The organism is Mesorhizobium sp. G2-6-1 (assembly GCF_055809095.1).
On sequence record NZ_CM147896.1, the window covers coordinates 2,360,858 to 2,418,023 of the forward strand.

The 57,166-nt window shown below is 56.2% G+C and carries 52 protein-coding genes and 5 pseudogenes (1 of these 57 only partly in view); 34 read left to right on the top strand and 23 right to left on the bottom strand.

What is annotated here, in order from left to right:
- The first annotated feature begins 2 nt into the window (after window positions 1-2).
- From rpoN to ptsN, 3 genes and pseudogenes are all read left to right on the top strand, one after another.
- Window positions 3-1,542 (top strand): annotated as a pseudogene (gene rpoN, locus AC0L7S_RS11375) (RNA polymerase factor sigma-54).
- Between the two features lie 253 nt (window positions 1,543-1,795).
- Entirely contained in the window at window positions 1,796-2,383 is a 588-nt protein-coding gene (gene hpf, locus AC0L7S_RS11380; protein WP_473470996.1) for a ribosome hibernation-promoting factor, HPF/YfiA family, read from the top strand.
- 64 nt (window positions 2,384-2,447) lie between these two features.
- Window positions 2,448-2,912 carry a PTS IIA-like nitrogen regulatory protein PtsN gene (gene ptsN, locus AC0L7S_RS11385; RefSeq protein WP_473470998.1) on the top strand — a complete coding sequence of 155 codons (465 nt, stop codon included), beginning with the start codon at window positions 2,448-2,450 and terminating at the stop codon, window positions 2,910-2,912.
- A gap of 64 nt (window positions 2,913-2,976) precedes the next feature.
- Here the strand turns inward: ptsN and AC0L7S_RS11390 are convergent, their stop codons facing one another.
- A complete protein-coding gene (locus tag AC0L7S_RS11390) occupies window positions 2,977-3,246 on the bottom strand; it encodes a BQ00720 family protein (RefSeq protein ID WP_473470999.1) in 270 nt (89 codons plus the stop codon).
- Between the two features lie 61 nt (window positions 3,247-3,307).
- Window positions 3,308-3,733 (bottom strand): Hsp20 family protein, encoded by a 426-nt coding sequence (locus tag AC0L7S_RS11395; RefSeq protein ID WP_473471000.1) that lies wholly within the window; start codon window positions 3,731-3,733, stop codon window positions 3,308-3,310.
- A gap of 129 nt (window positions 3,734-3,862) precedes the next feature.
- On the opposite strand from AC0L7S_RS11395, the gene AC0L7S_RS11400 reads away from it, so the two are divergent.
- On the top strand, window positions 3,863-4,804 hold the full coding sequence (locus AC0L7S_RS11400) for a nucleoside hydrolase (protein ID WP_473471001.1): 942 nt from the start codon (window positions 3,863-3,865) through the stop codon (window positions 4,802-4,804).
- A gap of 12 nt (window positions 4,805-4,816) precedes the next feature.
- Here the strand turns inward: AC0L7S_RS11400 and AC0L7S_RS11405 are convergent, their stop codons facing one another.
- The 3 genes from AC0L7S_RS11405 to AC0L7S_RS11415 form a co-directional block, all read right to left on the bottom strand.
- Window positions 4,817-5,728 (bottom strand): ribokinase, encoded by a 912-nt coding sequence (locus tag AC0L7S_RS11405; protein WP_473471003.1) that lies wholly within the window; start codon window positions 5,726-5,728, stop codon window positions 4,817-4,819.
- Window positions 5,729-5,821: 93 nt separating this feature from the next.
- Entirely contained in the window at window positions 5,822-6,700 is an 879-nt protein-coding gene (locus AC0L7S_RS11410; RefSeq protein ID WP_473471005.1) for a methylated-DNA--[protein]-cysteine S-methyltransferase, read from the bottom strand.
- Between the two features lie 76 nt (window positions 6,701-6,776).
- The gene (locus tag AC0L7S_RS11415; protein WP_473471007.1) at window positions 6,777-7,271 is read right to left on the bottom strand and encodes a DUF2244 domain-containing protein; all 495 of its coding nucleotides are present in this window, start codon (window positions 7,269-7,271) and stop codon (window positions 6,777-6,779) included.
- Between the two features lie 22 nt (window positions 7,272-7,293).
- Between AC0L7S_RS11415 and nth the strand changes: the two are divergent.
- Window positions 7,294-8,099 (top strand): annotated as a pseudogene (gene nth / locus AC0L7S_RS11420) (endonuclease III).
- Here nth and AC0L7S_RS11425 read toward each other — a convergent pair.
- From AC0L7S_RS11425 to AC0L7S_RS11445, 5 genes are all read right to left on the bottom strand, one after another.
- Window positions 8,094-8,549 carry a DUF2214 family protein gene (locus tag AC0L7S_RS11425; RefSeq protein ID WP_473471008.1) on the bottom strand — a complete coding sequence of 152 codons (456 nt, stop codon included), beginning with the start codon at window positions 8,547-8,549 and terminating at the stop codon, window positions 8,094-8,096. The pseudogene nth and the gene AC0L7S_RS11425 sit on opposite strands and share 6 nt — an antisense overlap.
- A gap of 96 nt (window positions 8,550-8,645) precedes the next feature.
- Window positions 8,646-8,945 carry an NUDIX hydrolase gene (locus AC0L7S_RS11430; RefSeq protein ID WP_473471010.1) on the bottom strand — a complete coding sequence of 100 codons (300 nt, stop codon included), beginning with the start codon at window positions 8,943-8,945 and terminating at the stop codon, window positions 8,646-8,648.
- A gap of 173 nt (window positions 8,946-9,118) precedes the next feature.
- The gene (locus AC0L7S_RS11435) at window positions 9,119-9,433 is read right to left on the bottom strand and encodes a hypothetical protein (protein WP_473471011.1); all 315 of its coding nucleotides are present in this window, start codon (window positions 9,431-9,433) and stop codon (window positions 9,119-9,121) included.
- A gap of 185 nt (window positions 9,434-9,618) precedes the next feature.
- On the bottom strand, window positions 9,619-9,792 hold the full coding sequence (locus AC0L7S_RS11440) for a Flp family type IVb pilin (protein WP_473471012.1): 174 nt from the start codon (window positions 9,790-9,792) through the stop codon (window positions 9,619-9,621).
- Window positions 9,793-10,063: 271 nt separating this feature from the next.
- The gene (locus AC0L7S_RS11445) at window positions 10,064-10,993 is read right to left on the bottom strand and encodes a phosphatase PAP2 family protein (protein ID WP_473471013.1); all 930 of its coding nucleotides are present in this window, start codon (window positions 10,991-10,993) and stop codon (window positions 10,064-10,066) included.
- A gap of 452 nt (window positions 10,994-11,445) precedes the next feature.
- Here AC0L7S_RS11445 and AC0L7S_RS11450 point away from each other — a divergent pair, with 452 nt between their 5' ends.
- From AC0L7S_RS11450 to AC0L7S_RS11460, 3 genes are all read left to right on the top strand, one after another.
- Window positions 11,446-11,772 (top strand): hypothetical protein, encoded by a 327-nt coding sequence (locus AC0L7S_RS11450; protein WP_473471014.1) that lies wholly within the window; start codon window positions 11,446-11,448, stop codon window positions 11,770-11,772.
- 34 nt (window positions 11,773-11,806) lie between these two features.
- The gene (msrA, locus tag AC0L7S_RS11455; protein ID WP_473471016.1) at window positions 11,807-12,472 is read left to right on the top strand and encodes a peptide-methionine (S)-S-oxide reductase MsrA; all 666 of its coding nucleotides are present in this window, start codon (window positions 11,807-11,809) and stop codon (window positions 12,470-12,472) included.
- A 206-nt stretch (window positions 12,473-12,678) separates the two neighbouring features.
- A complete protein-coding gene (locus AC0L7S_RS11460) occupies window positions 12,679-13,668 on the top strand; it encodes a BMP family lipoprotein (protein ID WP_473471017.1) in 990 nt (329 codons plus the stop codon).
- 105 nt (window positions 13,669-13,773) lie between these two features.
- Here AC0L7S_RS11460 and AC0L7S_RS11465 read toward each other — a convergent pair whose 3' ends face one another.
- The gene (locus AC0L7S_RS11465; RefSeq protein WP_473474271.1) at window positions 13,774-13,980 is read right to left on the bottom strand and encodes a SlyX family protein; all 207 of its coding nucleotides are present in this window, start codon (window positions 13,978-13,980) and stop codon (window positions 13,774-13,776) included.
- Between the two features lie 208 nt (window positions 13,981-14,188).
- On the opposite strand from AC0L7S_RS11465, the gene AC0L7S_RS11470 reads away from it, so the two are divergent.
- The 6 genes and pseudogenes from AC0L7S_RS11470 (at window position 14,189) to deoA (ending at window position 20,453) form a co-directional block, all read left to right on the top strand.
- Window positions 14,189-15,721: an ABC transporter ATP-binding protein gene (locus AC0L7S_RS11470; protein ID WP_473471018.1), complete on the top strand. Its 1,533-nt coding sequence runs from the start codon at window positions 14,189-14,191 to the stop codon at window positions 15,719-15,721.
- Window positions 15,718-16,857 carry an ABC transporter permease gene (locus AC0L7S_RS11475; RefSeq protein ID WP_473471020.1) on the top strand — a complete coding sequence of 380 codons (1,140 nt, stop codon included), beginning with the start codon at window positions 15,718-15,720 and terminating at the stop codon, window positions 16,855-16,857. Before AC0L7S_RS11470 ends, AC0L7S_RS11475 begins: the two co-directional genes overlap by 4 nt.
- A 1-nt stretch (window position 16,858) precedes the next feature.
- Entirely contained in the window at window positions 16,859-17,830 is a 972-nt protein-coding gene (locus tag AC0L7S_RS11480) for an ABC transporter permease (protein ID WP_473471022.1), read from the top strand.
- A gap of 57 nt (window positions 17,831-17,887) precedes the next feature.
- The gene (cdd, locus tag AC0L7S_RS11485) at window positions 17,888-18,280 is read left to right on the top strand and encodes a cytidine deaminase (RefSeq protein WP_473471023.1); all 393 of its coding nucleotides are present in this window, start codon (window positions 17,888-17,890) and stop codon (window positions 18,278-18,280) included.
- On the top strand, window positions 18,277-19,083 hold the full coding sequence (locus AC0L7S_RS11490; protein WP_473471024.1) for a purine-nucleoside phosphorylase: 807 nt from the start codon (window positions 18,277-18,279) through the stop codon (window positions 19,081-19,083). Before cdd ends, AC0L7S_RS11490 begins: the two co-directional genes overlap by 4 nt.
- Window positions 19,084-19,134: 51 nt before the next feature.
- Window positions 19,135-20,453 (top strand): annotated as a pseudogene (gene deoA, locus AC0L7S_RS11495) (thymidine phosphorylase).
- Window positions 20,454-20,497: 44 nt separating this feature from the next.
- Here the strand turns inward: deoA and AC0L7S_RS11500 are convergent.
- From AC0L7S_RS11500 to AC0L7S_RS11510, 3 genes and pseudogenes are all read right to left on the bottom strand, one after another.
- A complete protein-coding gene (locus AC0L7S_RS11500; protein ID WP_473471025.1) occupies window positions 20,498-21,064 on the bottom strand; it encodes a TIGR02281 family clan AA aspartic protease in 567 nt (188 codons plus the stop codon).
- 128 nt (window positions 21,065-21,192) lie between these two features.
- A complete protein-coding gene (gene upp, locus AC0L7S_RS11505) occupies window positions 21,193-21,822 on the bottom strand; it encodes a uracil phosphoribosyltransferase (protein ID WP_473471026.1) in 630 nt (209 codons plus the stop codon).
- A 129-nt stretch (window positions 21,823-21,951) separates the two neighbouring features.
- Window positions 21,952-22,930 (bottom strand): annotated as a pseudogene (locus AC0L7S_RS11510) (adenosine deaminase).
- A 113-nt stretch (window positions 22,931-23,043) separates the two neighbouring features.
- Here AC0L7S_RS11510 and ubiE point away from each other — a divergent pair.
- The 3 genes and pseudogenes from ubiE to coaBC all read left to right on the top strand — a co-directional run bounded on the left by ubiE (window position 23,044) and on the right by coaBC (window position 26,873).
- On the top strand, window positions 23,044-23,820 hold the full coding sequence (ubiE, locus tag AC0L7S_RS11515) for a bifunctional demethylmenaquinone methyltransferase/2-methoxy-6-polyprenyl-1,4-benzoquinol methylase UbiE (protein ID WP_473471028.1): 777 nt from the start codon (window positions 23,044-23,046) through the stop codon (window positions 23,818-23,820).
- A gap of 13 nt (window positions 23,821-23,833) precedes the next feature.
- The gene (gene ubiB / locus AC0L7S_RS11520) at window positions 23,834-25,408 is read left to right on the top strand and encodes a 2-polyprenylphenol 6-hydroxylase (RefSeq protein ID WP_473471029.1); all 1,575 of its coding nucleotides are present in this window, start codon (window positions 23,834-23,836) and stop codon (window positions 25,406-25,408) included.
- Window positions 25,409-25,527: 119 nt separating this feature from the next.
- Window positions 25,528-26,873: pseudogene (gene coaBC / locus AC0L7S_RS11525) on the top strand (bifunctional phosphopantothenoylcysteine decarboxylase/phosphopantothenate--cysteine ligase CoaBC).
- 121 nt (window positions 26,874-26,994) lie between these two features.
- On the opposite strand, the gene AC0L7S_RS11530 reads toward coaBC, so the two are convergent.
- The 3 genes from AC0L7S_RS11530 to rpsU all read right to left on the bottom strand — a co-directional run bounded on the left by AC0L7S_RS11530 (window position 26,995) and on the right by rpsU (window position 28,961).
- Entirely contained in the window at window positions 26,995-27,462 is a 468-nt protein-coding gene (locus tag AC0L7S_RS11530) for a DUF992 domain-containing protein (protein WP_473471030.1), read from the bottom strand.
- A 247-nt stretch (window positions 27,463-27,709) separates the two neighbouring features.
- On the bottom strand, window positions 27,710-28,555 hold the full coding sequence (locus AC0L7S_RS11535) for a tetratricopeptide repeat protein (RefSeq protein WP_473471031.1): 846 nt from the start codon (window positions 28,553-28,555) through the stop codon (window positions 27,710-27,712).
- Between the two features lie 145 nt (window positions 28,556-28,700).
- A complete protein-coding gene (gene rpsU, locus AC0L7S_RS11540) occupies window positions 28,701-28,961 on the bottom strand; it encodes a 30S ribosomal protein S21 (RefSeq protein WP_473471033.1) in 261 nt (86 codons plus the stop codon).
- Between the two features lie 340 nt (window positions 28,962-29,301).
- Between rpsU and AC0L7S_RS11545 the strand changes: the two genes are divergently transcribed.
- Entirely contained in the window at window positions 29,302-31,026 is a 1,725-nt protein-coding gene (locus AC0L7S_RS11545) for a sulfatase-like hydrolase/transferase (protein WP_473471034.1), read from the top strand.
- A 1-nt stretch (window position 31,027) separates the two neighbouring features.
- Here the strand turns inward: AC0L7S_RS11545 and AC0L7S_RS11550 are convergent, their stop codons facing one another.
- Window positions 31,028-32,533 carry a helicase HerA domain-containing protein gene (locus tag AC0L7S_RS11550; protein WP_473471036.1) on the bottom strand — a complete coding sequence of 502 codons (1,506 nt, stop codon included), beginning with the start codon at window positions 32,531-32,533 and terminating at the stop codon, window positions 31,028-31,030.
- A 221-nt stretch (window positions 32,534-32,754) separates the two neighbouring features.
- Between AC0L7S_RS11550 and AC0L7S_RS11555 the strand changes: the two genes are divergently transcribed.
- The 5 genes from AC0L7S_RS11555 to AC0L7S_RS11575 are packed head-to-tail and all read left to right on the top strand — an operon-like array spanning window position 32,755 to window position 38,148.
- Entirely contained in the window at window positions 32,755-34,008 is a 1,254-nt protein-coding gene (locus AC0L7S_RS11555; protein WP_473471037.1) for a sarcosine oxidase subunit beta, read from the top strand.
- Window positions 34,009-34,018: 10 nt separating this feature from the next.
- Window positions 34,019-34,315, top strand: coding sequence for a sarcosine oxidase subunit delta (locus AC0L7S_RS11560; RefSeq protein WP_473471038.1), 297 nt, complete (start codon window positions 34,019-34,021; stop codon window positions 34,313-34,315).
- Entirely contained in the window at window positions 34,312-37,305 is a 2,994-nt protein-coding gene (locus tag AC0L7S_RS11565) for a sarcosine oxidase subunit alpha (RefSeq protein WP_473471040.1), read from the top strand. The genes AC0L7S_RS11560 and AC0L7S_RS11565 overlap by 4 nt, the downstream gene beginning before the upstream one ends.
- Window positions 37,298-37,885 carry a sarcosine oxidase subunit gamma gene (locus tag AC0L7S_RS11570; protein ID WP_473471041.1) on the top strand — a complete coding sequence of 196 codons (588 nt, stop codon included), beginning with the start codon at window positions 37,298-37,300 and terminating at the stop codon, window positions 37,883-37,885. Before AC0L7S_RS11565 ends, AC0L7S_RS11570 begins: the two co-directional genes overlap by 8 nt.
- 53 nt (window positions 37,886-37,938) lie before the next feature.
- Complete coding sequence (locus AC0L7S_RS11575; RefSeq protein WP_473471043.1) at window positions 37,939-38,148, top strand: hypothetical protein; 210 nt, start codon at window positions 37,939-37,941, stop codon at window positions 38,146-38,148.
- A gap of 7 nt (window positions 38,149-38,155) precedes the next feature.
- On the opposite strand, the gene AC0L7S_RS11580 is transcribed toward AC0L7S_RS11575, so the two are convergent.
- The 5 genes from AC0L7S_RS11580 to AC0L7S_RS11600 form a co-directional block, all read right to left on the bottom strand.
- Window positions 38,156-38,635: a MaoC family dehydratase gene (locus AC0L7S_RS11580; RefSeq protein WP_473471045.1), complete on the bottom strand. Its 480-nt coding sequence runs from the start codon at window positions 38,633-38,635 to the stop codon at window positions 38,156-38,158.
- Between the two features lie 136 nt (window positions 38,636-38,771).
- On the bottom strand, window positions 38,772-39,587 hold the full coding sequence (locus tag AC0L7S_RS11585) for an SDR family oxidoreductase (protein WP_473471047.1): 816 nt from the start codon (window positions 39,585-39,587) through the stop codon (window positions 38,772-38,774).
- A gap of 123 nt (window positions 39,588-39,710) precedes the next feature.
- Window positions 39,711-42,839 (bottom strand): efflux RND transporter permease subunit, encoded by a 3,129-nt coding sequence (locus AC0L7S_RS11590; protein ID WP_473471049.1) that lies wholly within the window; start codon window positions 42,837-42,839, stop codon window positions 39,711-39,713.
- A 13-nt stretch (window positions 42,840-42,852) separates the two neighbouring features.
- A complete protein-coding gene (locus AC0L7S_RS11595) occupies window positions 42,853-43,911 on the bottom strand; it encodes an efflux RND transporter periplasmic adaptor subunit (RefSeq protein WP_473471050.1) in 1,059 nt (352 codons plus the stop codon).
- A 347-nt stretch (window positions 43,912-44,258) separates the two neighbouring features.
- Window positions 44,259-45,086, bottom strand: a complete 828-nt coding sequence (locus AC0L7S_RS11600) for a MurR/RpiR family transcriptional regulator (protein ID WP_473471052.1) — start codon at window positions 45,084-45,086, stop codon at window positions 44,259-44,261.
- 144 nt (window positions 45,087-45,230) lie between these two features.
- Between AC0L7S_RS11600 and AC0L7S_RS11605 the strand changes: the two genes are divergently transcribed.
- From AC0L7S_RS11605 to AC0L7S_RS11655, 11 genes are all read left to right on the top strand, one after another.
- The gene (locus AC0L7S_RS11605) at window positions 45,231-46,031 is read left to right on the top strand and encodes an N-formylglutamate amidohydrolase (RefSeq protein WP_473471054.1); all 801 of its coding nucleotides are present in this window, start codon (window positions 45,231-45,233) and stop codon (window positions 46,029-46,031) included.
- Between the two features lie 125 nt (window positions 46,032-46,156).
- Window positions 46,157-46,666, top strand: coding sequence for a TRAP transporter small permease subunit (locus AC0L7S_RS11610; RefSeq protein ID WP_473471055.1), 510 nt, complete (start codon window positions 46,157-46,159; stop codon window positions 46,664-46,666).
- On the top strand, window positions 46,663-47,988 hold the full coding sequence (locus AC0L7S_RS11615) for a TRAP transporter large permease (RefSeq protein ID WP_473471057.1): 1,326 nt from the start codon (window positions 46,663-46,665) through the stop codon (window positions 47,986-47,988). Before AC0L7S_RS11610 ends, AC0L7S_RS11615 begins: the two co-directional genes overlap by 4 nt.
- 31 nt (window positions 47,989-48,019) lie before the next feature.
- Window positions 48,020-49,081, top strand: coding sequence for a TRAP transporter substrate-binding protein (locus tag AC0L7S_RS11620; RefSeq protein ID WP_473471059.1), 1,062 nt, complete (start codon window positions 48,020-48,022; stop codon window positions 49,079-49,081).
- 104 nt (window positions 49,082-49,185) lie between these two features.
- Window positions 49,186-50,556 (top strand): glutamine synthetase family protein, encoded by a 1,371-nt coding sequence (locus tag AC0L7S_RS11625; protein ID WP_473471061.1) that lies wholly within the window; start codon window positions 49,186-49,188, stop codon window positions 50,554-50,556.
- Between the two features lie 59 nt (window positions 50,557-50,615).
- Window positions 50,616-52,004, top strand: a complete 1,389-nt coding sequence (locus AC0L7S_RS11630; RefSeq protein ID WP_473471062.1) for an aldehyde dehydrogenase family protein — start codon at window positions 50,616-50,618, stop codon at window positions 52,002-52,004.
- Window positions 52,005-52,076: 72 nt separating this feature from the next.
- Complete coding sequence (locus AC0L7S_RS11635; RefSeq protein WP_473471064.1) at window positions 52,077-53,249, top strand: iron-containing alcohol dehydrogenase; 1,173 nt, start codon at window positions 52,077-52,079, stop codon at window positions 53,247-53,249.
- A 225-nt stretch (window positions 53,250-53,474) separates the two neighbouring features.
- Complete coding sequence (locus AC0L7S_RS11640; protein WP_473471065.1) at window positions 53,475-54,581, top strand: ABC transporter substrate-binding protein; 1,107 nt, start codon at window positions 53,475-53,477, stop codon at window positions 54,579-54,581.
- Between the two features lie 199 nt (window positions 54,582-54,780).
- A complete protein-coding gene (locus AC0L7S_RS11645) occupies window positions 54,781-55,572 on the top strand; it encodes an ABC transporter permease (protein ID WP_473474272.1) in 792 nt (263 codons plus the stop codon).
- A gap of 39 nt (window positions 55,573-55,611) precedes the next feature.
- Window positions 55,612-56,403 carry an ABC transporter permease gene (locus tag AC0L7S_RS11650; protein ID WP_473471066.1) on the top strand — a complete coding sequence of 264 codons (792 nt, stop codon included), beginning with the start codon at window positions 55,612-55,614 and terminating at the stop codon, window positions 56,401-56,403.
- A gap of 13 nt (window positions 56,404-56,416) precedes the next feature.
- Window positions 56,417-57,166 carry the 5' portion of an ABC transporter ATP-binding protein gene (locus AC0L7S_RS11655; RefSeq protein ID WP_473471068.1) on the top strand. 315 nt of this gene lie beyond the right edge of the window, so 750 of the gene's 1,065 nt are visible here — the first part of the coding sequence; it begins with the start codon at window positions 56,417-56,419; its stop codon lies beyond the right edge, outside the window.

The following is a 57,166-nucleotide window of genomic DNA, read 5'->3' on the forward strand; positions in this document are numbered from 1 at the left end:
TTATGGGGCTGGCTGCCAAATTACAGCTGAAACAATCGCAGTCGCTGGTGATGACGCCGCAACTGTTGCAGTCGATCTCGGCTGTTGCAGCTTACCCATATCGAACTGGATCGGTTCATTGACGACGAAATCGAGCGAAATCCGTTGCTTGAACGCGCCGATTCTCAAGAAGGCGGCGATATAGAAGAACCGCAGACGAATGACGCAACGCCTGCTCAGGAGGATGACGGCGACTGGTTCGACGCAGAGGCTGGATGGAGTTCGGAGGCAATTTCGGACAAGCTCGACACGTCGCTTGAAAACCTCTTTCCCGACGATCCGGGAACATCTGATCGACTTGGCCCCGATCTGTCGGCGCAATGGAAATCGGCGTCCACCGGCAATTCTGGCGCCGGCTCATCGGCGGGCTTTGACGGGTTCGACCTGGAGGACATGGCTGCGGCTGCAATAACACTTCGCGACCATGTCAATGAACAGATCGCCTTTGCATTCACCGATCCGGCACAAGGGCTGATTTCCCGTGAATTGGCCGATGGCCTCGATGAGGCCGGCTATTTGCGGGTCGATCTTGCCGAAATCGCGGAGCGTCTTGGCGCTGATCTGGAAATGATTGAACGGGTATTGGCCGTTTGCCAGACGTTTGAACCCGTCGGCATTTTTGCCCGCGATCTCAGCGAGTGCCTTTCTTTGCAACTTGCAACGCGGGACCGGCTTGATCCGGCCATGAAATCGCTGATGATGAACCTCGAACTTTTGGGGCGCCGCGATTTTCAGGCGTTGCGGCGCATCTGTGGGGTCGACGAAGAAGATCTTCTCGACATGCTGGCTGAAATCAAGGCGCTTGATCCGAGACCCGGAACGGCATTTTCCGGCGGCACAAGCGATGCAATTGTCGCCGATGCCGAGGTGCGCCAGGCAAGTGACGGTAGCTGGACGGTGGAATTGAATGCGGATGCGTTGCCGCGCGTACTGGTTGATCAGGTCTATTTTGCACAAATATCAAAGCGTGTGGAAAATCAGGCGGAGAAGGATTTTCTTGGTGAATGCCTGCAAAGCGCGAACTGGCTGACGCGCAGTCTCGACCAGCGCGCGAAGACCATTTTGAAAGTGACCTCGGAGATCGTGCGCCAGCAAGATGCTTTTCTCATCGATGGTGTGCGCCATCTGAAGCCGCTCAATCTGAAAACAGTTGCGGATGCCATCGGCATGCATGAATCAACGGTTAGCAGGGCGACAGCCAATAAATATATGCTGACACCGCGTGGCGTGTTCGAACTGCGCTATTTCTTCAACGCTTCGATCGCTTCCGCAGGGGGAGGTGAAGCGCATTCCTCAGAGGCGGTACGTGATCGCATCAAGCAATTGGTCGAGGAGGAGAAGCCTACACATGTTTTTTCTGACGATACAATCGTTGATCTTTTGAAGGCTGATGGTGTCGATATTGCCAGACGAACAGTTGCCAAGTATCGGGAAGGTATGGGAATTCCATCTTCAGTGCAGCGACGGCGGGAAAAACGCGCGCGAGCTGGCACTAACGCCTGACGTTGAAGTGGCGCGTATGAGCGTGTGGTTTCGTTGACAAGCTGCTATGAAGTGGCTAGAAGCCCGCCCGCATGAGGCGAGCAATGAGTTCGCTCCGGGATGGCCGTCGGATTGAAGGCAAAGGCCTATCTGTGAACAGTCGCAAAGTTCGGGCGTAAAATCGGTGCCAGAGGCACCGTGAAGCTTGTACGCACGGGCCACGGGTATAAACTCCAGATAGTATGAAGCCTGAACAGGGAAGGTCAGTATTCAAATGGTGCTGCGCATAGCCGGAAAACACATGGATATTGGTGATGCGTTCCGTGTACGCATCAATGATCGTATCGGTGACGCAATCGAAAAATATTTTGATCGAGGATTTTCGGGGCAAGTCACCGTTATCAAATCAGGGTCCCGCTTTTCGGCAGATTGCATGATTCGACTTGATTCCGGCACGTCGTTACAGGCCGCAGGTGAAGCACAAGATCCCAATCAGGCATTTGACGCGGCTGCGGAGCGCCTTGAAAAACGGCTTCGCCGCTATAAGCGACGCCTGAAGTCGCACTATCCTGCCAATGCGAATAACGGTGCGTTGACCGATGTCGCTTATGCGGTGATGGAACCGCTTGCTGACGACGACCAGGACATGCCGGACGACTTTGCCCCCACGATCGTGGCCGAATCGACAATGTCGCTAAAAACCATGTCGGTTGCCTCTGCGGTGATTGAACTCGACAACACGGATAGCCCTGTTTTCGTTTTCCAGAACGGCAGCAACAAACATCTCAATATCGTCTATCGCCGGCCAGATGGAAATATTGGCTGGATCGATCCGGCGGAGGTCAAAACCTCCCAAGGATAGAAACGACGACCGGCCAACGCACAAGGCGGGCCGGTTGTGAGTGACGAAGCAGAGGAATTTCACTATGGCTCTGAGCGATCTTGTCGACGTTTCGGCGATACTGCCGGCGTTGAAGGCGAACTCGAAGAAACAGCTTCTGCAACTGCTCTCGGAGAGAGCGGCTGCGGTGTCCGGTATTGCCGAGCGCGAGATTTTCGAAACCATCTTGCAGCGCGAACGGCTTGGCTCGACTGGCGTTGGAAGCGGCATTGCAATTCCGCATGGCAAGCTCGCTGGTGTTACGCAGATCACCGGTGTTTTTGCACGCCTGGAAACGCCGGTCGATTTCGAATCGCTGGATGATCAACCCGTCGATCTGGTGTTCTTGCTGCTTGCGCCTGAGGGCGCAGGTGCCGATCATCTCAAGGCGCTGTCACGGATTGCGCGCGTCTTGCGCGATTCCGACACTGTTGCCAAAATTCGGGGAACGCGCGACGCAACCGCGATTCACGCACTATTGTCAGATACGCAAGCTTCGCATGCTGCTTGAAAATGAGAGAATAATGCATTTCAGGGCCGCGATATGCGGCCCTTGCTGCGTCTGGGGGTAAGCCTCAGTGGATGGCGATTGTCGTCAGATCGTTTTCCATCGCCCCGGCCAAAGCGCGGTCGCGCGCATCTGACAGAAGGATTGGCTGGCCATTGGCCGAAAACAGCGCCCAAAGTTCCATTCCGGGCTCAATTTCGTCCAAGCCGGGGAAGCGTCCGCGCAGATCGTCGCTCGAGACTTTCCTCAAATAAGCTACAGACCCTTCGCCCAAGTCTGCAAACTCGGCGTTGGTCATCGCTACCTTGTCCGCAATTCTGTCTACCGTTCTATTCATTTGAGCCTCCTATGTGCGGTCGCCAAACCCGGCCGTTCCGCATGAGAGCCATCGGTAAAGATCAGTCTTTCACCGATATGTTTATTTTTCGTACCAGTCGTTCCGACTCGGGGCGATCCAGGTCGATGGACAAAAGTCCGTTCCTGAGTTCGGCCGCAATCACGCGCATACCGTCGGCCAGAACGAAACAGCGTTGAAACTGGCGTGCGGCAATGCCGCGGTGAAGAAATTCCCGTTCAGTGTCGTCGTTTTGACGGCCACGCACGACAAGTTGGCTTTCTTCCGTGGTCACATCGAGGTCGCTTTCGGCAAAACCGGCCACCGCGAGCGTTATTCTCAATGTTTCAGGTGAATCAGCAACGCTGCGAATGCGTTCAATGTTGTAAGGTGGATAGCCGTCACCTGACTTTGCCAAGCGTTCCAGCGTTTTTTCCATTGCATCGAAACCCAGAAGCAGAGGGCTGGAAAAAGGCGTCATTCGAGTCATTTCTTCTTGTCCTCTCAAGAGCGACATTTTACTGAAAAAACCCTGTCGGCATTTTTCCAGTTATTATTGATATGGTCTGCCGGGCAAACAAGTTCAAGCCAAGAAACACCCACCAGACAGGGATTTGGAATGTCACAAAAACGCAAGATCATCATCGACACCGATCCCGGCCAGGACGACGCGGTGGCGATATTGCTGGCGCTTGGTAGCCCGGAGCTTGAAATTGTCGGCATAACGGCGGTTGCCGGAAATGTGCCGCTGAAGCTGACTGAGAAGAACGCGCGCAAGATTTGCGAACTGGCGGGACGAACGGATATCAAGGTGTATTCGGGAGCGATCAGGCCACTGATGCGCGAGCTTGTCACGGCGGAAGAAGTGCATGGCCAGACCGGGTTGAACGGCCCGCAACTGCCCGAGCCGGTGATGGAGCTTGAGAAAGAGCACGCCGTCGATTTCATCGTGCGGACGCTGATGCAAGAAGAGAGCGGCTCCATTACGCTTTGCCCGCTTGGGCCGCTGACCAACATCGCGCTGGCGCTCATCCGTGAGCCGAAAATTGCACCGCGTATCAAGGAAATCGTATTGATGGGCGGCGGCTTTTTTGAAGGTGGAAATATTACGCCGAGCGCTGAATTTAACATCTATGTCGATCCGCATGCGGCTGATGTCGTTTTGCGCGCGGGTATTCCAACCGTCATGATGCCGCTCGATGTTACCCATAAGGCGCTGACCAGTGCAAAACGTATCGAAACCATTCGCAACCTTGGAACAAAGGTTGCAATTGCGACTGCCCAGATGCTGGATTTTTTTGAGCGCTTCGACGAAGAGAAATACGGCACCGATGGCGGGCCGCTGCATGATCCATGCGTCATTGCCTATCTGCTAAAGCCCGAACTCTTTAAAGGGCGCAACTGCAATGTCGTGGTCGAAACGATGTCCGAGTTGACGATGGGCATGACTGTCGTCGATTGGTGGGGTGTGACCAAGCGACCAAAGAACGCGCTCGTCATGCGCGATATCGACCATGACGGGTTCTTTGCGCTTTTGACGGAAAGGCTGGGGAGGTTATAGCCGCTCCCGCCCTTATCTGGCCCCAGTTTTGACGAGTGCCGCTTCGACCTCGCTGGCCAGTGGAATGGCTGGCTGCGCTCCAGCTTTAAGGCAAGCGAGCGAACCTGCGGCGGCGGCTCTCGTTAACGCTTGCTCCAGCGGCAGACCTTCCGACAGGGCAGCGGCGAAATAGCCGCAGAATGTGTCTCCGGCACCGACTGTATCCACCGGTACGATTTTTAGCGCTGGCACCTGGTAAAAGCTGTCGGGTGTCGCGGCCATAACGCCTTGGCCGCCTAAAGTGACGATGACGGCATGGCCGGTTTTCCCGGCGAAGTCGCGCATCCGTTCAGTCCGTTCGCCACTGTGCAATGCCAGCAGTTCACAGCACAGGTCGAACTCGGTCTCGTTGGCGACGACATAATCCGCATTCATCAGGTAATCGGCGGCTTCCGGCCTGAAAGGAGCCGTGTTGAGCACGCTCACTGCGCCGGTCGCTCGTGCCGATTGGAGTGCTGCCTTGACTGTCTTGAGGGGGATTTCATGCTGCAAGAGGACAATGTCGCCCTTGCTCATTTGGGCTTTGGACAAATCGCCGGGAAGGACGGCACCGTTGGCACCTGCGACGACTGCGATCATGTTCTCGCCGTCTTCGCCAACGAGAATTAACGCAGTCCCGGTGGTTGCCGAACTTTCTCCCACGCCAGCCAAATCGACCATGCCAGCTCGAAGCAGGGTCAGGGCGTCTGTGGCAAAGCTGTCTTTGCCAACGGCTCCGATCATGCGCACGCCAGCTCCGGCTCGTGCAGCCGCCAATGCCTGATTGGCACCCTTGCCGCCGGGTGCCGTGGCAAAGCCTGACCCTTGAAGCGTTTCACCTGGAGCGGGCAAACGCTCGACATTGGCGATCAGGTCCAGATTGATCGAGCCGATGACAATAATCATGAAAGGCGGGTTCCCCTGAAAATCTCAGGAAAACTATCGCGAGTTGGTGGCGTATGCCAGCCGGTAATCTGGTGGCAGTGCGGCAGCACCTCGTCAGGTCGCGATTTGCCCGGCTTCCCAGCCGAGGATGGCCCGCTTTCGGGTCAAGCCCCAATGATAGCCGGTTAATGCGCCCGACTTCGCCAAGGCTCGGTGACATGGCACTACGAATGAGATTGGGTTGGCTCCGCAGGCCGCCCCGACCGCACGAGATGCTTTTGGTTCGCCTATACGTTCGGCAATCGAGGAATAGGTACAGGCCCGGCCCATAGGGATTCGCAGCAATGCTTCCCATACGCGTATCTGGAAATCAGTGCCAATCATGACCACGCGCAATGGCTGGTCGGCGCGCCAGCGCGCCGGATCGAAAATCCGCGCGGCATAGGGAAGGGTGGCTCCCATATCCTCGACATAGCTGGCGTTTGGCCAGCGACCCGCCATATCGGCGAAGGCAGCCCGCTCTTCGCCGGGGTCGTTGAACGATAGGCCAGCAAGGCCCCGGTCAGTGACCATGATGAGTGCGACGCCAAAGGGCGAGAGGTGATAGCCGTAGCGGATGGTAAGGCCAGCGCCACGGGTCTTGTAGTCGCCCGGCGACATGGCTTGGTGGGTTACGAACAGATCGTGCAATCGACCGGGTCCCGACATTCCCACCTCAAAAGAGGTGTCGAGCAAGGGCAGGCCGGAATCGAGCAATTTTCGCGCATGATCCAGTGTTACGGCCTGCAAGAAAGCCTTGGGCGAAAGCCCTGCCCATCTGGTGAACAGCTTTTGCAAGCCCGTTGGCGTATCGCCGACCTCCTCGGCCAACACCTCAAGCGAAGGCTGGTCGCGATAGTCGAGGCTGATCTTCTCGATCGCCCGGCGAACGACCTCGTAGTCATTGCCTTGTGGCGTGATGTCTTTTTGAAGAACTGCGCTTTGTGCGTTCATAGGTGGTCTCCTTGATCGCTAATATCGCTGCTGAAATGGGGTTTCTCCACCCGATTCCTGCTCGCATGCTGGTTATTCAGCGCATTTTTGCCGTTGCCAAAGCGCGCGAAAAGGCAGTGGCAAAACTTTCGCGATCGTCCGGGTTGAGGAAGCTGCCAATGGCGACGGAAAGGCCGCGCGCTTCAACGGCCATGCGGGTAATGCCGATTTCCGAATGGCGGGCAATGGAAAATCGTGCTCCAAACGGGTTGAAATGGTGCGTTTCGGATTTGCCCGATGGCGCGACTTTGCAAATATCCAGCGCTGTGCGCGACACGCAAACCATTTCGCGAACCCGTGCTGCGCGATAATTGATGCGGAAGGCGATAAAGATCGCAATTACATCCAGACCCAGGAAGCCGAATACGGGCCATGCGCCGTGCCATAGAAAGAAGGCACCTGTTGTTAGCCAGCCGAATATCAATGCGCCCATCAAGATCATGAAGCCGGTGCGGCCAAGCGACCGGTGCGGTGTCAGCAAGGCTTTGAAAAACGGCGTGTCAGCCGCAAAGTCGGCATTTGTGTCGGTCATAGGCTGATATTATAGGAATGACATGACCATGCCCAAGCCAAAAAAGCACCCCACACCTAAAAATGAACGGCCCTCCAAAAAGCATGGCGGGTCTGCGGCGAAACCGGCTTCGTCACCAAAGCGTGCGCCCTCAATTTACAGTGCCGCCGAGGTTTATGAAATTTTCAGGCGGTTTTCCGTTCAGCGCCCCGAACCGAAGGGCGAGCTGGAACATGTCAACGCGTTCACGCTTCTGGTGGCGGTCGTGCTTTCTGCTCAAGCGACAGATATCGGCGTCAACAAAGCTACAAGGGCGCTGTTTCAGATCGCTGATACGCCGCAAAAGATGCTTGAACTTGGTGAAGACAAGGTTGGATACCATATCCGAACGATCGGTTTGTGGCGTAACAAGGCCAAGAACGTGATCGGCTTGTCGCAAGCACTGATCCGCGATCATGGTGGCATCGTCCCGGATGATCGCGACGCGCTGGTCAAGCTGCCGGGGGTGGGCCGAAAGACGGCCAATGTGGTGCTCAACATGGCGTTTGGGCAACACACCATGGCTGTCGATACCCATATTTTGCGCATCGGTAACAGGTTGGGCCTGGCACCCGGGACGACACCAGAACAGGTCGAGCGTGGTCTCATCAGTATCATTCCAGATGAATTCATGCGCCATGCGCATCATTGGCTGATCCTGCATGGACGTTATGTCTGCAAGGCACGCAAGCCGGATTGCCGCGCCTGTGTCATCGCCGATATTTGCAAATCGGGGAGAAAACGACCGATGTGCCCGCGCCGCTTGTCAAGGCTGGAACATCTGAGACCGCTGTGATGGCGTCTCTATAGACCATATCCGCGGGCCATAGCGGCCGCGAACATGGGAATGAGCAGGAACACTGCAATTTGCGTGGCTATAGATTTGCGCACTGACATGGTTTCGCTTTCAGGTACGCTAAAATCCGGGTCGGTTGCTGCCTGCCTGTTCCAGGAGATAAAGCGCAGAGTTGGTTTGATCGACAGCAGGCCAACGATGGCGAAGGCAATCATTTTTGCCCAAAACACCCAATTGAAAACATAGAATTCCCAGCCTTTCAGGCCGTAGACGACCCTTGCCGCGCCAACGAGAACGACCAGCATTGCGATCATGCCGTAATGGCGGTCGATGCGTGCCAGGCGCAGAATCGTCGAGGCCGTCAGATCGTTGCGGATCAGGATAAATTCTGCAGCGATGATACCGGCCAGCGAAAATATCAGCAGGTGGTGTAAAATGGCGAGTATGAGATCGGTGATACCCATGCACGTTTCCTGTTCATCTGTTTGCCGGTTCTTTGCCTGATTCGGAGCAGTTCTTGCAGATGGTCGATGATGCAAAGGTAACGGTTGTGATGCAAATCAAACCATTTCGGGTGCCCTCAGTTCGCGGACAAGTGTGGCAAGTTCCGGCTCATCGATCAGCAGTGCGGCTTGGTTCGTCGACAACCATGCGCGCTGGCGTTGATCGGCTTCAGGCCAGTCAGTCAATTCTTTGGTGATTGCCAGCAGATAGACGGTGACATCGATGCGAACAAAGCCTTCGGGAAGGCGTTTCCAGTAGGAATAGCGACCAGCCGGTTGTTTGAGTGCCTTGCCGACAACGCCCGCTTCTTCCAGCGCTTCGGTTGCGGCCGTCTTGCGCCCGCTCTTTCGTTTCATCGGCCAGCCCTTTGGCAAGATGAATCGCTTCGTCTCTCGCGATGTGACCAACATCACCTCGATCTTGCCATTTTTTCGAAGCCGAAATGGAATTGCGGCTACCTGGCGTACGCTTTTTCCTCTTTGGCCTTGCGAATGGCGCTTTTCTTTGGGCTGGTCACTGTAAAATCCTGTCAGCGGCAATTGTTGATATAGGTGTTGCCGAACTGCTGAGTCTGACAATTCTTCCGGATCTGCGGAATTTTGGGCCGGTCTTGTTGCGCTGGAACTGTGCTTTGGCGATCTTGTGCCCTGAATTGCTGCTGCTGTTGCTGAAATTGCTGGCGTTGTAACCGATTTTGCAAAAGCAGCCTTTCGGCTTCCTGATGCTGCAAGGTCGATGCATCGAGAGGTGGAGCCTGGTTTGCCTGCGCAGCCTCGATCGAACTGACGGCACCGACAGCCAGCACCATGCAAATCGTCAGCATTGATCCGAGACATGTCGACATGCGTGCAGTCCCATCGCTTGTTCTGGCGTGAGTGAAACATATAGGTGTGTTCAATGAAGAAGCTATAGATGCGCCGTTATTGCACGGAACAAGCGTTGACTATCGTTCAAAATGAAAAGGGCCGCCCGTAGGCAGCCCCATCCGATATTCGTGTTTTAAGAACGGAGGGCTGATGCCCTCTGTTATTAGTTGGCGCTGTTAACCGCAGTCGAGATGTTCGTGAACTTGTCGCTCAGCGCGGTGCCGAGGGCGCCAGCTGCGGTGATGATGGCCAGAGCGATAAGAGCCGCAATCAGGCCGTACTCGATAGCCGTTGCACCGGATTCGTCGTTCATGAAGCGTGAGAAAAGCTTGGTCATTTTGTAGTTCCTTCTTGCCCAGGTTGTGATTTCCATAAGACGGTTTCTTCTTGAACCGTGCCCTATATTGGGAAGTATCAATTGCGGTTGCGTTAAAGAGAATGGTAAACAAACCGTGCCGCTTTCTTGTACTTAACAAATGGCGAATAAATGCCGGGTATTTGCGTGGGGATTGACGCGCTTTTTGAGCGGACTTGTCTGAATCCGTTGATTGGAAAGGGTTTCCCCGTCGCCGGATGGAACGCGTTCCAACGCTTCTTGAGAATTGATGTCAGGCTGCCGCCGGGACCAGCGTGCGTTTGGCGTGTAACATCAAGTGTGCACAGTAAGCCGCGAAGGCGAACACCGCCATGCCTGCTGGAATGTCGATGAGGTGATGACCGCCATGCACGAGCGCTGCGGGCAATACGATCAGATTGACAACAATCAGTGGTGCAAACAACCAACGCACATTGCGGGCGTGGTAGGTTGCCGCACAGGCGAGAACGATGTGATAGGAAGGAAAGCCGATCAGCCCTCTCAATTCGTTGGGACTAAGGAAAGGCGCTCCCTCTTTTAGCAGAGCAAGGATTTCCATTCCATAGGCATGATCGACAACCGGGCGTACAGCGAGAAGCAATTCCGGGGAGAGGTCATAATGGGCTACCGCGCCGGCACTGGGGAACAGACCCCAGAACATAACGGCGATCATACCCGAAATCACAACCGTGATCATCAGCGAATGCAGGTCGGCGAGGCGCATAGTCAGCCCGAGGACGATGACCAGAAGTGCTATCTGAGCCAGCGTCGACATATAAGCAAAGCGCATGAGTTCATTGAGTAGGGGATGTTCGGCTGCCCATGCGATGAGGCCCGGCCAGTTGAAGCCCAGGACCGCATCGGCGCGTACCAACAAAGGATCGATGACCGGATTAGTGGTCGGTGTGAGCAAATAGTTGAACAGAGACAGCGTCGCCGTGAAAAAAATGAACAGTCCGGCACCTATCGTCATGGCACCGATTGCTTCGCTTCGCCCTGATCTGCGATAGAAATGTCCGAGCACCAGAAGTGCGCACACCAAGGCTGCCAACATAGCGTATGCGGCAACGTCGACCTTGGAGCCGCGCACAAAAATGAGCAATATGTCGATCAAAGTCGCCGCCAGGGTGACCCTGAAAACGAATGATTCAGCCGGGTAAAGGTGCCAGTTTTTCTTTGTCATGGTGACATTTGACACGAAATTCGTGAAAATTCGCTAACCAATGGCTAGGGTCAGGACTCATTAATATGATTGGAATGGCGGCTGAAACGGCAATGAGAAGCAAGGAGAAGCGCGAAGAGCGGGGTCCATCCCCCGATCGAGCGGTTCGACGACGCAGGTCGCAGCCGTTTCACTGTTCGCACGGATATGGCAAATTTGCCCGCCTACAGCGTCGCAAGACGTTGAAAACCGGATGGTTTCCTGCGGGCTTTCTCCTCGTATCCGAACAAATTTGCTCATACCAGTCCAACCAGATTAATGAGTCCTGACCCTACGCTTGTGTTATCTTCCAACGCGTTCAGGTGGATCAGGCGGGGTCCATGAAAGCCGTTTTCGATTTCATGGCGGCATGATTGCGCAATCGTGTCGTCCACCATATCTGTATATTCGAAACCACAATGGGAAAGGCTCGGATGTTTCGCCTGTTTTTTCGCTTCACCGCTATGGTTTTGCTCGCCATCTCCGTCATCATGGCGGTGCTTGATGCAACGCGCACGGTTGCAGCTTCGCAACTCGTCTTGACGCCGTTGAAAACAAGCTGGAACGCTGTTTCGCCCGATACGTTGAGCGTGAGCGAGAGTTTCGTGCGCGACAATATCCAGCCCCTGTTGTGGGATACGGTAGCAAACTGGTTGCTTGGGCTGCCCGGCTTTGCGGTCTTCGCGGGGCTCGCGCTTTTATTCTATGCGATCGGCTACAGGCGAGAGCGGCGTTTCAAGGATTTTGCTGCGAGTCGATGATTTTGTGCCAAGGCACAAGAAAGGAAGACGGCCAATGTTTTTTCTAAGTGACATGCTGAACAAGAAGGTCACCCTGCCGAAACCGGCGGACGCGCTTCCGGGACGCGCCAAAGCTATCCCGACTGCCTCGAAACATGCTGTCTTGAAACACCCGCTGAAAGGCCCTTATCCGGAAGGTTATGAAACCGCACTGTTCGGACTAGGTTGTTTCTGGGGTGCGGAGCGTCTGTTCTGGCAAGTCGAGGGCGTGTGGGTGACAGCCTCGGGTTATGCTGGTGGTCTGACACCCAACCCGACCTACCAGGAGACATGCACCGGTCTGACCGGGCATGCCGAGGTGGTTCTGGTGGTATTCGATCCGAAAATCGTGACCTTTGAACAATTGCTCAAATTGTTTTGGGAAAGTCATGATCCGACGCAGGGTATGCGTCAGGGTAATGATGTCGGTACGACCTATCGCTCGGCGATCTATACTTATGGCGATGCTCAATATCAGGCTGCGGTCACTTCTCGCGACGCCTATGAGGGGTCTCTGCGTGGTGCGGGCCGCGGCAAGATAAGCACGGAGATCGCGTCGGCACCGGAGTTCTACTTCGCAGAAGAAGAGCATCAGCAATATCTTGCTAAGAACCCCAATGGCTACTGTGGATTGCAGGGCACGGGCGTTTCCTGCCAGATTCCGGCGTCTGTGACCGCCTGAAGGCTATTGCGGAACAAACGAACCCGGTGCGATCTTTTGGTGCCGTATTTTTCCAACGGGTCAAAATTCCAGATGAATTTTGTTTCGGGCCGTGCAAGATTGCATCAAGCGGGAGGCAAAACGCCCCTGCCTGGTGCTGTTTGATGGTTGCAAAAGCTGCCGACATGCGGCGCAAAACGAAAAACAACCGACAGGGTGTGGACCACATGAAACGTATTGTCCTCGGCCTTCTGGCCGCAACGGTAATGGTTTTCCCGGCATTCGCCGCGGATATTCAACCAGCGCTACTCTATGATCTTGGTGGAAAGTTCGACAAGTCGTTCAACGAGGCATCTTATAACGGTGCAGAAAAATTCAAGACCGAAACCGGCATTCCTTATGTGGAGTTTGAAGTCTCCAACGCATCGCAACGCGAGCAGGCACTTCGACGCTTTGCAGAAGATGGCCGCAACCCCATCGTCATGGCAGGTTTTTCCTGGTCAGATGCGCTCGACAAGGTTGCAACCGAGTATCCGGACCTGAATTTCGCTATCATCGACATGGTCGTCGACAAGCCGAATGTTCGTTCAATCGTTTTCAAGGAGCAGGAAGGGTCGTACCTTGTTGGGGTGATGGCCGCACTCGCTTCCAAGACGAAGAAGGTCGGGTTTGTCGGAGGCATGGATATTCCGCTGATCCGCAAGTTTGGTTGTGGTTATGTTGGCGGGGCCAAAGCGGCTGGCGCGACGGAAGTCATCGAAAACATGACTGGCGACACACCTGCCGCCTGGAATGATCCGGCCAAGGGTGGCGAAATCGCCAAAACGCAGATCGATCAGGGTGCTGATGTGATTTATGCCGCAGCCGGCGGCACCGGCGTGGGCGTACTTCAGGCTGCTGCCGACGCAGGCAAGCTGGGCATTGGCGTTGATTCCAACCAGAATGGCCTACAGCCAGGCAAGGTTCTCACCTCCATGCTCAAGCGTGTAGACGTTGCGGTCTACAACGCCTTCATGGATGCCAAGGATGACAAGTTCACGGCCGGTATCAACGACCTCGGTCTCAAAGAGGGCGGTGTCGACTATGCCATGGATGACAACAACAAGGATCTTGTGACGGCTGACATGAAGGCGGCTGTTGAAAAGGCCAAGGCAGATATCATTGCTGGCACTATCGAGGTGCATGACTATTCATCGGACAATGCTTGTCCGTACTGATTATTACTGAATGAGACACTGAAACCGCCGGGCTTGAGCCCGGCGGTTTTGCATTTCGACATTGCCAAACCCTCAATTTGGATGGTTTTGCGGCGATGCGGCCACTTACCAATGAGGTGGTTTGGTAACTGGAATGTCGGCAGCCGATTGTTCTTCCAGAGCCAGGAAGCGTTCGGTTAGCGCACCAAGTTTGCGTTGCAGATGTTCGATCACTTTCCATTGTTCGGCTATCTGCCCGGAAAGCTCGTCAATGGTTTTTTCCTGTTCGGTGCAGCGGATTTCAAGTGTTGTCACGCGTTCATCAGGGGCGATCATCGAATAGTCCTTTTCCTGCCGGCAGCTTTGCGTATCAGATGCCATCGCACAAAGGTCAGACAGATGTGATCACTTTCGCCACATCGAAATTGACAATATGGCGCCGATTTGTCGAGAGTGGATGTGCGTTGACCCGATTGGCAGGGAAAAGACGGCGTGCTAGAAATTTTTACCAAACAATAAAAATCAAGCTGGGAACCGCCGGATGAGGCAAGCCGCGATCGAGTTGATCGGTATCAACAAGAGCTTCGGGGCGGTTCGTGCAAACCGCGACATCAATCTCGAGATCGAGCGGGGGACCATCCACGGCATTGTCGGGGAAAATGGTGCGGGCAAGTCGACGCTCATGTCGATCCTCTATGGATTTTATCAAGCCGACAGCGGCGAGATCAAGGTTGAGGGCAAACCGACAGCCATAAAGACGTCGAACGACGCCATTGCGGTCGGCATCGGCATGGTTCACCAGCATTTCATGCTGGTCGACAATTTCACGGTTCTGGAAAACGTCATCCTTGGTGCGGAAGGCGATGCGCTGTTGAAAAAGAGTATTGCAAAGGCGCGTTCGGAGCTTGAAAGGCTGGAACGTGAATATGGCCTTGAGGTCGATCCCGATGCGATCGTCGAGGAATTGCCTGTCGGCATCCAACAGCGCGTTGAAATCCTGAAGGCGCTTTATCGCGGTGCCGAAATTCTCATTCTCGATGAACCGACAGGTGTGCTGACGCCTGCCGAGGCAGATCATTTGTTCCGCATTCTTATGCAATTGAAAGAACAGGGCAAAACGATTGTGCTGATCACGCACAAGCTGCGCGAAATCATGGCAATTACCGACAATGTCTCGGTGATGCGACAGGGAACGATGGTTGCAACGCGTGAGACAAGCAAGACCACGGTTGAGGAACTTGCCGAACTCATGGTTGGGCGGCGTGTTCTTCTCACCGTTGACAAGGGTGCGGCAAATCCGGGCGAGGTGAAGCTATCGGTGAACGGCCTGACGGTGAAAGACCAGCGTGGGGTCACTATGGTCGATGATGTATCCTTTGATGTGCGTGCTGGCGAAATTGTTGGAATTGCAGGCGTTGCGGGCAACGGCCAGTCTGAACTTATCGAGGCGATTTGTGGTATCAGGCGTGCTGTCTCGGGCAAGGTCACACTCGACGGCAAACCGATCGATATGACCGGTGCTGCTGATCCGGGTGAATTGCGCGATCGAGGCTTGGCTCATGTGCCGGAGGACCGGCATCATGTCGGGCTTGTGTTGGCATTTGAGGAAAACGAGAACTCCATTCTCGGCTATCATGATGGCGAGCGATATTTGAAGGGACCGTTTCTCGACATTGACGCCATAATTGCGGATGCGAATGACAAGATCGAAAAATACGACATTCGACCGGGCAATCCACGTTTGAAGACCGCCAATTTTTCCGGTGGAAATCAGCAAAAAATCGTGTTGGCGCGGGAAATGGAGCAAGACCCCGGCGTCCTGGTTGTCGGGCAACCGACTCGCGGTGTCGATGTCGGAGCCATCGAATTCATTCACAAGCGGCTGATTGACATGCGCGATCAGGGCAAGGCCGTATTGCTCATTTCCGTTGAACTCGACGAAATCCGTTCGCTCGCCGATCGCATTCTGGTGATGTTCGACGGGCGTATCGTGGGTGAACGGGACGCGCAAGCGAGTGAAGGTGAACTTGGCCTCTTGATGGCCGGTGTCGAACATCAGGAGGCAGCCGAGTGAGCAGCCCTTACGCGAAACTTCCAGCCTGGGCCGATTACGGGCTGATCCCACTGGTCAATTTGTTTGTGGCTTTTGCCGTTGCCGGCGTTGTCGTGATGCTGGTTGGTGAAAATCCGTTGCGCGCCGCCGCCATACTGGTCGAAGGCGCATTCGGGCGAGGCCAAGGCATCGCCTTTACGCTCTACTATGCCACCACCTTCATCTTTACCGGACTATCAGTCGCGGTTGCCGTGCATTGCGGCCTGTTCAATATCGGCACGGAAGGGCAGGCTTATATTGCCGGTCTTGGCGTTGCGGTGGTGTGCCTGACATTCGACAGTATCTTGCCCTGGTGGCTGACCTTCCCGCTCGCCATCGTCGCTGCTGCTGCGGTTGGTGCCTTGTGGGCGTTGATCCCAGCCTATCTGCAAGCCAGACGCGGGTCGCACATCGTCATAACCACCATCATGTTCAACTTCATTGCAGCCTCGATCATGGTCTACATGCTGGTGGGAATGCTCAAGCCAGCGGGTTCGATGGCACCGCAGACACGCCTGTTTCTTGAAGGCGCGCAATTGCCCAAGCTGAACTGGGTGATTGAACTGTTCGGCGCCAAAATCCGCTCTGCGCCGTTCAATATTTCGTTTCTTCTGGCCTTGCTTATGGCCTACCTCGTCTGGGTTCTGATCTGGCGCACCAAGCTGGGTTATGAAATGCGCACCTATGGTCACAGCCCCCGGGCGGCGCGCTATGCCGGTATTTCCGAAACGCGCATCATCCTGATTACCATGATGATTTCTGGTGCTTTGGCGGGAATGATGGCACTCAACCCGACCATGGGAGACCAGCATAATGTGGCGATTGATTTCGTCAGTGGCGCAGGTTTCGTTGGCATCGCCGTGGCGCTGATGGGGCGCTCGCATCCGGTTGGCATCGTATTGGCGGCCATTCTTTTCGGGGTGCTTTACCAAGGTGGTGCCGAACTCGCTTTCGAAATGCCTGCAATCAGCCGCGACATGATCGTCATCATCCAGGGATTGGTCATCCTGTTCGCGGGGGCGCTGGAGCACATGTTCCGACCGTCCATCCAGGCGCTGTTTGCCTCATTCAGTCCAAAATCGGTAGGCTTGTCGCAAGCAAAAGGAAAGGGTGCCTGAGATGGATATCTTCATTGCCATCATTCAGACGCTCGATTCGACAGTGCGATTGTCTGTTCCTCTGTTGCTGGCTTGCCTTGCGGGTCTCTATTCGGAGCGAGCCGGTATTTTCGATATCGGCCTTGAAGGCAAGATGCTGGTCGGTGCTTTTGCCGGTGCTGCCGCAGCCGCCGTTTTCCAGTCCGCGCTGATCGGCCTTGGCATGGCGATCCTGATTTCCGTTTCCTTTGCGATGATCCACGGGTTCGCCTCGATCACGCATCGCGGCAATCAGATTGTTTCCGGCGTGGCGATCAATTTCATTGCGGCTGGGTCTACCGTCATTCTGGGCCAGGCATGGTTTCACCAGGGCGGGCGCACGCCGGCTCTCAGTCCTGGCGAACGCTTTTCGCCGATCACCCTGCCGGGAGCCAATGCGGCGAGGGATATCCCGATCGTTGGTCCGCTTTATTCCGAACTGCTGTCGGGACATTCGCTGCTTGCCTACATCGCTTTCGCCATGGTTCCGATCACGTGGTGGATATTGTTTCGCACCCGCTTTGGTCTGCGCCTCAGGGCCGTTGGTGAAAATCCGGCCGCTGTCGATACTGCGGGTATTTCCGTCACCTGGCTGCGCTACCGCGCATTGATCTGCACCGGCGTGCTGACTGGCGTGGCGGGAGCCTATTTGTCGATGGCGCAAAATGGCGGCTTCGTCAAAGACATGACTGCGGGCAAGGGTTACATCGCGCTTGCGGCACTGATCTTTGCCAAATGGAAGCCGGTCAACGCCATGTTCGCCTGCCTGTTGTTCGGCTTTCTCGATGCGCTTTCGATCCGTCTGCAAGGCACGCCATTGCCGATCATTGGCAAGGTGCCGGTGCAATTCATGCAGGCGTTGCCCTATATTCTCACCGTCGTCCTTTTGGCAGGTTTCATCGGCAAGGCGATCCCGCCGCGTGCCGGGGGTGTGCCATATGTGAAAGAGCGTTGAGCATGATCTTGAAGTATGGCGTCGGGTTTTCGAAAATGGTCATGGGAAGGAACATGAATGTCGCATGACCTGTTTGAGGCTGCGCGGGCTGCGATGAAAAAAGCCTATGCGCCTTATTCCAAATTTCCGGTGGGTGCTGCGATCCGCACTGAAGATGGCCGGGTTTTTGCCGGTGCCAATATCGAAGTGGCGTCTTTTCCCGAGGGCTGGTGTGCTGAAACCACGGCCCTTGGACACTACATCATGGGGGGCGGTGGCAAGATTGTCGAGATCGCAGTAATTGCCGAGCGTATGGCGAAATGCTCGCCTTGCGGCGGGTGTCGCCAGCGTCTGGCGGAATTCTGCCAACCGGAGACAAAGCTCTATCTTTGTGACGAAAGCGGTGTGGCTGATACCGTAACCATGGGCGATATGCTGCCCTATGGTTTTCGTGGCGATACGCTGAAATGAAGGAGGCGATGGATTGCCTCACCGAGCGCCTTGGCGGCTTGATGCCGTCGACCGCGCTGATCCTCGGTTCCGGCCTGGGTGATCTTATCAATGAGATCGAGAATCCGATTGATATTCCGTATTCCGATCTGCCGGGGTTTCCGCAAAGCGGCGTGAGCGGCCATGCGGGGAAACTGGTGGCGGGGTCATATGGCGGCAAGCCTGTCGCCATGTTGGCGGGGCGAGCGCATTATTATGAGCATGGCGACGCGGCTGCGATGCGGCCAATCATCGAGACACTCGCAGGCATTGGCGTGACCAGGCTTATCTTGACAAACGCAGCGGGGTCGCTCGATCCCGACATGGTGCCCGGCTCGGTCATGCTGGTCACCGACCACATCAATTTCTCCGGCTCGAACCCATTGATTGGCGAGGCCAGCGACCGGCGGTTTGTCGGTTTGAGCGAGGCTTACGATGCCGATATGCGCGCGGCGCTGGAGGAGGCGGCAACGGCAAGCGAGACACCTTTGCACAAGGGCGTCTATATGTGGTTCTCCGGGCCATCTTTTGAAACACCTGCGGAAATCCGTATGGCGCGCCTGCTTGGTGCCAACGCGGTCGGCATGTCGACGGTGCCAGAGGTTATCCTTGCGCGCTTTTACGGGCTGCGCGTTGCGGCCTGCTCGGTTATTACCAATCTCGCTGCCGGTATGACCGGGACCGAACTGTCGCATCGCGAAACCAAGGATATGGCGCCTCTTGGCGGCGCGCGTTTGGCCAAAATTCTGAAGAGGGCCTTTCAGGACGGAATGTTTGATGGCTAGAGCATCGGGCGGTTGTGTGAACAGGCTCTGTCAACAAGGGGAGTGTTGCTGATGCTCCCGCAGGAAATTATCCGCAGGAAACGCGATGGTCACAAACTGTCTGGCGAGGAGGTTGCCGCGTTTGTGAAAGGCATAAGCGATGGCAGTATCCCGGACGGGCAGGTAGCCGCTTTTGCCATGGCGATTTTCTTCAATGGCATGGCCCGCGACGAGGCGGTGGCGCTGACGCTTGCCATGCGCGATTCAGGGCAAGTGCTGGATTGGTCCGATTTGCCGGGCCCGGTGACAGACAAGCACTCGACGGGCGGCGTCGGCGACAACGTCTCCCTGATGCTTGCACCAATCGTTGCGGCTTGCGGAGCTTACGTGCCGATGATTTCAGGGCGCGGCCTTGGCCACACCGGCGGCACGCTGGACAAGATGGATGCCATCCCCGGTTACACGACGCAGCCGGATCTTGCGCTGTTTCGTCATGCGGTCCTCAAGACGGGAGCGGCCATAATCGGGCAGACTTCAGACCTCGCTCCGGCCGATCGTCGCCTCTATGGTATTCGCGATGTGACCGCAACGGTCGAGTCCATTGCGCTGATTACGGCCTCGATCCTGTCGAAGAAACTGGCTGCGGGATTAGGCTCACTGGTGCTCGATGTGAAGGTTGGCAACGGCGCTTCATGGAGAAATCGCGCGATGCGACCACGCTGGCGAACAATCTTGTCGAGGTTGCCAATGGGGCGGGTCTCAGGGCCTCGGCGCTCGTTACCAGTATGAATGAACCACTGGCGTCGGCGGCGGGCAACGCGGTCGAGGTTCGCAACGCCGTTGATTTTCTGACTGGTCGCCATCGTGACAAACGACTTGAAGATGTGACCCTGGCGCTGGCTGGCGAAATGTTGCATCTGGCGGGTGTTGCACCTTCAAACAAGGATGCGCTGCGCCTTGCCGGTGAAGCGCTTGAAGGCGGGCGTGCTGCAAGCGTGTTCGGGCAAATGGTGGCCGCACTCGGTGGTCCAACCGATTTTGTCGAGAAATCCGAACAATATCTGCCAAAGGCCGCAATTCAGTTGCCCATCAAAGCCACACGTAACGGCTTCGTCACCGGTGTGGCGACACGCGATATCGGGCTTGCCGTGGTCAAGCTGGGCGGCGGGCGTATTCGCGCCGATGACCCGGTAGATCATGCTGTGGGCATTACCGGGATGCTGCCGACCGGCTCAGAGGTTCACGCCGGCGATGTCTTGGCATTCGTCCATGCCCGGACAGACAGCGAGGCGGAGGCTGGCGCCAACTCGGTTCTTGCAGCCTATGAGATCGGCTCTTCGCGCCCGGCGCATGGCAAGGCCATTTTGCGCCGCATTGTGCCTCATAGCTGAATTATATGAACTCAAGGAGTTGAAGGCGGCACATCACTGAGCGTCTATTGCTCAAGCAGCATCGTGCCGCTTTCAGCCTTGTAGGCAGCAAGCCTGCTCAGGAAGCTCATGCCGATCAAATTGGTTCGCAGCGCCTTGTCGTCAAGCACGATGGTCTTGACGTTATCGAGGTTTATCTTGCCGATTTGCAGGCTTTTGATGGTGGCAAATGCCCCTTTCAGCGACCCATTGGCTGTGTGAACCTCGTGCTTGTAGTCCGACATGTTCAGGGAAATTCCGATCTTTCGTGCCGTCGATGTATTGATGGCAACGAGAGTGGCGCCGGTATCAATCAGGGCATCGACTTTTCGCCCGTTGAATTTGAATGGTGCCGTGAAATGACCGAAAGCATCTTGCGTGACGATGACCTTGCGACCCGACCGTGTGGCCTTGGATTGAGCCTGCGACACATCGACGATATTGATCTCAGGCGTCAAAACCCGGTCTTCGCGGGTGCTTTGGACGGCGGATTTGAGCATGGCGTCAACTGCCTGCTGATTTGACTGGTAGATAACCGGTAGCGCCGCTGTTGTTCCAACGAAGGTGCCGAGCATGAGTAGTTTGCGTATCATAGGCCTGCCCCTGTAAGTGAGTGCAGGCTATACCAAGGGTGGTATCGAGTGCCTTAAACGACCTGCGATGTGCTCGGCAGGCAGCCGGAAACCTTGGATTTGTGTAAACGCGCCGTTAAACGCCGGCGTTATTTTGTCCCATATAAGCGGTCGCCGGCATCGCCGAGACCGGGAAGAATATAGCCCTTTTCATTCAATTGCCGGTCGATCGAGGCTGTGTAGACAGGCACGTCAGGATGCGCCTTTGTGAAGCGTTCAATGCCTTCGGGAGCAGCCAGAAGGCAGAGAAAACGGATGTTGGTCGCGCCGCGTTCTTTCAATTTTTCGATGGCGGCAATTGCCGAGTTTGCCGTTGCCAGCATTGGGTCGACGACGATTACCAAGCGGTCTGCCAGATCACTGGGTGCCTTAAAAAAATACTCGACCGCTTCCAGTGTTTCATGATCCCGATAGAGGCCGATATGGGCAACGCGCGCAGCAGGAACCAGATCGAGCAAGCCTTCCAGGAGACCGTTTCCGGCGCGAAGAACCGAGGCGAAGACCAGCTTTTTGCCTTCAAGGATCGGTGCGTCCATTTCCTCGATCGGCGTTTCAATCCGGGTCGTTGTGAGTTCGAGATGGCGCGTCACCTCATAGCCCAGCAGCAGCGATATTTCGCGCAATAGCCGCCGAAATCCTGCGGTCGAGGTCTGCTTGTTTCGCATAATAGTCAGCTTGTGCTGGACAAGGGGATGGTCGACGACGGTGACACCCTTCATGAAATTCTCCTCGGCTTTGGCAATGAAATTATGTGGGGCAATGATATTATTTGGCGCAATGATACTATCTGGCGGCGTCTACGCGAGAAACCGCTGACGGAAAGCCAATCACAGTTTTTGCCGAGACAATCAACGACCAGTTGCGTTATTGAGCCGGTCGATGAGTGCAGATTTCGTTTTTCTGTCGACAAAGGCAGCTTCGATAGCTGTGCGGGTGATGTCGGTAAGCGCTTTTTCGTCCATCTCGAAGTGTTTGGCCGCGATATCGTATTCCTTCTTGAGGGACGTCCAGAAATATGGCGGGTCATCGGAATTGAGGGTTATCTTGCACCCAGCCTGTTTCAGTAAAAGCAGAGGGTGGCTGGCAAAATCCGGGAAGACGTTGAGGGCGATGTTGGAACCGGGACAGCATTCCAGCACAATGCCTTCTTCGACAATACGGCGAGACAAGATCCGGGTTTTCGATGGCGCGCACACCATGCCCGATGCGAGACGGGCGAATGTGGTCGAGGGCTGCTTCGACACTTTCCCACCCCGTCAGTTCGCCAGCGTGGATTGTGATGCCAAGACCGGCTTCGCGGGCGATCTCGAAGGCGCGCACATAGTCTTCCATATCACCGATGCGCTCGTCTCCGGCCACGCCAAATCCACTCACCAGAGGGTGATCGCATTTGGCGGCAAAGCGTGCGGCCTTTTCGATTGCCTCAATGCTGGTATGGCGCACGCCTGTTACAATCATGCGGCCTTCAATGCCCGTTTTTGCCTTGGCGCGCGAAATTCCCTCTCCCAATGCGTCGGTATATGCTGTGGGCGAAAGCCCGGCGCGTTGGGCATGGTCGGGAGATGTGAACACTTCCGAGTAAATCGCGCCGTCGCGTGCGAGGCTTGTCAGATAATGGTCGGCAAGCAATGCGTAGTCATCTTCTGTGCGAAACAGGTCGGCGGAGAAATCATAGGCGGCAAGGAAGCTGGTGAAGTCGTTCCAGACAAAAGATCCATCGCGGATGAAGGGCGTGACGTCCTTGCCATATTTTTCGGCTTGCCGGGTGACAAGCTCGGGAGAAGCCGCCCCTTCAATGTGGCAGTGCAGTTCCGCTTTCAAGGGCATGAGTTCTTCCTGTTGCCTGCGTCGCAGAAGCGCGGCTGAACACCGCGCCTTAAACAATAGCGCCTCGTATCCTGATCGGCTATGGTCGCGCCGGATTTATGGCGGATCAGAACATGTCAGTTGAAAGAACCACCGCCTCAGGTGGAATGGAAACATCCTACGGTTTCAACGAGGTAGGCGTTGGCGACAAGCAGCCGCTCGTCAACGATGTTTTCCACAAGGTAGCCAAGCGCTACGACGTGATGAACGATTTGATGTCGGCTGGTATGCATCGGCTGTGGAAAGATGCCATGGTGGCATGGCTCAACCCGCCAAGACGTCAGGGATGGACAGTTCTGGATGTCGCCGGCGGCACTGGCGATATTGCCTTTCGCATTGTCGAGGCAAGCCACGGCAATGCCCATGCGACGGTTCTGGACATTAATGGGTCGATGCTTGGTGTCGGGCGTGATCGTGCCGAAAAGAAGAAAATTTCCGCGAATACCGAGTTCGTCGAGGCGAATGCGGAAGAGCTTCCCTTTGCCGAGGCTACGTTCGATGCCTATACGATTGCGTTCGGCATTCGAAACGTTCCGCGTATCGACGTGGCATTGGCCGAGGCATTTCGCGTATTGAAGCCCGGCGGCCGGTTTCTTTGCCTGGAATTCTCGGATGTCGATATGCCAGTGCTTGATAAGGTCTATGAAGCATGGTCGTTCAACGCCATTCCGAAGATAGGAAAGATGGTCACGGGAGACGGTGAACCTTATTCCTATCTGGTCGAGTCGATCCGCAAATTCCCGGATCAGGCGAATTTCGCGGAGATGATTTCAAAAGCGGGGTTTGACCGCGTCACATTCCGCAACTATTCCGGCGGCATCGCAGCAATTCACTCGGGCTGGAAGCTTTGACGGAATCGATTTCATGAGCACTGTCGGCGCTGCCTTCCGGTTGGTGCGGGCCGGGTGGGTGCTGGTGCGCGAAGGCGTGGTGGCGGCCATTCCGGGCGATCAGCTTTCCGGTTTGCCGAAATTTGGCTGGCGCTTTGCGCGCCTGCTTGCTCGCCGCCGCGCGCTTCGTCAGGGGCGCAGTGACCGGCTGGCAAGGGCAGTCGCAAGACTTGGACCGTCTTATGTGAAGCTTGGCCAGTTCTTGGCGACGCGGCCCGATGTTGTCGGCAATGACATTGCGGTCGATCTGGCACTCCTGCAAGACAAGATGCAGACTTTTCCGCAGGCTGAAGCCGTGGGTGCTATCGAGGCTTCGCTGGGGCGGCGGGTAGACGACCTTTACGCCAAATTTGGCGATGCTGTCGCGGCGGCGTCAATTGCACAGGTTCATTCAGCCGAGATCATGCGCGATGGCGTGTCGCGGCAAGTGGCCGTCAAGGTGATACGCCCAGGCGTGCGCCGCCGGTTCCAGCACGATCTGGAGAGTTATTTTCTGGCGGCGCGGCTGCAAGAAAAATACATTCCTTCATCTCGACGGCTGCGGCCGGTCGAAGTGACCCAGACACTTGCCCAGACAACCCGGATCGAGATGGATTTGCGCCTCGAAGGGGCTGCACTTTCCGAAATCGGTGAGAACATCAAGGAAGATCCGGGCTTTCGCGTGCCATCCGTGGATTGGGAGCGCACCGGCAGGGACGTGCTCACCATGGAGTGGGTCGACGGCATCAAGATGAACGATGTGGCCGCTATGCAAGAGGCTGGTCACGACCTCAAGGCGATTGCCGCAAACCTGATCCAGTCGTTTCTGCGTCATACGCTGCGCGACGGTTTCTTTCATGCGGATATGCATCCGGGCAATTTGTTTGTCGAGGCCGACGGGACGATTGTGGCCGTCGATCTGGGGATTGCCGGACGGCTCGGCAAGAAGGAGCGGCGGTTCCTTGCTGAAATCCTGTTCGGATTTATTACGCGTGACTATCTGCGTGTTGCGCAAGTTCACTTCGAAGCGGGCTATGTGCCGCACAAACACGACGTCGCCGCCTTTGCTCAGGCTATCCGTGCCATCGGAGAACCCATTCATGGCCAGCCTGCCGAAACCATTTCCATGGCCAAGCTTCTGACGCTTCTGTTCGAGGTGACCGAACTGTTCGACATGGAAACGCGGCCCGAACTGATTTTGCTGCAAAAAACCATGGTGGTTGTTGAAGGCGTCGCGCGCACTCTCGATCCGGCCTTCAATATGTGGAAGACCTCCGAGCCGGTGGTCGGCGACTGGATTGCCGGCAATCTTGGTCCGCGCGGCATGCTTGCCGATGCGCGCGAAGGTTTGGTTTCATTGGTTTCGCTAGCGCGTCAGATGCCCGAAATGGCGACGCGGTTTGAGCGCTTGTCGCGCGAAATCGATGTGATGGCGGAAAGCGGTTTGCGTTTCGACGCCGAAACGGCGCGAGCTATCGGTAAAGCGGAGGCGCGCTATTCGTGGTCCGGCAGGCTCGCGCTTTGGGTCATTGCCTTGACGCTGGTCTACATCGCCTGGAACGTCATCTGAAATCTTGCGATATTTGATTGCATTGCTATCATTGCAATCGAAGATGAGAGGCAAGGTGCAATCATATGGCCAGCATCACCATTCGTAATCTGGGCGACGAGGTGAAAGAATCGCTTCGCATGCTTGCCGCTGAGAATGACCGCTCTATGGAGGAGCAGGTCCGCATCATGATCCGTGACATGGTGGAAGGCCAGATGGGCTCCGGCGAACGCATGGAACGGATCGAACAGGCGTTTCGCGATCTTGTCGCACCCGTGGATCAAGCCGGTGCTGAGGCTGTAAATACCGGTCCGCTTGCGCAGGGTGGTCTTTCCGGCAAGCGCATTTTGCTCATTATCGGCGGCGGTATTGCGGCTTACAAAAGCCTCGACCTTATTCGCCGGTTGCGCGAACGTGGTGCACGCGTTCGCCCGATCATGACGATGGCGGCACAGCAGTTCGTTACTCCATTGTCAGTTGGGGCATTGGCCGCCGATCAGGTCTTCACCGATCTGTTCGACCGTCAGGATGAGCAGGATATTGGCCATATTCGTCTGTCGCGCGAGGCCGACCTGATTGTCATAGCGCCGGCGACCGCAGACCTGATGGCCAAGCTTGCCGGTGGACACGCCAATGATTTGGCATCGGCTGTACTTCTGGCGACCAATAAGGCTGTGTTGATGGCACCTGCCATGAACCCGAGAATGTGGGGGCATCCGGCAACCCGGCGCAATCGCTCGATGCTGGAAAAGGATGGGGTCCACTTTGTTGGGCCGGGACGCGGAGAAATGGCTGAGAGCGGCGAAGCAGGCGAGGGGCGAATGGCAGAACCGCTGGAAATCGTTGCAACTATCGAGAGGCTTTTGGAACCAAGCCACAAGCCGCTTGCGGGTCGAAAGATCATTGTCACGTCGGGACCGACGCATGAACCGATCGATCCGGTTCGCTACATCGCCAATCGTTCGTCTGGCAAGCAGGGGCACGCCATCGCTGCGGCATTGGCCAAGTTGGGGGCCGATGTTCGGCTGGTATCAGGGCCTGTAACGATTGCCGATCCAGCTGGCGTGACAACCATCCATATTGAGCGCGCAGAGGAAATGCGCGATACGGTCGAGAAATTACTGCCTGCGGATGCAGCCGTGTTCGTGGCGGCAGTTGCCGATTGGCGCTCCGCTCTGTCAGTGGGCGAAAAGATAAAAAGGTGGCAGGCGAGGGAGCACCCTCGCTCCAGATGGTCGAAAATCCGGATATCCTTGCCGGTGTCGGCCATCACCAAAACCGCCCGTTGCTCGTTGTCGGATTTGCTGCCGAAACACAAGACATCGTCAGGAATGCCGAAGCCAAGCTCAACAAGAAGGGCGCCGACTTCATCGTTGCAAACGATGTTTCGCACGACAGCGGTGTCGGGCCGTCCGGCGTCATGGGGGTGAGCGAAACAGGGTGCGCATCGTCTCCAGGTCCGGCGTCGAACAATGGCCGGAGATGACGAAGGATCAGGTGGCCGAACGACTGGCTACTCTTATTGCCAAGCGGCTGAAGACGGTTGTGACGTAACAGGGCAGGCCCGGTTTTCGCGAGCCTGCCCCGATGGTATCGGGTATTGCGCGTTATTTCAGCGAGTGTGTCAGTTCCAGCGACGTTACCGCTACTGCGACGTTCAGGCCGGTTTGCGCCTGCACGCTCAATGGCTGCAAGCTGTAGGATTTCTGGAAGCCGCCGACAAGCAGATTGGCACCGCCACCCGTCACGATGCTGGCTTCGGCGTTGACGCCGTAATATTTGCCAGCAAGGCTGCCGCTGTCATAGTCGCGCGTTGCCGACAAAACCGACCAGATCAATTCTCCCTGATGGGTCGATCCAAGGTCTACGCCCAGCTTCGAGATGATGCCCGAATATCTTTCGGGGCTTGAGCCATCCGACGGATTGAACGTGCAGGTGACGCCCTTGTTCGAAGCGACAACATAAGATGCACCGCCATCAATGGCGCAATCTAGAACACCCAGTTCCAACCGGCTGGCTTGTGCAGGTGCAGCAATGGACAACAAGGCGAGGGTAGCGACTAGCGGTTTCAGCATGGGATAATCCTTCCATATATTCATCCACGGTAACGGATGAAGCGGAAGAGCGTTCCGCCAAAACCTTGGCGCGATCAAGGCAATCTGCGCGTGGCGTTTGTCAGCAGCCGAAAATAAGTAAAGCGGGCTGGTGGAGCGGCGTTTTGCAAGCATAACCAGCAAAGATCGAAGCGGCGAACCGCTTCAATCCATTTCTTCACTGCGCAGTTCCATCTGGAAGACTGCACACGATTTTCCGGGAATGGTCTTATCCGGCGCGGGTTCGATCCAGTCCGTCCTTGGCCGGTTGGTAATTTGGATCGAGGTGAACGGCTTCGCGATAAGACTTGGCTGCTCGCGCCTTTTCGCCGCGCCGTTCATAGACCAGCGCCTGATTTGCCCAGGATTCGGCGTTCTTTCCGTCAAGTTTGATCGCTGTGTTGAAATCGGCAAATGCGTTGTCTTCCTGATTCAACGCCAGATAGGAAAGACCTCGTCCATTGTAAGGTTCTGCGGCATCAGGTGCCAATGAAATGGCTGTCGAGAAATCCTCGATAGCGAATTTGTGCTGACCCTGGCGCTGATAGATCAGCCCACGATTATGGTAGGCGCGCGCATCGGTCGTATCGAGTTCGATCGCCTTTTGGAAATCGTTGAATGCCTCGTTGGTGCGGCCAGCCTTGCGGTAAAGATTGCCGCGGCCGATATAGGCCGCGTCATAACGCGCATTGATCTGGATGGCCCGGTTGTAGTCGGCAAGTGCGCGGGTCTGGTCGCCCATGAAGCGGTAGATGAGCGCACGGTTCGAATAGGCCTGATAGAAATTGGGATTGAGTTGAAGGGCTTTGTTGAAGTCTTTCAGTGCTGCCTGATATTTGCCGCCACGCCCATAGGCCGATCCACGCACATTGTAAGATTCGGGGTCGCGTGGATTGCGGTCAATGACTGCTGAGAGAGACGAAATGTTTTCGCTCGATCCTTGCGCGGTGTCGATGCTTGTCAGTTCCCCGGCTGGTCCGGTCTGGCACCCGGCGAGGGCCATGCCTGAAAGGAGAACTGCTGCCAGCGCAAAGCCGTTCAGTGCAGTTCTTCGTTTCCCAGTCAAAACATTCATCACAATTGCGTCCTCACTTGCTCCACACCGCTCGGTCCCCCGCACCGGCACATATCAACATTGCTTGATAAAAACAAAAAAAGTGGCGGCGATTCCGCATCGCGCCACTTTGGTATCCCTTGAAAAGGGCGAAAAACGGACGTGCTCAGCGCGACGCGCGTGCTGCACCGGCCGCAGCAATGGCCGGGCGTGGCGTCGAGGGAAGCAGACCTTCACGCTGGGCGCGCTTGCGTGCCAGCTTGCGAGCCCGGCGAACGGCTTCGGCCTTTTCGCGCGCGCGCTTTTCCGACGGCTTTTCATAATGTCCGCGCATTTTCATTTCGCGGAAAATACCTTCGCGCTGCATCTTCTTCTTGAGTGCGCGAAGTGCCTGATCAACATTGTTGTCGCGGACGAGTACCTGCACGGGCAATCCTGTCTTTCGTGTTTGGGTCAACTGCCAACTAAAATCAACGACATGCAGCCACAGCTACAAGCCTCCGCGGCAGAGTCCACCGCGAATTTCGGCGGCTGATACCAGAAAGAGCATGCCGTGTCCACAAAAAGAATAACTCTAAACGCCGATTCCACAACCCGCCATAGGTGGAAAATTTCATGACGCATACACGTTTCGACATTCGAACAGTTTCGAGGGTTTGGCGCTGGTGTCACAACATCAAGGTGACGGATTAAGGTTAAGCCCAGTATTGGTTTGTATTGCCTGGAGGGATAATTGAAAACAGGTTTGAAAATGCGAGATCTGTTTTGTGCGAAAGACTGCAATATTTCTGGCGCGGCTACTTTGCCACCCGGCTGCAATCATCCTTATCAGTGTTGCCGGTATCCTGGCGACGTGGAATGCAGAAAATGAATGGCTATCGGTTCCTTTTTCTATAGCCGTGGTCGGTGTTATTGCCGGGTTCATATTTGCCGTGTCGCGCCGCCCGGTCTTTTCCATCTATCTGGGCTGGATGATCATCGGTCTGTTCACGGTCGTTTCCGCAATCAAATACAAGATGAAGGGTTTTTCGCTGCACTTCTATGATGCGGTCTTCGTTGCCAAGGACCCGGAAGTCTATCGGTTCCTCTTAAGTTCCTATCTCTATCTCATCATCCCGGTGTTGATCGCGCTGGCGCTGGTCGTGGCGATGTCAGTGCTGCTGTTCAAGGTTGATCGCCCGATAGCCTGGCCAGTACGTGTGCGAACGCTGGTTCTTGCTGGGCTGGCCGTTGCCCTGCCGCTGACATTTCCCAGTGAGGCGTCTGAAGGGCGCTTCTCTTACTATATGCAAGGCCGCCATGCGTCGGCGTTTTTCGTGTCGCTGCTAGACCTGCGCAACTTGATCGTGCAGCCCAAATTCGAGACACGGCTCGAAGCCATGGCGCCTCAGGCACCGTTCCCGGATACGGTCGAGTGCGGCGATCTCAAGAAGCTTCCCGATGTCTTTTTCGTATTGCAGGAAACCCAATCCAATCCGGCCGATTTTCCGCAGATCGCCAATGGTGCGGGCTTTTTGAAGCGATTTGCGCCGGGAACCGGCAAACCCCATCCCATGTCGGTGGAAACCTTCGGTGGTGGCACGTGGATTACCAATCTGTCGCTGATGAGCGGTCTTTCAGCTACCGATTTCGGCTGGCGCAGCCCCTATCTCACCATCACGCTCCAGGACCGGTTGCAGGGCGCGCTGCCACAGATCATGGCGCGCTGCGGCTATCGCACCGCTGTGCTGATGCCCATGGGCTACAATTTCGTCAATGAAGGGCCGTTCCTGAAATCAATCGGCTTCGAGACAATTCTGGACATCGACGCCATTGCCGCACCCTCCTATCATATGCGCGACGACTTCTATTATCGCGCGGCAGAAGCCTTCATCGCCCAACATCGCAAGGAAGACGGGCGGCCATTGTTCTTTGAGATACAGACGATGTTTCCGCATTCGCCCTATGAAGAACACATGAAACCGGAGGTGAAGGTAAGCGGCGAGCCGTTCTCGCCTGATTTCGGTATAGACGAGTATCTTCGCCGCATGGCGATTGCGCGCGGTGATTTCGAGGTATTCCTCGATAAACGTGCGGCCAAGCCGACCGAGAGGGGTTCTGTCGTGTTTGAATTCGGCGACCACCAGTCCTTCGTGACAAAGCCTCTGGTTGCTGAACTTGCCGGCAAGGATGCTTTGAGCCGACCTGATTCGCTTGCGTATCGCACCTTCTACACACTCACCACCTTCAATCACCCGCTCAGGCATCCGATGCCGGACACCCCATCACTCGATATCGGCTTTGTCGGCGCAAGTCTGTTCGACGCCGTTGGTCTGCCGATGTCGCCGATGATGCGCGATCTCGTTCGCCTGCGTGACCTGTGTGGCGGTGTTTTTCACGGCTGCCCGGATCGGGAAGCGGTGGATATCCATCTGAGACGGCGTATTGATTCTGGCTTGTTGCATCTGTTCCCGAAGGCTGCCCCGCTCGATCCGCTGGTCGCTGCCAGATAGCTTATTCGGCGGCGTCGCAGGAACTTTCCGTCTCATCGACAGCGTTGGGGTCGCCTGGAGCCGTTTCACAATTGAGGTCTGGAAATGCGATAACACGCATGCCGTGGAAATCGGTTCGCAAAACCAGCAGGTCGCGCTCTTCGAAATAGGTTAGCAGGCGGCGTGCGCGCCGGGGCGAATGACTCCCATATGTTCTGGCAAGTGCTGCATCGGAGGGACAGGGCGCGCCGGCAATTGCCGCGCGCGCGACCACGAGGAAGACACCTTGCAAATCCTGCGGCAAACTCTCCGACAAATTGAGCGCGATGGGCCAAGCTTCATCATTTGCAGTTGTTTGATCTGCACCGGCGCGCGCTACGGCAAGTTTCCGGCGAAAAGCCGTCAGGTTCAGTGCCTCGCCGGGGACGCGCCGGATACGGCAGCGAACAAGAAAGTCCTGATAGAGAACGGCATCGGTGCGAAAGGCCGCGTCGGGGTCTTCAAGAATTTCGCGCATCACGGAACTGATGCCGGTGTTGCGCTCTGCCTCATCAATGATGGCAAAGACTGGCTCCTCAGTGAGTTCCGGTGCCGGTTGCGGGCGCGAAAGCTGGGCGATCAGTTCTGCGGCGGGCATGGGTTGTGGAGGCGTACGGCGCACGGGAAGGCGATTTTCCTCAGGTCCGGGAGTAAAAATCAGGTCGCGTGTATCTTCCGTGGTTTCGGGCAAGGGCATCAGCTTCGGGCTGACCGAGCGGGCCGAGGTTTCTACGCTGCCGATGGTAACAGGCAACGGCCTGCGCGAGATGGCGGGGCCCAGTGCCACGAAATGGCCGCGGGCAAGATCGCGAAACATTTCCGCCTGCCTGCGATCCATGCCAAGCAGATCGGCGGCGCGCGCCATGTCGATATCCAGAAAGGTGCGGCCCATCAGGAAATTGGAGGCCTCGGCTGCGACGTTCTTGGCAAGTTTTGCCAATCGCTGCGTGGCAATGACACCGGCAAGCCCGCGCTTTCGCCCCCGGCACATCAGGTTGGTCATCGCGCCAAGTGAAACTTTGCGCGCGTCGTCGGAGACTTCGCCGCCAACGGCGGGCGCAAAGAGTTGTGCCTCGTCAACGACAACCAGAACTGGATACCAATATTCGCGCTCGGCATCGAACATGCCGCCGAGAAAAGCGGCTGCTGCCCGCATTTGCTGCTCGACGTCCAATCCTTCAAGGTTGAGAACCACCGAAACGCGATGTTGGCGAATGCGTCCGGCAATTCGGGTCAACTCGGCTTCGGTGCGCTGGGCATCGACAACGACATGGCCGAACCGGTCCGAAAGCGTGACGAAATCGCCTTCGGGGTCGATTATGCATTGCTGGACCCATTGGGCACTTTGTTCGAGCAGGCGGCGAAGTAGATGCGACTTTCCCGATCCCGAATTGCCTTGAACGAGCAATCGGGTTGCCAAAAGTTCTTCCAGATCCAGAAGGGCAGGCTTCATCTGGGAAGCCATTCCCATGTCAATGTCGACCTTCATCGCGCCTCCTTTGCGGAGCTAACCTCCTAACACCCTGCCTACCGGATGCGAACCATTGGCGTGTGATTCCCACAGGCGCTTTGGTCACACCCCTTGTGTCTGACGCAAAGCGGCAATAGTCGTCGCAAACAGTGCAAGACTGGCCTGACAGTTTCGCTAGTGGTAGACCCTGCGCTTCAGGCAGATTGGTGCGATGCCGTTATTCCGCGAGGCTTTGAACGTTGAAAAAATATTCTGTATTTGCCATCGCCCGCGAAGCCATGCGTGGCCACAAGGGGTGGGAAGAACAATGGCCGTCGCCCGAGCCACGTAACGAATACGATGTCATCATCATTGGCGCTGGCGGTCATGGTCTGGCAACAGCCTATTATCTTGCCAAGGAACACGGCATCACCAATGTGGCAGTTCTGGAAAAGGGCTGGCTTGGTGGCGGCAATACGGGGCGCAACACCACCATCATCCGTTCCAACTATCTTTATGATGAATCAGCGGGCATTTATAATCATGCGCTGAATTTGTGGGATGGTCTGTCGCAGGACCTCAACTACAATGTCATGTACTCAGCGCGCGGCGTCATGATGCTTGCGCACAATGTGCACGACGTTCAAGTGTTCAAGCGCCATATCCATGCTAACCGGTTAAATGGCGTCGATAATGAGTGGTTGACGCCTGAGCAAGCCAAGGAATTCTGTCCACCGCTCAATATTGCCCGCGATGCGCGCTATCCCGTTATGGGTGCGGCGTTGCAACGCCGCGGCGGCACGGCGCGCCACGATGCTGTGGCCTGGGGGTATGCGCGGGCGGCTTCGGCGCGCGGCGTTCACATCATCCAGAATTGCGAGGTTACCGGCATCAAGCGTGCGGCCAATGGCGCGGTTGCCGGCGTGGAGACTTCACGCGGTTTCATCGGCGCGAAGAAGGTTGGCGTTGTCGCTGCCGGTCATTCCTCGGTCCTCATGAACATGGCCGATGTGAGAATGCCGCTGGAGAGCTATCCGCTTCAGGCACTTGTGTCGGAACCGGTCAAGCCGGTAGTGCCTTGCGTGGTGATGTCGAATACGGTTCACGCCTATATTTCCCAGTCGGACAAGGGTGAACTCGTGATCGGTGCCGGTACGGATCAGTACATCTCCTATTCGCAAACCGGTGGTCTTCATATTCTCCAGCACACGCTCGATGCGATTTGCGAAATGTTCCCGATGTTTACGCGCATGAAGATGCTGCGCTCATGGGGCGGTATCGTCGATGTGACGCCGGATCGGTCACCGATCCTGGCTAAGACGCCGGTACAGGGTCTGTATGTGAATTGCGGATGGGGTACGGGCGGGTTCAAGGCGACCCCCGGCTCTGGCAATGTATTTGCCCACACCATTGCCCGCGACGAACCGCACCCGATCAATGCGCCGTTTACGCTGGAACGTTTCCGTACAGGCCGCCTGATCGACGAGGCTGCTGCCGCAGCCGTCGCGCATTAGGGAGGAACACATGCTATTGATCCACTGTCCCTATTGCGAAGAAGAGCGCCCGGAACTCGAATTCCACAATGCCGGTGAGGCGCATGTCGTGCGCTCTGCCAATATGGCTGGCGAAAGCGATGACGACTTCGAAAAATTCTTCTTCATTCGCACGAACCCGAAGGGCATCATCTATGAACGGTGGCGTCATCTGCACGGCTGCGCGCGGTTCTTCAATGCAGTGCGCGATTCCGTGACCGACAAATTCATCATGACCTACAAGGCCGGCGAACCGAAACCGAAGAAGCTTCCGGGAGCCGCTAAATGAGTGCGTCAATGCGTATTTCCGGCAAGGGTCGGCTGACGTCGGCAAAATCGACCCGCTTCACCTTTGACGGGCAAGCTTATACGGGCGTTGCGGGCGATACGCTTGCATCCGCCCTGCTTGCCAACAATGTCCACCTTGTCGGACGCTCGTTCAAATATCACCGTCCACGCGGTATTTTATCCGCCGGCGCGGAAGAGCCAAATGCGTTGGTGTCTGTCGAGCGCGATGCGGCTCGCAAGACGCCGAATATCCGTGCAACGGTGCAAGAAGTTTACGACGGGCTCACTGCCCAGTCGCAGAACCGCTGGCCGTCGCTTTCGTTTGACGTTGGTGCTGTAAATGACATCGCATCGCCGTTGTTTTCGGCCGGGTTCTACTACAAGACATTCATGTGGCCGAAAGCGGCGTGGAAAAATCTCTACGAGCCGAAGATCAGGGCAGCGGCCGGTCTCGGTGTTGCGCCTGATCAACCCGATCCCGATCACTATGCAGCGCATTACGCGCATTGCGAGGTGTTGGTGCTGGGTGGCGGCGCTTCCGGTATTGCGGCGGCACTGGCTGCTGCCGAAACTGGTGTGCGAGTCATTCTCGTTGATGAACAGCCTGAGCTTGGCGGGTCGCTGCGGTTCGAGAGCGGGGCGACCATAGGCGGACAATCCGGCTGGGAATGGGCACAGGCTTCGGTCGCGAAACTGGCGGCAATGGACAATGTGCGGGTGCTGGCGCGGACCACGGCATTTGGTTATTACGCGCAGAATTTCGTCGCACTGGTGGAGCGTGTCAGCGATCACCTGCCAAATCCCGGCTCCGATCTGCCACGTGAGCGGTTGTGGCAAGTTCGCGCCAAGCGCGTGGTGCTGGCTACCGGTTCGATTGAGCGCCACATGGTCTTTGCTGACAATGACCGGCCGGGCATCATGCTTGCCTCGGCGGCGCGAGCCTATCTCAACCATTATGGCGTGGCTGTCGGCAAAAATGTCGGCGTCTATACGGCCAATGACAGCGCCTATGCCGTCGCCATTGATCTGAAAAAAGCTGGCGTCAACATAGCAGCCATTGTCGATATGCGGGAGAATCCCGCAGGGGCGGTTGTTGACGAAGCACGATCCCTTGGGATCGAGATCAATGATGGTCGTGGTGTCGTGCGCGTTGGTGGCAAGCTGCGCATTTCGTCGATGACGATCCAGCCGAAAAGTGGCGGCAGCGAGCGGACTTTCGAGGTCGATGCGTTGTTGATGTCGGCTGGCTGGACACCATCGGTTCACCTGTTTTCGCAGTCGCGCGGCAAAGTCGCGTTCAACGATGAGGTCAAGCGCTTCCTGCCCGGCACCTACGCACAGGATTGCGTGTCGGTTGGAGCCTGCAAGGGCACGGACGGCCTTGGCGAGTGTCTGGACGAGGCCTATGCGGCAGGTGGAAAAGCGGCAAAAGAAGCTGGCGGCAAGGTGGTGAAAGCTGCCAAGCCAAAGGTTGATGCCAGCGAGAACTGGTCACGCGGTATGCTGGGCTCGGGACCGGGTGCCGGCCCGGGAACAACCGTCAAGGCCTTTGTCGATTTCCAGAATGACGTTACGGCCAAGGATATCCGCCAAGCCGTCCACGAGGGTATGCGTTCGATCGAGCATGTCAAACGCTTCACCACCAATGGCATGGCGACCGATCAGGGCAAGACGTCCAATATGCATGGTCTGGCAATTGCCGCAGAAGAACTTGGCAAGGCGATCCCCGAAGTCGGGCTGACGACATTTCGTGCGCCTTATACGCCGGTGACATTTGGCGCTATCGTTGGCCATGCGCGCGGCAAGCTGTTCGATCCGACCCGATGCACGGCAACACATGGCTGGGCAGAACGCCAAGGTGCGGTGTTTGAAGATGTCGGCCAGTGGAAGCGCGCCTGGTATTTCCCCAAGGCTGGCGAGAACATGCATGCTGCCGTTGACCGCGAATGCGTGACAGTGCGCAAGGCTGCCGGAATGTTCGATGCCTCGACGCTTGGCAAGATCGAAGTGGTGGGACCCGATGCCGCGACGTTTATGGAGCTGCTCTATACAAACCCGTGGCAGAAGCTGGATTCGGGCCGGTGCCGCTACGGCGTGATGCTGCGTGAAGACGGTTTCATCTATGATGACGGTGTTGTCGGGCGTCTTGCTCCCGACCGGTTTCATGTGACGACGACGACCGGCGGTGCGGCGCGCGTGATGAACCATATGGAAGACTATCTCCAGACCGAGTTTCCGCATCTGAACGTCTGGCTGACTTCGATTTCGGAACAATGGTCGGTCATCGCGGTTCAAGGGCCGAGATCACGCGATATCATCGCGCCATTTGTCGAAGACATCGATATTTCGGATGAAGCCTTTCCGCATATGTCGGTGCGCGAAGGTAAAATTTGCGGGGTGCCGACGCGGCTGTTTCGTATGTCGTTTTCGGGTGAACGCGGCTTTGAGGTCAATGTTCCCGCCGACTACGGTGAGGCGGTCTGGGAAGCGTTGTGGGGGGAGGCTCAAAAGCACGGAGCCTGTGCCTATGGAACGGAAACCATGCATGTGCTGCGCGCCGAAAAAGGTTACATCATTGTCGGGCAGGATACTGATGGCACCATTACGCCGGATGATGCCGGGCTCAATTGGGCCGTAGGCAAGAAAAAGACCGATTTTGTAGGCATTCGTGGCATGAAGCGTCCCGATCTGGTCGCTGCAGGGCGCAAGCAATTGGTGGGTCTGAAGACGAAAGACCCCAAGATCGTTCTGGAAGAAGGTGCGCAAATTGTTGCAGACCCGAAACAGGCGATACCGATGAAGATGATCGGACATGTCTCGTCAAGCTATTGGTCGGAAAATTGCGGGCATTCGATAGCGCTTGCTCTGGTCGAAGGCGGGCGCGAGCGCATGGGTGAAACGCTTTATGTGCCGATGCCGGATAGCACGATCGAGGTGGAGGTGACGGGCATGGTGTTCTTCGACGCAAAGGGAGAGCATCTCAATGGCTAAAGCTGCGACAAAAAAGACCGTTCCCTCCAAGGCGGCAGCATCAGTTGAGCGTCGGCCGGCGCTGGCCGGGCGGGAAGTGGCCGCGCCGGGTGTAAAGGTTTCGCTCCTGCCACCCGCCGAGCGGATTTCTCTAAGAGCACCGGAAGCTTCGATCGGCTCCGTGTCGCGCGCGCTTGGGGTGACATTGCCGCAAAAGCCGAAGACCTCCGCGACAAAAGGCGGGCGAACTGCGCTGTGGCTTGGGCCGGATGAATGGTTTGTCTTCGACGAGGCGGCAAAAGACCCATTGGTCGATTGTGGCAAAGCAAAAGCCATGCATTCGGCGGTTGGCATTTCGCACCGCAACGTGGCCATTGCCGTCACTGGCCCCGGTGCCGAAGTAACGGTCGGTGCAGGCTGCCCGCAGGATTTGTCACTTGCGGCCTTTCCCGTTGGCGCTTGTTCGCGCACCGTACTGGGAAAATCGGAGATTTTGCTTTACCGTGCAGATACCGACAGCTTCCGCGTTGAGTGCTGGCGTTCATTCAGCGATTATGTATTTACTTTCCTGTCGGAAGCGGCGCGCGACGCAACCGCCTAAGCCAAGTTAACGTTTGCTGACGGCGCGTGTGCATTGGTTCGAGGAGAGTTTCAATGGCCGGTTCGTCAAAAGGCGTTTTGCCACTGAAGTCGCAAAAGTCTGCGGCTGTGCACTCACTTGAGATAGAGCAGCAAGACGAAAACGCGATTGACGATGAAGAAGAGCTGGAATCGGGCCTTGAAGGCACCTTTCCAGCCAGCGATCCGATTTCGGTTATTTCGACCTTGATCACGGGACGACCGGAGCGAAACCCGAAGAAATAGCTGTCTGCTACGCGGGCTGATTTTCTGGCTCGACGAAGGTCAGCGTCAGCCAGCGCGCGGTCAGGGCCGGTTTCTTCGATCCCTCAAGTTCCACAGTTACGTCATGTGTTGCCTGTATCCAGCCAGAGGGGCGCGCTTTCACATCAGAAAGCACGAAACGGGCGCGAATGCGCGACCCGGTTTTGACCGGTGCCAGAAAGCGGATCTGGTCGAAGCCGTGGTTGACCCCCATCGTGCTTTTCTCAACTGACGGCAGGGTTTCGAAAGTCATGGCCGAAAGCAGTGACAGGAGCAGAAAGCCATGCGCGATGGTGCCGCCAAAAGGCGTTTCACGCGCTGCCCTCTCGGGATCACAATGAATGAATTGATGATCATCTGTCGCATCGGCAAACTTGTCGATCATCTCCTGCGTGACAATGCGCCACGGGGAAACGCCCACTTCCTTGCCGGCGCTTGCCAGCAGGTTTTCGAGAGTGATCGGCTCCATTTACTGTCTCCTGTGGGGCCGTTGCTGACAGCCTAAAGCGTATCGCGATTAAAGGGATTCATGCAGGGCGCTTTAAGTCCTTGATTTTGTGCATATCGTTGTCCCAAAACCGCAGTACACTTTTGGGCGACATGCACTAGTCCTTGAACAAGGTCATGCCATGCTGCACCGATTGTCCTCCGTCAAGCGGCAGAATCGCACCGGTGATGTAGCTACCTGCCCGGCTGCACAGATAGAGCGTTGCGCCGGCAATGTCATCCGGGCTGCCAATGCGGCCAAGCGGAACATGGTTGCCAACATGCTTTGCCTTTTCTTCGCTATCAGTTGCAAAGGCGGTCATACGGCTTTGAAAGGGGCCAGGTGCGAAGGCATTGACCGTGATGCGCCGCTTGGCGAATTCATTGGCCAGAGTGCGGGTGAGGTGATGAACCGCGCCTTTTGAGGCGGTGTAGGAATAGGCATCGTCTGCCAGCGGCTGTGTGCCCATTACCGACCCCAAATTGATGATACGAGCAGGATCATCATCGCTGGCTGCGAGATCGAGAAGAGGCAATAATTCGCGCGTCAGGTGAAAGACAGCCGTGACATTGATGGCGAACACCTTGGCCCATGCGTGATAGGGAAAGCTTTCCAACGGCGCGCCCCATGAAATGCCAGCATTGTTGACGAGAATATGAAGGCGCTTGGTTCGGCTTTTGACTTCGTTGACCAATGCGGCAATGCCATCTTCGCTGGAAATGTCGGCGGCAAATCCTTCGGCGCGGCCTTTACCGCCAAGTGCGTTCAATTCTTCTGCGACCTTTACGCAATCCTCGCCTTTGCGCGATGCAATCATCACCGAAGCGCCGCCTGCGACCAGGGCGGTTGCCGTCATGCGTCCGATGCCGGTTGCCGCACCTGTTACCAGCGCGGTTTTTCCTGCAACCGAAAACAGGTCTTCAACTATGCTCATCCTGACGCTCCCGTGTGCGAGTGGTTCAGCTTTTGATGAATCACTGAATCATTCCAAGTGGATGTTTTACGCGATCGAGGGCGAAAAACCGATGAGCACTCTGTCTGGAATCGCTCCAGTGGTCTACTCGGCTGGCTCGATGTCGTTGTAAGCGGCTTCCTCGAGTTCGCGATTGAGCCTTGCCTCCTCATGGGTCTTTGGCGTTACGAAGCGACCAAGCAGGAGGTAGGCGACCGGTGTGAGAAACAGAGTTGAAACGGTTGCCAGACCCAGGCCGCCAACCATGACCCAGCCAAGTGCGATACGTGCTTCTGCGCCTGCGCCACTGGCAAGCACAAGCGGCAAGCCGCCAAGGACGGTACAGATCATTGTCATCATCACCGGGCGCAGGCGGATGTTGGACGCCTGCTCAATTGCTTCACGAACGCCTAGCCCACGATCTCGCAACTGATTGGCGAATTCGACAATGAGAATGCCATTCTTGGCCATGACGCCGACGAGAAGCACAAGTCCTATCTGGCTATAAGCATTGAGGCTGGTGCCGGTCAGGATCAGCGCGAAGATGGCGCAGGCCAAACCCAGCGGTACGGTCGCCATGATGATGATGGCGCTGACGAAACTTTCGAACTGTGCTGCCAGCACCAACAGGATGATCACCAGCGCAAAGCCGAAAATCGTCACCATGCCGCTGTTGGTTTCGCCAAGTGTTGCGGCTTCGGCCAGCGGCAGGAGCCGTGCGCCGGAAGGCAGCAAAGGCGTTGCGATCTGTTCGGCACGGTTCAATGCGTCGCCAAGCGCAAAATTGCCGCTTAGATTCGTGGTAATTGCTACTGATGGCTGCTGCTGTTCGCGCGTCAGCGAAGGCGGTACGGCCTTTTCGGTCAGCGTGGCGATCGTTGACAGCGGTACGAAACGTCCATCGCCTGTCTTGAGGAAAATATTTTCCAGATCAGTCGGATCGTTGATCGGATTGGTCGTCGATACCAGCTTCACGCCATAGCTGCGGTCGCCGATATAGACAACGCCGATGTCGTTTCCGTCGAGCATAGCCTGCAAGCTATTGGCCAATCCGGTGATGTCGATGCCAAGATCGGATGCGCGCTGCCGGTCTATGGCGACGGAAAGCTGAGGCTGTGTCGGATCAACGGACAATCGCGGTTGCTGGAAGCGCGGGTCGTTTTGCATTTCGTCGATGATCTTGCTGGCGGCTTCGCTCAATAATTTGCGATCATTACCGACCAAAGCGAATTGCAGACCATTGCCGGCACCGCGAATTCCCAGACTGTTGGGCTGAATCGGAAAGACCCGCACACTTGGTACCTGTTTCGACAGGTTTCTGATCTCGGCGACGATTTGTTGCTGGCTACGCACGCGTTGATCCCAGGGGGCCAGGGTCGCGACCATGAATCCTGAATTGTAAGCCCCTCCGCTACCGGCAAAGGCGAAGGTTCTTTCGATTTCGCCAGATGTGCGCATAGGTTCGATAAGGCTCTCGATCTTGCGCAATTGCTGGGCGGTGTAATCAAGGCTGACGCCTTGCGGGGCACTGATGCGCAACAGAACGACAGCCCGGTCTTCTGTGGGGGTAAGTTCTTGCCGGATCGTGCCGAAAAGGGAAAAGGCTGCACCTGCGAACAAGACCGCGATGAGAACGACGATGAGCGGGGCATTGAGGCAAGCGTGCAGGCAGCGCCGATAGAGAGTGCCCAGGAAGGTGCCAATTCGACCGCCAATGCCGCTATGATGTTCTTGTGCGTGCGCTGCCTTTCTCAACAGGCGCGAGGCAAGCATCGGGCAAAGTGTGAGCGCAACAATGCTCGACAAAAGCACCGACATGGCAAGGACAAAGCCGAATTCGCGAAACAGGCCGCCTGTCTGTCCCGGAAGGAAGGATATCGGCACGAAAACAGCAACGAGCGTGGCGGTCGTGGCCATGACAGCAAAGAATACTTCCTTGGCGCCAAGCACCGCTGCGGCACGAGGTCCAAGTCCCTGATTGCGTCGGCGCACGATATTTTCCAGAACGACGATAGCATCATCGACAACGAGACCTGTGGCGAGCACAAGCGCCAACAGGGTCAAAATATTGATCGAAAAGCCGGCCAGATAAATCGCCGCAATTGTCCCGGTCATGGCGACGGGCATCGAAAGGGCTGGAATGAGCGTGGCGCGCCAATCGAGCAGGAAGATGTAGATGACGATCAACACAATGCTGACCGATAGAGCCAGCGCAATCTCGACTTCATGAACGGCACCGTTGACGAAAACCGCATCGTCACTGGTGACCTTGATCGACATGTCTTGCGGCAGGTTTTCCTGAAGCTTTTCGACCGCGGCTCTGACGCCCTTTGAAATCTCGAGCGTATTTGATTCTGCGGCGCGCACGATGCCCATGCCGATGCCGTTCTTGCCATCGGAGCGCAGCGTACTTTGCCCGACATCGGGTCCAAGTGTTACGGTTGCAACATCGCCGATGCGGGTGGAGCCACCGATGAAAATTTGTTCGAATTCGGCTGGCGTCGAGACGTCGGCGGTCGTGCGAACGATAAGGTTCTGGTCGGTGGTCGTGATCGAACCGGCGGGTGTATCGAAGGCAACCGAACCAAGTGCACGGCGTAAATCTGCGACCGTGTAGCCGAAACTCGACAGTTTTGCCTGATTGACGTCGATGCGGAATATCTTGTCACGATCACCGTAAACCTGAACATCGGCAACGCCGGGGACTGCGGCGATGGTGTCTTCGATGCGGTCTTCGACAATCACGGTCATGTCTTCAACGGACATGGCATCGGATGTTACCGCCAGGCGCATCACAGGGGAGGAATTGGCGTCGGCCTTGACGATGCGTGGGGTGTCGGCCTCATCGGGCATCTGGTTGGCGACGCGCCCGACAGCATCGCGCACATCGGATGCCGCGACGTTGAGGTCAACGCCGTCGCTGAATTCGATGGTGACGCGGCTGCGCCCGAAAGATGACGTCGAGGAGATCGACTTTACCCCAGATATGCGGGCAACCGACCCCTCAATGACGTCGGTCAATTCCCGGTCCACGGTTTCGCCAGCGGCACCCGTGAAATCCGTGTTGACGGAAATTACGGCGCGGTCGACGTCAGGCAATTCGCGCACTTCGACGCCATAAAAGGCGGCAAGCCCGGCAACGGCAATGAGCGTATTGAGGACAAAGGCAAGTACCGGACGGCGGATGAAAAGTGCTGTCAGGCTTTTTTCGCCACCCTTGATATTTTCACTCATGATCGATTTCCAATCATGAGTCGTTTGGGCCTGCATCGACGACTGGACCACCGTCGCCACCCGCTATGTCCACACCACCGCCGTCGCGGACATTCTGGACGCCTTCGGTTACAATGATGGCGTTGCGCTTTATCGGTGCGTCTACCAGCACGTTTTCCGTGTTGCGCTGGATGATGCGCACCGGTACGCGTTTGGCTTTTCCAGCCTCGACAGTCCAGATGAAAGCCCCGTCAGTTCCCCACTGGATCGCCAGCGGGCTGACTGCGGGATAAGAGTCGCCGGGGAACTGCATGGTGACTTCAAACGACATTCCGGCGCGCAGGGAGTCCGCCGGATTGGCAATCGTTGCCTGCACCCAAAGCGTGCGGCTTTTCTCATCGATACGGTTGTCTATAGCCGAAACCGCACCTTTGAATGTCGTGTTCGGGTTGGCCAAAGGGGTAGCTTCAATGGCTGCGCCGATTTTCACGGCTGGCACGAAGCGTTCGGGTACCCAGAAATCCACCAATATGCTTGAGCGATCATCGACTGTTGCAATCGTCGACTGACTGGTCACATAGTTTCCCGCCTCTATCGGCAATATCCCGACGATGCCGGCAATCGGTGACGTTATCGAGCGGCGATCAAATGCGACTTGCGCATCATGGACCGAAAGTTCGTCGTTGCGTTGAGCAAGCTCGGCATCTGTCAATTGAACCTGTGTCGCTGCATTCGATGATCTGAGCGAGCGTATTCGTTTGACTTTGGCGGCACTGTCATCGCGTGCTGCCTTGGCGCGTTCCAGCGCAATCGTCTCGGTTTCGGAATCAAGTTTTGCGATGACTTGGCCACTTTCGACATGTGCGCCCGATTGAACCAGAAGCTTTTCAAGCCGACCGGAGCCATAGGGCGTGACGGCAACAGTGGCATTGGCACGCCCCGAGCCGATGGTCTGCAAGCGATCATTGATCGTAGCAAGAGTTGCGCTTGCGGTAACGACCGTCGCTTGGGGCCGGTTGGACGGTCTTTGCCAGCCGTTTTCGCTGTACTGATCGAACCCGTCTCGACCTTGGGTGTCGAGGCTTGCGCCCATTCAATACCCCAGCGGTTCAGCATTTCTGGTGCGCCGGGGAAAAATCGAACCCACGCAAAAGCGGCAGCCACGAGGATGGCGAATGAAATTAATATCTGCTTCCAGGCGGTCATCGGCACTCCGGTTCACAACAAGACCCTGCGTTTGCCGGCCTAGAGCGGTTTCGCTTCTTTTCGAATGGCGAACCCGCTGTATCTTTTAGGTTTTCCGCAATTCCGGTTCGTCAAATCACACGACGAGGCACAGCTCGTGATGGATAAACAAGCACAGCATATTGCTCTTATGGCAATTCTACCATGTTCATGCACATTAATTCTACGTAACGTTGGAATTCTACGTAACGTTGGCTATCGCAAATCTTCCATACTGCGGATGCGTAGGGCGCTTTCCGGTTCAAGCTGACGGGTAACAGCGTCGATCAACGCCTCAGCGATCACGAATAGTGTGGCTGATGAGTCCCATGCGGACGGCACGGCGGTCCGCCCGGCTATGACGTGACGGGCAAAGCGCGAGATTGGCGACAGCCACTGGTCCGTTACCAATATGATCTGAACTCCGCGCTGGTGCGCCTTTTCGGCCAGGTGCAGCAAGCTGTCCTGATAACGCCTGATATCGAAGATGAGGAGGACATCGTGCTTTCCCATGTCGATCAAGCGATCACGCCATATGCTTTCCTGTCCCGACAGATGGAAAACGTTGCGGCGGATGATGGTCAGATGGGCTGCCATATAGCGGGCAAGAGGGTCGGAAAAACGGCCGCCGATGAGAAACATATGCCCACGCCGGTCAGACAATTTTGCTGCAACTTCAGCCAGTTGACGCTCGGATATATGCATGAACGTCTCGTGGAGATTGTCGAGCGTGGCCTCCAGCATTGGCGATACCGTTCGTGAACCCGATGATACGGGCGAAAGGGTTCTCGATGCCGGTGATTGCAACTGTTCGGCAAGCTCATCTTGCAAAGCCGCCTGGAATGCCGGGTAATTATGAAACCCGAGACGCGCGACGAAACGTAGAATGGTTGGTGATGAAACGCCCGCCTGCTGCGAAAAATCGGCGACCGTTTTTAAGCCGATCAGCGGATAGTTTGCGATCAATGTCTGGGCCGCCCGGCGCTCGCCGGCAGGCATGGCGTCGATACGCTTGGAGATCAGCTCGGCAATGTTGGTGGCCATGTTATCCCCACTGTGTCTGCTGCGTGGCCGCTTTCGTCAAAACCTGTTTGACAAAGCTGAACAATATGTATGAAATCATCCAGAAATAAAAATTCCTGTACGTCGAGTACCATATGGTACAGCTTCGGAGAGAAAGGCAAGGCTATGGAAATGGCACGGCCTGACGGTGTAGGCGCTCCGAATCCCGTCAGGGTTACAAATGCTGATGGGGCAAGCCGTTATGTGCTGGTTTGTGACCACGCCTCGAACTTCCTGCCGGCCGAATTTGGCACGCTTGGCCTTGATGCTGGCGAATTATCCCGTCATATCGCCTGGGACCCCGGCGCACTGCCGGTTTCACGCTTAATGGCGGATGCGCTGGATGCGCCACTGATTGAAAGCTGCATCTCGCGCCTTATCATTGATTGCAATCGGTCGCTCAATGCCTCGAACCTTATTCCATCGGTCAGCGAAACCACCAGCATTCCCGGAAATGTAAATATTTCTCCAGAGGAAAAGCAGGCTCGCATAGATATTGCGTGGCGTCCGTTTCACGCTGCGATTGAGCAAGTCGTCGATGAGCGCTTGGCTGCGGGGCGCGAAACGCGGCTGGTTTCCATCCACTCCTTTACGCCGGTTTACATGGGTGTGTCGCGTCCGTGGCATGTCGGGATCATTCACGACGACGACCGGCGCATCGCTGATCCCTTATTGAAGGGGCTTGAAAGTATCGAAGGCGCTGTTGTCGGCTCCAACGAACCTTATTCTCCGGCAGATCAGGTGTATTTCACGCTTGAGCGCCATGGCCGTGCGCGGGGTCTTGCCTGCGCGATGATCGAAATCCGCAACGATGAGATTTCCGATCAAGCCGGTCAGCGCAAATGGGCGGATGTTCTGGCGGCAATCCTGAGCGAAGTGGAGTTCGCAGCTCAACCTGTCGTGGAACAAGCTGGAACGCATGAGTGATGTTTCACCATTGCATCATGGAAAACCTTGATCGGAGCAATGAAACGGGAAGAAAAGACCGCATCAGGAATGCAAATGACGGATTGTTTATAGAAACGCATATCTGCGGTTAGTTGGAGACCTTTTTGCCAAAAGCAATCAAAACATATGTCCGCATTGTCGATACCATGAGTTGGTATACGGGTATGTTTGCCATGTATCTGGTGTTCGTGATGATAGGCATTCTCACCTATGCCTCCATCATGAAGGTGTTCTTTCTGCCGTCCATCTGGACGGTCGAGATGGCCCAGTTCATCATGGTCGCCTATTTCACGCTTGGCGGCGCTTATACGTTGCGCGAGGGCGATCATGTCCGCATGGATCTGATCTATAGCGGCTTCACCATTCGCGGGCGGGCAAGGACCGATCTTTTCACGTCCTTCGTGCTTATCGGCTTTCTGGTCGCTTTGCAGATCGGCGGGATTTCGTCACTCATCTATTCGTTTCAGTATGGTGAGAAAAGCTTCTCTGCCTGGGCACCGGTGATGTGGCCGGTGAAAGTTGCGCTCAACCTCGGCATCTTCTTCACGTTGTTGCAGGCGATATCACTCTTCTTCAAGGACTGGGCCATCTTGAAGGGAGAACCCCTCGCGTGAGTTATGAACTGATCGCAGCCCTGATGTTTTCATCGATGATGCTGCTGCTTTTGACGGGGCAGCGGGTTTTTGCAGTCATCGGTTTCGTGGGTGCTGCGGCTGCAATCCTGTTGTGGGGCAATGGCGGCATCGAACTGCCGTTTACGGCCATCATCAAGGTGATGAAATGGTATCCGCTGCTCACCCTGCCGCTGTTCGTTTTCATGGGTTACATGCTGGCCGAATCCCGGATCGCCGATGACCTTTATAAAATGTTTCATGTCTGGTTCGGACCGGTGCGCGGCGGGCTGGCAATCGGCACGATCCTGATGATGGTGATCATTTCTGCGATCAACGGCTTGTCCGTTGCGGGTATGGCCGTGGGGGCAACGATCGCGCTGCCGGAACTTTTGCGGCGCGGCTATGACAAGACCATGGTGACGGGGGTCATTCAGGCGGGCTCGACGCTGGGGATTCTTGTGCCGCCAAGCGTCGTGCTTGTGCTCTATGGCATGATTGCGCGCCAACCCGTTGGCAATCTCTGGATGGCAGGTGTCTTTCCTGGCCTTTTGATGGCGTCTCTGTTCATTTTGTACATTACGGTCCGGTGCTGGTTTCAGCCGGAGCTTGCGCCGCCACTACCGAAGGAAGAACGCGACCGTTATTCGTTTGTCGACAAGCTGAAACTGGGGCGGGCCGGTCTTATTCCATTGGCAATCTTCATTGCCATGACGGGGCTGTTTCTCACCGGCGTCACCAGTCTTGTCGAGAGTTCAGCCGTCGGCGCGGTGTCGTCTCTGATTGCGGCATGGTTGCGTGGAGGATTGAACAAAAGGGTGCTGCACGACACGACGCGCAAAACGCTTGGCATCTCGTGCATGTTTTTCTGGATCATTACAGCCGCACTCTGCTTTGGCGCGGTGTTCGATGGACTGGGTGCCGTAAAATCGATCGAGAACCTGTTTCTGGGCGACATGGGGCTGGAGCCCTGGCAGGTGCTGGTTCTGATGCAACTCACCTTCCTTCTCCTGGGTGTGTTCCTCGACGATACGGCAATGCTGGTCATCGTCGCGCCGCTGTTCATTCCGCTGGCTGCTGCACTCGGTTACGATCTTGTCTGGTATGGCGTGCTCTACACGATCACATGCCAGATCGCTTATCTGACGCCGCCGTTTGGCTACAATCTCTTTTTGATGCGTGCCATGGCGCCGCCTGAAGTCACATTACCGGACATTTACCGGTCGGTGTTCCCGTTTGTCGGGATCATGCTGCTTACGTTGTTGCTCATCGGGGTGTTCCCGGAGATCGCGACGTGGCTGCCGAACTACGCCTACTCGAAATGAGAAACGAAACATCCAACGAGAAGGAAAGATGATGGGAAATCAGCACAGCAGACGTAGTTTTCTGAAGAAGGCCGGATTTGTAACAGCAGGTGCTGCAGGTGCATCGACACTCGCCGCACCGGCGGTCCTTGCGCAAGAGCCGATCAAGTGGCGTTTGCAGACCTATGCGGGTGCTGCCCTTGGGCCTCACGTTACAAAACCCGCCGTCGACATGTTCAATGCCACGGCAAAGGGCGAGATGGAAATCGAACTCTATTATGCCGACCAATTGGTGCCTACGGGTGAACTGTTTCGCGCCATGCAGGCAGGCACGATCGATGCGGTTCATTCGGATGACGACTCGATGGCGGCCCCGGTCGATATTTCCGTGTTCGGTGGATATTTTCCCTTTGCGACCAAGCACATTCTCGACGTGCCTGTCCTGTTTCAGCAGTACGGCCTTGCCGACATCTGGCGCGACGCCTACGCCAAGGCGGGCGGCGTCGTCTGGCTGTCTGCTGCCGGGCAGGATCCCTGCCACTTCAATACCAAGAAGCCTCTGAATAGCCTTTCCGACCTGGAGGGCTTGCGTCTCTATACCTTCCCGACAGCCGGCAAATTCCTGGCGCAATTCGGGGTGGTTCCGGTTGTTCTACCTTATGAAGATGTGCAGGTGGCGGTGCAGACCGGCGAACTCGACGGCATGTCATGGTCGGGCATTACCGAGGATTACACAGTCGGCTGGGCCGATGTGACCGACAATTTCACCACCAATAATATCTCGGGTGCGTGGATCGGTTCATGGTTCGTCAACGAAAAGAGCTGGGCCGACATTCCAGACCATCTCAAGAAACTCTGGATGGCTTGTGTCGATGCCGGCCATACTTATCGCAACCAGTGGTACTGGGGCGGTGAGGCCAGGCTTCGCGCGACCGGCGACAAGCTGAAGTTGACGACGATCCCGGCCAAGGAATGGGATGAGGTCGAAAATGCGGCCTTGAAATTCTGGGACGAGATCGCGGCTGAAAGTGAGTTGCGCGCCAAGGTCGTGGGTATCTTCAAAGAGTATAACGCCAATCTGAGGAAGGCCGGCGGGGTCTACTCACAAGGCTGATCGGACTTGCCCGGGCGTGCGAAGATGCTTCGCTGCCCGGGCAATTCGCATATCAAACAAAGCGATATAACAATAGTGCCGCGCAGCGCGGTGGAGTGAATGAAATGGCCGGAAATATGGGCTTCGAAGACCTCAAGAAACTGGTTGCCAATGGCGACATCGATACCGTCCTGGCTTGTGCGGCGGATATGCAGGGGCGCTTGATCGGCAAGCGGTTTCTGGCACGCTTTTTCGTCGAATCCGCTCATGACGAGACGCATGGGTGCAACTATCTCCTGGCTGACGATATCGATATGGAACCGGTGCCCGGCTACAAGGCGGCAAGCTGGTCGAAAGGCTATGGCGATTTCGTGCTGAAGCCGGATCTGGCCACATTGCGCATCATACCGTGGCTGGAGAAGACGGCGCTGGTTTTGTGCGACGTGCTTGACCATCACACGCATTCCGACCTGCCGCATTCGCCGCGCGCCATATTGCGCAAGCAGGTCAAGCGTTTGCAGGAGCGCGGCTATCTCGCCTATTTTGCTTCAGAACTGGAATTTTATCTGTTTTCGGAAACCTATGCTTCGGCGCGTGCCAAGCACTGGCAGAACCTAGAAACGGCGTCACCCTATATCGGCGATTACCTGATTGGCATTACGACCAAGGAAGAAGGTTTCATGCGCCGACTGCGCAACGACATGGACGCTGCCGGTATTCCTATCGAAAACTCCAAGGGCGAGTGGGGGCCGGGCCAAGAAGAGATCAATGTGCGCTATGCCGAAGTGCTTGAGATGGCTGACCGCCATGTCATCTTGAAAAATGGCGCCAAGGAAATTGCCGATGCCGAGGGCAAGGCCATTTCGTTCATGTCGAAATATAATTACGGGCTTGCCGGAAATTCGAGCCATATCCACAATTCTCTATGGAGCGCTGACGGAAAGACACCGTTGTTTTACGACAAGAACGGCCCGTGGACACTTTCCGAACTGGGGCGGCAATGGGGGGCAGGGCAGCTCAAATATGCCAAGGAGTTCACGTGGTTCCTTGCGCCTTACATCAATTCCTACAAACGTTTTCAGGCAGGCACGTTTGCGCCGACCAAGATCATGTGGAGCGAGGACAATCGCACCGCAGGCTTCCGTCTATGCGGCGAGGGCACCAAGGGCATCCGCATGGAATGCAGGATCGGCGGCGCCGATCTTAACCCCTACCTTGCATTTGCGGCGCTGATTGCGGCGGGGCTCGCCGGTATCGACGAGAAGCTTGAATTGCAGCAGCCATTTGTCGGCGATGCCTATCAGGCGGCCAAATTGCCCGAAATTCCCAAGACGTTGCGTGATGCTACTGCGACAATGGCGAAATCGAAGATGCTGAAAGAGGCACTCGGTGAGGATGTCGTCGAGCATTATCTGCATACGGCGCGCTGGGAGCAGCTTGAATATGACCGACGCATTACTGACTGGGAACTGCATCGCGGTTTCGAGCGGTACTGAACACTTATTGACGCCCATATCCTTCGCAGGAAGGGCATCTCGAAAAAGGAAACCTACCCATGGCCGAGACGGTCAAACTCATATCTCCCATTGATGGTTCGATCTATGCGCAAAGGCCGCTAGCAACGGATCAGGCGGTCAATGGTGCCGTCGAAAATGCTCGGGCAGCGCAGGTTCAGTGGGCGCGGACATCTATTGCCGAGCGCGGGAAATACATGCTGGCCATGCTTGAGGCGCTGGTTGCGATGACCGATGAGGTCGTGCCGGAGATCGCGTGGCAAATGGGACGTCCGGTGCGTTATGGCGGTGAGTTTGGTGGCGTCAGGGAACGTGTCAGCTACATGGTCGAAATTGCGGAACAGGCATTGAAACCGGTGCCAGCATCGAACCCCATCAACGGCTTTCGGCGCTATGTCAAAAAAGACCCGCTCGGTGTGGTGATGGTGATCGCGCCGTGGAACTACCCGTATCTGACGGCTGTCAACACCATCGTCCCGGCATTGATGGCGGGATCGACGGTGATTTTAAAGCACGCTGCCCAGACCCTGCTGGTCGGAGAGCGCTTTGCCCAGGCGTTTGAAAAAGCCGGATTGCCAAAGCATGTTTTTCAAAACCTTGTGCTTAATCATGACCAGACCGAAAGGCTGCTTGGCTCAGGCAAGATCGACCATGTGAATTTTACCGGTTCGGTCGGTGGCGGACGGGCCATCGAGAAGGCTGCGGCAGGCACTTTCATGACGCTTGGGCTTGAACTTGGCGGCAAGGACCCGGCCTATGTTCTGGCCGATGCAAAACTTGACCAGGCGGTCGCCAGTCTGGTCGACGGTGCCTTTTTCAATTCCGGCCAATGTTGCTGCGGTATCGAGCGCGTTTATGTGCACGAGAAGGTCTACGACCAGTTTGTCGAAGGCTTCGTGGCCGAGACGAAGAATTACGTTGTCGGAAATCCGCTGGAGCAAGCGACGACGATGGGACCGATGGCGCATGTGCGGTTTGCCGATCTTATTCGCGAGCAGAAAGCCGAGGCATTGCGCAAGGGAGCGCGGACGCACATTGATATGAACGTCGCCAAAGATGCGCCCGGTTCGCCCTATCTTGCACCTGAAGTGCTGACCAATGTCGACCATCAAATGAGCGTCATGCGCGAAGAGAGCTTCGGGCCTATCGTCGGCATCATGAAAGTGCGCAACGACGAAGAGGCAATCGCACTGATGAATGACAGCCCCTACGGGCTGACAGCCTCGATCTGGACGCAGGATAGCGAGCATGCCGTAGCAATAGGCGACCGCGTGGAGACCGGAACGGTTTTCATGAACCGTTGCGACTATCTCGATCCGGCTCTGGTGTGGACGGGTGTCAAGGACACCGGAAAAGGCGCTGCTTTGTCGGCCATTGGCTATGACAATTTGACAAGGCCAAAGTCCTTTCATCTGCGCGAGAATCTATAATCCGCCGATTGCGCACACCCCAATTTGAACTGCCAGCAAACTCTCACCAATCCCTACTGAAAGACCATCCACATGTCTGAACTCATCTCGAAATGGAATTACCCCACAACAGTTCGTTTCGGTGCTGGCCGTATCAAGGAATTGCCCGATGTGCTGGAGGCGACAGGCATCAAACGCCCGTTGTTCGTGACTGATCCGGGGCTTGCGAAACTGCCTGTGGTCGCATCCACACTGAAAGTCCTCAGTGATGCGAATATCCCATACGGCGTGTTTTCCGACGTGAAGCCGAACCCGGTGGAATCGAATCTCAAGGCCGGTATTGCCGTGTTCAAGGATGGCAAGCACGACGGCGTTATCGCGTTTGGCGGCGGTTCGGCGCTGGATCTTGGAAAGCTGATTGCATTCCAGTCAGGCCAGACGCGCCCGGTGTGGGATTTCGAGGATGTCGGTGACTGGTGGATGCGTGCCAATTCGGATGCAATCGCGCCGATCATTGCCGTGCCGACCACGGCTGGAACTGGTTCGGAGGTTGGCCGGGCCGGTGTCATCACGAATGAGGAAACCCATACCAAGAAGGTTATCTTCCATCCGAAACTCCTGCCGGAAATCGTGATTGCCGATCCGGAATTGTCGGTTGGCATGCCCGGTTTCATTACTGCCGGCACTGGCATGGATGCACTTGCCCATTGCCTCGAAGCCTATTGCGCGCCCGGCTATCACCCGATGGCGGACGGTATTGCGGTGGAAGGTATTCGCCTCGTTTTTGAAAACCTGCCCAAAGCCTTTGCCGATGGCAGCGATTTGACGGCGCGCGCCCACATGATGAGTGCGGCGGCGATGGGGGCTGCGGCATTCCAGAAAGGACTAGGTGCGATCCACTCGCTGTCGCATCCGATTGGGGCTCTTTATGACACGCATCACGGCATGACGAATGCTGTGTTCATGCCCTATGTGCTTGCCTTCAATCGTGAGGCTATCGAGGGGCGTATCGAGCGTCTTGCAAGCTATTGCGGCATCGAAGGCGGTTTCGATGGTTTTACTGGTGCCATCAACAAGCTTCGGACGGAATTGAAGGTGCCGCACGCGCTTCCTGATCTGATAAAAGGGCTCGACATGGATGAAGAGCGCAAGAACCTGATTGCCGATATGGCAATCGTTGATCCGACCGCAGGCGGCAATCCAGTGAAATTGACAAAGAATGCAGCGCTAAATTTGCTCGAAAATGCCATTTCGGGATCGGTTTGACGTGAAAATCCGTGAAACTTTGTTCAAAAAGCGCGAAAGCGATTGAAATGAAGATCGAAAATATTTAGCCGGGAAAATATGCTTTGGCGATTGCTACCGCCGGTAAAAAAGAGTTAAATTTTCGTGCTGCGGCGGATCGGGTTCATTTGATTTTCATCTGACTGTCACACGAAGCCGATATCGCACCGCAGGCGTCCTATGGCGTCAGTTCAACGGAGAGAACCCATGTTCAAATTTGTAGGGAAAGTACTTTCCCTTTCGGCGGCCACCCTCTTGGTGACCTCTGCTATCTCGTCTGCTCAATCGATGGATGAATTGGTTGCTGCCGCCAAGGCGGAAGGACAGCTTACCACCATCGCCTTGCCGCATGACTGGTGCGGCTACGGTGCCGTCATCGATGCGTTCAAGACCAAATATCCGGAAATCACGGTCAACGAACTCAATCCCGATGCAGGCTCAGGTGACGAGATCGAGGCCATCAAGGCCAATAAGGACAATAAGGGACCGCAGGCTCCCGATGTCATCGATGTCGGCCTTTCATTCGGCCCTACAGCCAAGGCGGATGGCCTGTTGATGCCCTACAAGGTGTCGACCTGGGATTCGATCCCCGACAGCGCCAAGGATGCCGAAGGCTACTGGTACGGCGATTATTACGGCGTGCTGGCGATGATGGTGAACAAGGATCTGGTCAAGGACGCGCCGGCCGACTGGGCCGACCTGCTGAAGCCGGAATATGCCAACGCTGTGGCGCTCGCAGGCGATCCGCGTTCGTCCAACCAGGCAATTCAGGCGGTCTACGCTGCCGGGCTGTCGGCTGGTGCGGCTGCCGGTGAAGCCGCCGGAACGGCCGGGTTGGATTTCTTCAAGCAGCTCAACGCCTCCGGTAATTTCGTGCCGGTGATCGGTAAGCCGGCGACACTGGCACAAGGCCAGACGCCAATCCTGATCAACTGGGACTATAACGCGCTTGCCGGTCGCGATACGCTGAACGGCAATCCGCCGGTCGATGTTGTTGTACCGACGAACGGCGTCGTTGCCGGTGTTTACGTACAGGCGATCAGCGCCTATGCGCCGCATCCGAACGCCGCGAAGCTGTGGATGGAATATCTCTATTCGGACGAAGGACAGCTTGGCTGGCTCAAGGGCTATTGCCATCCTATCCGTTTCAACGATCTCGCCAAGAAGGGCGTGGTTCCGCAGGAGATGCTCGACAAGATGCCACCAGCGGCAGCTTACGAGAAGGCGGTATTCCCGTCGCTTGATGAGCAGGGAGCGGCAAAGGAAGCGATCACCAAGAATTGGGATTCGGTGGTTGGTGCCAACGTCCAATAAGTGACAGTGTACCCGGGCGGCCGTTTGCGGTCGCCCGGATTTTTAGCGCGAGATCCCTCCCATGAGTGACATTACCGCGGTCGAACCGGCAATCGTCAGGCGCGGACCAACGCAAAGCACCACCCCACCGCACGCCCGCGCCAGGTTCAGGTTTCCGACGCAGTGGCTCGGCGTGGCACCGTTCTTCATTTTCGTGCTGATGTTCCTGATCCTGCCGACGCTCTATCTGGTCGTAGGTGCGTTCCAGAACCCGGCGGGCGAACTCACTTTTGAAAATATTGCCGCTCTGTCGCAGCCGACAATCGTTGCGGCCTATTGGATATCAATCAAGATCAGCGTGGCTTCCTCGCTGATCGGCGCGTTTGGCGGTCTGGCCATTGCCATTGCCATCGTGCGCGGCGGCCTGCCAAGCTGGGTTCGAGCGGTGACGCTGACCTTCTCGGGCGTCGCCTCCAATTTCGCCGGCGTGCCGCTGGCCTTCGCCTTCCTCGCCACACTCGGTCGGCTTGGCCTGGTGACGGTGATCCTGAATACGGTGTTTGGCATCAACATCTATGCCCACGGCTTCAACATCCTGTCGTTCCTTGGCCTGACGCTTACCTATGCCTATTTCCAGATCCCGTTGATGGTGGTCATCATCGTGCCGGCAATCGACGGCATCAAGAAGGAGTGGGGCGAAGCCGCCGCGACACTTGGGGCCACCCAGGCGCAATATTGGCGCATGGTGGTGATCCCGGTTATCTGGCCGAGTTTTCTCGGCACGGTTATCCTTCTGTTCGCCAACGCCTTCGGCGCCATCGCTACTGCCTATGCACTGACCGGCTCCTCGCTCAACATCGTGCCTATACTGCTTTATGCGCAAATTCGTGGCGACGTGCTGCACAACGCCAATCTCGGCTATGCGCTGGCGTTCGGCATGATCTTCATCACGGGCATGGCCAATGTGTTCTACATCTGGTTTCGAATGCGCAGTGAACGGTGGCTCAAATGATGCGGCGTCTGATCCATTTGCTGCGTGAGGGGGCTGGTCATGAAATCCGGAAAGTTCTGGGCCTGGGTCGTCTTCGTGGTCGGCGCAGCCTATTTCTTCATTCCGTTGATAGGGACGGTTGAATTTTCGCTGCGTATGCGCCGCGGCGTCTATTCCCTGGACGCCTACAGGGTGGTGCTGGGTGACGAGCGTTTTCAGGCGACATTCGGCTATTCGGTGATTGTCGCCATCTTCACCATCATTCTTGGCGTGCTGATCGTTGTGCCGACGGCTTACTGGATCAGGTTGCGCCTGCCGCGATTGCGGCCGCTGGTCGAGTTCATCACGCTTTTGCCGCTCGTTGTGCCGGCTATCGTCATCGTTTTCGGTTATATCCGCATGTATGGCTCGAACTCGCCGCTGCCGTTTCTGAGCAGTGCGCGCGGCACCGACATATTGCTGATCATCGGTTATGCAACATTGTCGTTGCCCTATATGTATCGGGCCGTTGATACCGGGCTTCGCACCATCGATGTACGTACGCTGACAGAAGCGGCGCAGATTCTCGGTGCCGGCTGGACGACGATCATCGGTCGAATAATCCTGCCCAACGTACTGATAGCGGTGCTGTCGGGGGCCTTCATCACCTTCGCCATTGTGCTTGGCGAATTTACGCTGGCCAGCCTTCTAAACCGCCCGGCCTTCGGACCTTATCTTCAAAACGTCGGTGCAAACCGCGCTTACGAACCGGCAGCGCTTGCCATCATCGCCTTCGCCATTACCTGGGGCTGCATGTCGCTCATCCAGGTCTTGTCGCGTTTTGCGCCGAAATCGGCAAACCAGCCGGATTGAGAAAGTCCAGACTATGGCCGAACCGTTTCTCTCGATCCAGCATGTGCAAAAATCCTTCGGTACGACCAAGGTCGTCCAGGATTTCAACCTCGACGTTGCGCCAGGTGAGTTCGTTTCCTTTCTCGGGCCGTCCGGCTGCGGTAAAACGACCGTTCTGCGCATGGTTGCCGGCTTCGAGGACCCAAGTGCCGGCTCGATCCTCGTTGGTGGCAACGATATCACCCGCCTGAAGCCCAACCAGCGCAATGTCGGCATGGTGTTTCAGGCCTATGCCTTGTTTCCAAACCTGACGGTTGCGCAGAATGTCGCCTTCGGCCTGAAGGTTTCCGGCATGGCGAAGGCGGATATCGACCGGCGCGTGGCCGAGATGCTGGACATGATCAAGCTGCCGCAGTTTGGCGACCGCTATCCCTATCAGCTTTCGGGCGGCCAGCAGCAGCGCATAGCGCTAGCGCGCGCTTTGGCACCGAAGCCGAAACTGCTCTTGCTCGACGAACCGCTATCGGCGCTCGACGCCATGGTGCGGGTGTCGCTGCGCGAAGAAATCCGTTCGATCCAGAAGAAGCTCGGCATCACCACCATCTTTGTAACGCACGATCAGGAGGAGGCGTTGTCGATCTCGGATCGCATCGCCGTCATGCATGGTGGCAAGGCCGAGCAAGTTGGTACCCCGTTTGAAATTTACAATCGACCGACAACCAAGTTTGTCGCCAATTTTGTCGGGACGCTGAATGTCCTTGAAGGCACCGTCAGTGACGCGGGC

Coding starts and splice junctions, on each gene's coding strand:
- hpf (WP_473470996.1), top strand. CDS start 1,796: ATGGTGCTGCGCATAGCCGGAAAACACATGGATATTGGTGATGCGTTC.
- ptsN (WP_473470998.1), top strand. CDS start 2,448: ATGGCTCTGAGCGATCTTGTCGACGTTTCGGCGATACTGCCGGCGTTG.
- AC0L7S_RS11390 (WP_473470999.1), bottom strand. CDS start 3,246: ATGAATAGAACGGTAGACAGAATTGCGGACAAGGTAGCGATGACCAAC.
- AC0L7S_RS11395 (WP_473471000.1), bottom strand. CDS start 3,733: ATGACTCGAATGACGCCTTTTTCCAGCCCTCTGCTTCTGGGTTTCGAT.
- AC0L7S_RS11400 (WP_473471001.1), top strand. CDS start 3,863: ATGTCACAAAAACGCAAGATCATCATCGACACCGATCCCGGCCAGGAC.
- AC0L7S_RS11405 (WP_473471003.1), bottom strand. CDS start 5,728: ATGATTATTGTCATCGGCTCGATCAATCTGGACCTGATCGCCAATGTC.
- AC0L7S_RS11410 (WP_473471005.1), bottom strand. CDS start 6,700: ATGAACGCACAAAGCGCAGTTCTTCAAAAAGACATCACGCCACAAGGC.
- AC0L7S_RS11415 (WP_473471007.1), bottom strand. CDS start 7,271: ATGACCGACACAAATGCCGACTTTGCGGCTGACACGCCGTTTTTCAAA.
- AC0L7S_RS11425 (WP_473471008.1), bottom strand. CDS start 8,549: ATGGGTATCACCGATCTCATACTCGCCATTTTACACCACCTGCTGATA.
- AC0L7S_RS11430 (WP_473471010.1), bottom strand. CDS start 8,945: ATGAAACGAAAGAGCGGGCGCAAGACGGCCGCAACCGAAGCGCTGGAA.
- AC0L7S_RS11435 (WP_473471011.1), bottom strand. CDS start 9,433: ATGTCGACATGTCTCGGATCAATGCTGACGATTTGCATGGTGCTGGCT.
- AC0L7S_RS11440 (WP_473471012.1), bottom strand. CDS start 9,792: ATGACCAAGCTTTTCTCACGCTTCATGAACGACGAATCCGGTGCAACG.
- AC0L7S_RS11445 (WP_473471013.1), bottom strand. CDS start 10,993: ATGACAAAGAAAAACTGGCACCTTTACCCGGCTGAATCATTCGTTTTC.
- AC0L7S_RS11450 (WP_473471014.1), top strand. CDS start 11,446: ATGTTTCGCCTGTTTTTTCGCTTCACCGCTATGGTTTTGCTCGCCATC.
- msrA (WP_473471016.1), top strand. CDS start 11,807: ATGTTTTTTCTAAGTGACATGCTGAACAAGAAGGTCACCCTGCCGAAA.
- AC0L7S_RS11460 (WP_473471017.1), top strand. CDS start 12,679: ATGAAACGTATTGTCCTCGGCCTTCTGGCCGCAACGGTAATGGTTTTC.
- AC0L7S_RS11470 (WP_473471018.1), top strand. CDS start 14,189: ATGAGGCAAGCCGCGATCGAGTTGATCGGTATCAACAAGAGCTTCGGG.
- AC0L7S_RS11480 (WP_473471022.1), top strand. CDS start 16,859: ATGGATATCTTCATTGCCATCATTCAGACGCTCGATTCGACAGTGCGA.
- cdd (WP_473471023.1), top strand. CDS start 17,888: ATGTCGCATGACCTGTTTGAGGCTGCGCGGGCTGCGATGAAAAAAGCC.
- AC0L7S_RS11490 (WP_473471024.1), top strand. CDS start 18,277: ATGAAGGAGGCGATGGATTGCCTCACCGAGCGCCTTGGCGGCTTGATG.
- AC0L7S_RS11500 (WP_473471025.1), bottom strand. CDS start 21,064: ATGATACGCAAACTACTCATGCTCGGCACCTTCGTTGGAACAACAGCG.
- upp (WP_473471026.1), bottom strand. CDS start 21,822: ATGAAGGGTGTCACCGTCGTCGACCATCCCCTTGTCCAGCACAAGCTG.
- ubiE (WP_473471028.1), top strand. CDS start 23,044: ATGTCAGTTGAAAGAACCACCGCCTCAGGTGGAATGGAAACATCCTAC.
- ubiB (WP_473471029.1), top strand. CDS start 23,834: ATGAGCACTGTCGGCGCTGCCTTCCGGTTGGTGCGGGCCGGGTGGGTG.
- AC0L7S_RS11530 (WP_473471030.1), bottom strand. CDS start 27,462: ATGCTGAAACCGCTAGTCGCTACCCTCGCCTTGTTGTCCATTGCTGCA.
- AC0L7S_RS11535 (WP_473471031.1), bottom strand. CDS start 28,555: ATGAATGTTTTGACTGGGAAACGAAGAACTGCACTGAACGGCTTTGCG.
- AC0L7S_RS11550 (WP_473471036.1), bottom strand. CDS start 32,533: ATGAAGGTCGACATTGACATGGGAATGGCTTCCCAGATGAAGCCTGCC.
- AC0L7S_RS11560 (WP_473471038.1), top strand. CDS start 34,019: ATGCTATTGATCCACTGTCCCTATTGCGAAGAAGAGCGCCCGGAACTC.
- AC0L7S_RS11565 (WP_473471040.1), top strand. CDS start 34,312: ATGAGTGCGTCAATGCGTATTTCCGGCAAGGGTCGGCTGACGTCGGCA.
- AC0L7S_RS11570 (WP_473471041.1), top strand. CDS start 37,298: ATGGCTAAAGCTGCGACAAAAAAGACCGTTCCCTCCAAGGCGGCAGCA.
- AC0L7S_RS11575 (WP_473471043.1), top strand. CDS start 37,939: ATGGCCGGTTCGTCAAAAGGCGTTTTGCCACTGAAGTCGCAAAAGTCT.
- AC0L7S_RS11580 (WP_473471045.1), bottom strand. CDS start 38,635: ATGGAGCCGATCACTCTCGAAAACCTGCTGGCAAGCGCCGGCAAGGAA.
- AC0L7S_RS11585 (WP_473471047.1), bottom strand. CDS start 39,587: ATGAGCATAGTTGAAGACCTGTTTTCGGTTGCAGGAAAAACCGCGCTG.
- AC0L7S_RS11590 (WP_473471049.1), bottom strand. CDS start 42,839: ATGAGTGAAAATATCAAGGGTGGCGAAAAAAGCCTGACAGCACTTTTC.
- AC0L7S_RS11595 (WP_473471050.1), bottom strand. CDS start 43,911: ATGGGCGCAAGCCTCGACACCCAAGGTCGAGACGGGTTCGATCAGTAC.
- AC0L7S_RS11600 (WP_473471052.1), bottom strand. CDS start 45,086: ATGGCCACCAACATTGCCGAGCTGATCTCCAAGCGTATCGACGCCATG.
- AC0L7S_RS11605 (WP_473471054.1), top strand. CDS start 45,231: ATGGAAATGGCACGGCCTGACGGTGTAGGCGCTCCGAATCCCGTCAGG.
- AC0L7S_RS11620 (WP_473471059.1), top strand. CDS start 48,020: ATGGGAAATCAGCACAGCAGACGTAGTTTTCTGAAGAAGGCCGGATTT.
- AC0L7S_RS11625 (WP_473471061.1), top strand. CDS start 49,186: ATGGCCGGAAATATGGGCTTCGAAGACCTCAAGAAACTGGTTGCCAAT.
- AC0L7S_RS11630 (WP_473471062.1), top strand. CDS start 50,616: ATGGCCGAGACGGTCAAACTCATATCTCCCATTGATGGTTCGATCTAT.
- AC0L7S_RS11635 (WP_473471064.1), top strand. CDS start 52,077: ATGTCTGAACTCATCTCGAAATGGAATTACCCCACAACAGTTCGTTTC.
- AC0L7S_RS11640 (WP_473471065.1), top strand. CDS start 53,475: ATGTTCAAATTTGTAGGGAAAGTACTTTCCCTTTCGGCGGCCACCCTC.
- AC0L7S_RS11645 (WP_473474272.1), top strand. CDS start 54,781: ATGTTCCTGATCCTGCCGACGCTCTATCTGGTCGTAGGTGCGTTCCAG.
- AC0L7S_RS11650 (WP_473471066.1), top strand. CDS start 55,612: ATGAAATCCGGAAAGTTCTGGGCCTGGGTCGTCTTCGTGGTCGGCGCA.